The sequence below is a fragment of the Nocardia sp. NPDC050697 genome (assembly GCF_040654395.1).
Taxonomy (GTDB): domain Bacteria; phylum Actinomycetota; class Actinomycetes; order Mycobacteriales; family Mycobacteriaceae; genus Nocardia.
This window is the reverse complement of sequence record NZ_JBFAHY010000009.1, coordinates 68,508-124,460: the sequence shown is the minus strand read 5'-3', so window position 1 is coordinate 124,460 and position 55,953 is coordinate 68,508. Positions and strand designations below refer to the sequence as shown.

The 55,953-nt window shown below is 73.8% G+C and carries 52 protein-coding genes and 1 pseudogene (1 of these 53 cut by a window edge); 24 read left to right on the top strand and 29 right to left on the bottom strand.

Features of this window, described 5'->3' with window-relative positions; translation table 11 throughout:
- The 4 genes in view from AB0H71_RS27625 to lexA are tightly spaced (at most 9 nt apart) and all read right to left on the bottom strand, a layout consistent with a single transcriptional unit that may run on beyond the window.
- A protein-coding gene (locus AB0H71_RS27625; protein WP_357026577.1) for an APC family permease crosses the window boundary here: on the bottom strand, positions 1 to 557 show its start. Its footprint begins 751 nt before the window's first position; only the first 557 of its 1,308 coding nucleotides appear in the window; its start codon is at positions 555 to 557; the stop codon falls past the left edge of the window.
- Between the two features lie 4 nt (positions 558 to 561).
- Complete coding sequence (locus AB0H71_RS27620; protein ID WP_357026575.1) at positions 562 to 1,356, bottom strand: SDR family NAD(P)-dependent oxidoreductase; 795 nt, start codon at positions 1,354 to 1,356, stop codon at positions 562 to 564.
- A 9-nt stretch (positions 1,357 to 1,365) separates the two neighbouring features.
- A complete protein-coding gene (locus AB0H71_RS27615; protein ID WP_357026573.1) occupies positions 1,366 to 2,052 on the bottom strand; it encodes a histone deacetylase in 687 nt (228 codons plus the stop codon).
- 3 nt (positions 2,053 to 2,055) lie between these two features.
- The gene (lexA, locus tag AB0H71_RS27610; RefSeq protein WP_357026916.1) at positions 2,056 to 2,748 is read right to left on the bottom strand and encodes a transcriptional repressor LexA; all 693 of its coding nucleotides are present in this window, start codon (positions 2,746 to 2,748) and stop codon (positions 2,056 to 2,058) included.
- 412 nt (positions 2,749 to 3,160) lie between these two features.
- On the opposite strand from lexA, the gene AB0H71_RS27605 reads away from it, so the two are divergent.
- From AB0H71_RS27605 to nrdR, 3 genes are all read left to right on the top strand, one after another.
- On the top strand, positions 3,161 to 3,598 hold the full coding sequence (locus tag AB0H71_RS27605) for a hypothetical protein (RefSeq protein WP_357026571.1): 438 nt from the start codon (positions 3,161 to 3,163) through the stop codon (positions 3,596 to 3,598).
- Between the two features lie 101 nt (positions 3,599 to 3,699).
- Positions 3,700 to 4,941, top strand: a complete 1,242-nt coding sequence (locus tag AB0H71_RS27600; protein ID WP_357026569.1) for a hypothetical protein — start codon at positions 3,700 to 3,702, stop codon at positions 4,939 to 4,941.
- 211 nt (positions 4,942 to 5,152) lie between these two features.
- The gene (gene nrdR / locus AB0H71_RS27595) at positions 5,153 to 5,617 is read left to right on the top strand and encodes a transcriptional regulator NrdR (protein WP_357026567.1); all 465 of its coding nucleotides are present in this window, start codon (positions 5,153 to 5,155) and stop codon (positions 5,615 to 5,617) included.
- 104 nt (positions 5,618 to 5,721) lie between these two features.
- Here nrdR and hrpA read toward each other — a convergent pair whose 3' ends face one another.
- Entirely contained in the window at positions 5,722 to 9,918 is a 4,197-nt protein-coding gene (hrpA, locus tag AB0H71_RS27590; protein ID WP_357026565.1) for an ATP-dependent RNA helicase HrpA, read from the bottom strand.
- 152 nt (positions 9,919 to 10,070) lie between these two features.
- Between hrpA and AB0H71_RS27585 the strand changes: the two genes are divergently transcribed.
- A complete protein-coding gene (locus AB0H71_RS27585; protein ID WP_357026563.1) occupies positions 10,071 to 10,691 on the top strand; it encodes a Pr6Pr family membrane protein in 621 nt (206 codons plus the stop codon).
- Here the strand turns inward: AB0H71_RS27585 and AB0H71_RS27580 are convergent, their stop codons facing one another.
- The 3 genes from AB0H71_RS27580 to AB0H71_RS27570 all read right to left on the bottom strand — a co-directional run bounded on the left by AB0H71_RS27580 (position 10,692) and on the right by AB0H71_RS27570 (position 12,609).
- Positions 10,692 to 11,366, bottom strand: coding sequence for a PhzF family phenazine biosynthesis protein (locus tag AB0H71_RS27580; RefSeq protein WP_357026561.1), 675 nt, complete (start codon positions 11,364 to 11,366; stop codon positions 10,692 to 10,694). It lies immediately after the preceding gene.
- Between the two features lie 76 nt (positions 11,367 to 11,442).
- Positions 11,443 to 11,982 carry a carboxymuconolactone decarboxylase family protein gene (locus tag AB0H71_RS27575; protein ID WP_357026559.1) on the bottom strand — a complete coding sequence of 180 codons (540 nt, stop codon included), beginning with the start codon at positions 11,980 to 11,982 and terminating at the stop codon, positions 11,443 to 11,445.
- A gap of 39 nt (positions 11,983 to 12,021) precedes the next feature.
- Positions 12,022 to 12,609, bottom strand: a complete 588-nt coding sequence (locus tag AB0H71_RS27570; protein WP_357026557.1) for a peroxiredoxin — start codon at positions 12,607 to 12,609, stop codon at positions 12,022 to 12,024.
- A 103-nt stretch (positions 12,610 to 12,712) separates the two neighbouring features.
- Here AB0H71_RS27570 and AB0H71_RS27565 point away from each other — a divergent pair, with 103 nt between their 5' ends.
- Positions 12,713 to 13,621 (top strand): LysR substrate-binding domain-containing protein, encoded by a 909-nt coding sequence (locus AB0H71_RS27565; protein ID WP_357026555.1) that lies wholly within the window; start codon positions 12,713 to 12,715, stop codon positions 13,619 to 13,621.
- A gap of 5 nt (positions 13,622 to 13,626) precedes the next feature.
- Here the strand turns inward: AB0H71_RS27565 and speD are convergent, their stop codons facing one another.
- From speD to AB0H71_RS27545, 4 genes are read right to left on the bottom strand one after another with little or no spacing between them, the layout of a single operon-like run.
- Entirely contained in the window at positions 13,627 to 14,829 is a 1,203-nt protein-coding gene (gene speD / locus AB0H71_RS27560; protein ID WP_357026553.1) for an adenosylmethionine decarboxylase, read from the bottom strand.
- Entirely contained in the window at positions 14,826 to 15,947 is a 1,122-nt protein-coding gene (locus tag AB0H71_RS27555) for a type III PLP-dependent enzyme (protein ID WP_357026551.1), read from the bottom strand. Before AB0H71_RS27555 ends, speD begins: the two co-directional genes overlap by 4 nt.
- Positions 15,944 to 18,442 carry a DUF3516 domain-containing protein gene (locus tag AB0H71_RS27550; protein ID WP_357026549.1) on the bottom strand — a complete coding sequence of 833 codons (2,499 nt, stop codon included), beginning with the start codon at positions 18,440 to 18,442 and terminating at the stop codon, positions 15,944 to 15,946. Before AB0H71_RS27550 ends, AB0H71_RS27555 begins: the two co-directional genes overlap by 4 nt.
- Before the next feature lie 52 nt (positions 18,443 to 18,494).
- On the bottom strand, positions 18,495 to 19,439 hold the full coding sequence (locus AB0H71_RS27545; RefSeq protein ID WP_357026548.1) for a PAC2 family protein: 945 nt from the start codon (positions 19,437 to 19,439) through the stop codon (positions 18,495 to 18,497).
- 282 nt (positions 19,440 to 19,721) lie between these two features.
- Between AB0H71_RS27545 and AB0H71_RS27540 the strand changes: the two genes are divergently transcribed.
- Positions 19,722 to 20,438, top strand: coding sequence for a sensor domain-containing protein (locus tag AB0H71_RS27540; protein WP_357026546.1), 717 nt, complete (start codon positions 19,722 to 19,724; stop codon positions 20,436 to 20,438).
- A 220-nt stretch (positions 20,439 to 20,658) separates the two neighbouring features.
- A complete protein-coding gene (locus tag AB0H71_RS27535; protein WP_357026544.1) occupies positions 20,659 to 21,939 on the top strand; it encodes a DUF4192 domain-containing protein in 1,281 nt (426 codons plus the stop codon).
- 16 nt (positions 21,940 to 21,955) lie between these two features.
- Here the strand turns inward: AB0H71_RS27535 and galE are convergent, their stop codons facing one another.
- Both galE and AB0H71_RS27525 read right to left on the bottom strand, forming a co-directional pair.
- Entirely contained in the window at positions 21,956 to 22,951 is a 996-nt protein-coding gene (gene galE, locus AB0H71_RS27530) for a UDP-glucose 4-epimerase GalE (RefSeq protein WP_357026542.1), read from the bottom strand.
- 3 nt (positions 22,952 to 22,954) lie between these two features.
- Positions 22,955 to 23,641, bottom strand: a complete 687-nt coding sequence (locus AB0H71_RS27525; RefSeq protein WP_357026540.1) for a metal-dependent transcriptional regulator — start codon at positions 23,639 to 23,641, stop codon at positions 22,955 to 22,957.
- Between the two features lie 141 nt (positions 23,642 to 23,782).
- Here AB0H71_RS27525 and AB0H71_RS27520 point away from each other — a divergent pair, with 141 nt between their 5' ends.
- The 3 genes from AB0H71_RS27520 to AB0H71_RS27510 all read left to right on the top strand — a co-directional run bounded on the left by AB0H71_RS27520 (position 23,783) and on the right by AB0H71_RS27510 (position 28,318).
- The gene (locus AB0H71_RS27520; RefSeq protein ID WP_357026915.1) at positions 23,783 to 25,018 is read left to right on the top strand and encodes an acetoin utilization protein AcuC; all 1,236 of its coding nucleotides are present in this window, start codon (positions 23,783 to 23,785) and stop codon (positions 25,016 to 25,018) included.
- Complete coding sequence (locus AB0H71_RS27515) at positions 25,011 to 27,773, top strand: GNAT family N-acetyltransferase (RefSeq protein ID WP_357026538.1); 2,763 nt, start codon at positions 25,011 to 25,013, stop codon at positions 27,771 to 27,773. Before AB0H71_RS27520 ends, AB0H71_RS27515 begins: the two co-directional genes overlap by 8 nt.
- A 182-nt stretch (positions 27,774 to 27,955) precedes the next feature.
- The gene (locus tag AB0H71_RS27510; protein ID WP_357026536.1) at positions 27,956 to 28,318 is read left to right on the top strand and encodes a DUF4333 domain-containing protein; all 363 of its coding nucleotides are present in this window, start codon (positions 27,956 to 27,958) and stop codon (positions 28,316 to 28,318) included.
- Positions 28,319 to 28,388: 70 nt separating this feature from the next.
- Here AB0H71_RS27510 and AB0H71_RS27505 read toward each other — a convergent pair whose 3' ends face one another.
- From AB0H71_RS27505 to AB0H71_RS27495, 3 genes are all read right to left on the bottom strand, one after another.
- Positions 28,389 to 29,357 (bottom strand): sigma-70 family RNA polymerase sigma factor, encoded by a 969-nt coding sequence (locus AB0H71_RS27505; RefSeq protein WP_357026535.1) that lies wholly within the window; start codon positions 29,355 to 29,357, stop codon positions 28,389 to 28,391.
- A gap of 161 nt (positions 29,358 to 29,518) precedes the next feature.
- The gene (locus AB0H71_RS27500) at positions 29,519 to 31,048 is read right to left on the bottom strand and encodes a methyltransferase (RefSeq protein WP_357026533.1); all 1,530 of its coding nucleotides are present in this window, start codon (positions 31,046 to 31,048) and stop codon (positions 29,519 to 29,521) included.
- 25 nt (positions 31,049 to 31,073) lie between these two features.
- Complete coding sequence (locus AB0H71_RS27495) at positions 31,074 to 31,805, bottom strand: VOC family protein (protein WP_357026531.1); 732 nt, start codon at positions 31,803 to 31,805, stop codon at positions 31,074 to 31,076.
- 132 nt (positions 31,806 to 31,937) lie between these two features.
- Here AB0H71_RS27495 and AB0H71_RS27490 point away from each other — a divergent pair, with 132 nt between their 5' ends.
- Positions 31,938 to 33,242 carry an MFS transporter gene (locus AB0H71_RS27490; RefSeq protein WP_357026529.1) on the top strand — a complete coding sequence of 435 codons (1,305 nt, stop codon included), beginning with the start codon at positions 31,938 to 31,940 and terminating at the stop codon, positions 33,240 to 33,242.
- Here the strand turns inward: AB0H71_RS27490 and AB0H71_RS27485 are convergent.
- Positions 33,216 to 33,632 carry a DUF3099 domain-containing protein gene (locus AB0H71_RS27485; protein WP_357026527.1) on the bottom strand — a complete coding sequence of 139 codons (417 nt, stop codon included), beginning with the start codon at positions 33,630 to 33,632 and terminating at the stop codon, positions 33,216 to 33,218. The two genes, AB0H71_RS27490 and AB0H71_RS27485, sit on opposite strands and share 27 nt — an antisense overlap.
- Before the next feature lie 73 nt (positions 33,633 to 33,705).
- Here AB0H71_RS27485 and AB0H71_RS27480 point away from each other — a divergent pair, with 73 nt between their 5' ends.
- The gene (locus AB0H71_RS27480) at positions 33,706 to 33,942 is read left to right on the top strand and encodes a DUF3039 domain-containing protein (RefSeq protein ID WP_067656785.1); all 237 of its coding nucleotides are present in this window, start codon (positions 33,706 to 33,708) and stop codon (positions 33,940 to 33,942) included.
- A 26-nt stretch (positions 33,943 to 33,968) separates the two neighbouring features.
- Here the strand turns inward: AB0H71_RS27480 and AB0H71_RS27475 are convergent, their stop codons facing one another.
- On the bottom strand, positions 33,969 to 35,363 hold the full coding sequence (locus AB0H71_RS27475; protein WP_357026525.1) for a YhjD/YihY/BrkB family envelope integrity protein: 1,395 nt from the start codon (positions 35,361 to 35,363) through the stop codon (positions 33,969 to 33,971).
- 159 nt (positions 35,364 to 35,522) lie between these two features.
- Here AB0H71_RS27475 and AB0H71_RS27470 point away from each other — a divergent pair, with 159 nt between their 5' ends.
- Positions 35,523 to 37,280 (top strand): DEAD/DEAH box helicase, encoded by a 1,758-nt coding sequence (locus AB0H71_RS27470; RefSeq protein ID WP_357026913.1) that lies wholly within the window; start codon positions 35,523 to 35,525, stop codon positions 37,278 to 37,280.
- Between the two features lie 199 nt (positions 37,281 to 37,479).
- Here AB0H71_RS27470 and AB0H71_RS27465 read toward each other — a convergent pair whose 3' ends face one another.
- Both AB0H71_RS27465 and AB0H71_RS27460 read right to left on the bottom strand, forming a co-directional pair.
- Complete coding sequence (locus tag AB0H71_RS27465) at positions 37,480 to 38,034, bottom strand: hypothetical protein (RefSeq protein WP_357026523.1); 555 nt, start codon at positions 38,032 to 38,034, stop codon at positions 37,480 to 37,482.
- Positions 38,034 to 39,788, bottom strand: coding sequence for a DEAD/DEAH box helicase (locus AB0H71_RS27460; RefSeq protein ID WP_357026911.1), 1,755 nt, complete (start codon positions 39,786 to 39,788; stop codon positions 38,034 to 38,036). Before AB0H71_RS27460 ends, AB0H71_RS27465 begins: the two co-directional genes overlap by 1 nt.
- 96 nt (positions 39,789 to 39,884) lie before the next feature.
- On the opposite strand from AB0H71_RS27460, the gene AB0H71_RS27455 reads away from it, so the two are divergent.
- A complete protein-coding gene (locus AB0H71_RS27455; RefSeq protein ID WP_357026521.1) occupies positions 39,885 to 40,631 on the top strand; it encodes a TetR/AcrR family transcriptional regulator in 747 nt (248 codons plus the stop codon).
- A gap of 94 nt (positions 40,632 to 40,725) precedes the next feature.
- On the opposite strand, the gene AB0H71_RS27450 is transcribed toward AB0H71_RS27455, so the two are convergent.
- A complete protein-coding gene (locus tag AB0H71_RS27450) occupies positions 40,726 to 40,920 on the bottom strand; it encodes a hypothetical protein (protein ID WP_084505708.1) in 195 nt (64 codons plus the stop codon).
- Positions 40,921 to 41,192: 272 nt separating this feature from the next.
- On the opposite strand from AB0H71_RS27450, the gene AB0H71_RS27445 reads away from it, so the two are divergent.
- Positions 41,193 to 41,552: a DUF952 domain-containing protein gene (locus AB0H71_RS27445; protein WP_357026519.1), complete on the top strand. Its 360-nt coding sequence runs from the start codon at positions 41,193 to 41,195 to the stop codon at positions 41,550 to 41,552.
- Here the strand turns inward: AB0H71_RS27445 and AB0H71_RS27440 are convergent.
- The gene (locus AB0H71_RS27440; protein ID WP_357026517.1) at positions 41,549 to 42,184 is read right to left on the bottom strand and encodes a response regulator transcription factor; all 636 of its coding nucleotides are present in this window, start codon (positions 42,182 to 42,184) and stop codon (positions 41,549 to 41,551) included. The two genes, AB0H71_RS27445 and AB0H71_RS27440, sit on opposite strands and share 4 nt — an antisense overlap.
- Before the next feature lie 4 nt (positions 42,185 to 42,188).
- Positions 42,189 to 43,451, bottom strand: a complete 1,263-nt coding sequence (locus tag AB0H71_RS27435) for a histidine kinase (RefSeq protein ID WP_357026515.1) — start codon at positions 43,449 to 43,451, stop codon at positions 42,189 to 42,191.
- 134 nt (positions 43,452 to 43,585) lie between these two features.
- Between AB0H71_RS27435 and AB0H71_RS27430 the strand changes: the two genes are divergently transcribed.
- The gene (locus AB0H71_RS27430; RefSeq protein WP_357026513.1) at positions 43,586 to 44,068 is read left to right on the top strand and encodes a cation:proton antiporter regulatory subunit; all 483 of its coding nucleotides are present in this window, start codon (positions 43,586 to 43,588) and stop codon (positions 44,066 to 44,068) included.
- Between the two features lie 3 nt (positions 44,069 to 44,071).
- Positions 44,072 to 45,253, top strand: a complete 1,182-nt coding sequence (locus AB0H71_RS27425) for a cation:proton antiporter (protein WP_357026511.1) — start codon at positions 44,072 to 44,074, stop codon at positions 45,251 to 45,253.
- 86 nt (positions 45,254 to 45,339) lie between these two features.
- On the opposite strand, the gene AB0H71_RS27420 is transcribed toward AB0H71_RS27425, so the two are convergent.
- Positions 45,340 to 46,074, bottom strand: coding sequence for a rhomboid-like protein (locus AB0H71_RS27420; protein ID WP_357026509.1), 735 nt, complete (start codon positions 46,072 to 46,074; stop codon positions 45,340 to 45,342).
- Positions 46,075 to 46,143: 69 nt separating this feature from the next.
- Here AB0H71_RS27420 and AB0H71_RS27415 point away from each other — a divergent pair, with 69 nt between their 5' ends.
- The 3 genes from AB0H71_RS27415 (at position 46,144) to eutC (ending at position 48,599) form a co-directional block, all read left to right on the top strand.
- A complete protein-coding gene (locus tag AB0H71_RS27415; RefSeq protein WP_357026508.1) occupies positions 46,144 to 46,362 on the top strand; it encodes a hypothetical protein in 219 nt (72 codons plus the stop codon).
- A gap of 75 nt (positions 46,363 to 46,437) precedes the next feature.
- Positions 46,438 to 47,850, top strand: coding sequence for an ethanolamine ammonia-lyase subunit EutB (locus AB0H71_RS27410; RefSeq protein ID WP_357026506.1), 1,413 nt, complete (start codon positions 46,438 to 46,440; stop codon positions 47,848 to 47,850).
- Positions 47,847 to 48,599, top strand: coding sequence for an ethanolamine ammonia-lyase subunit EutC (gene eutC / locus AB0H71_RS27405; RefSeq protein ID WP_357026504.1), 753 nt, complete (start codon positions 47,847 to 47,849; stop codon positions 48,597 to 48,599). Before AB0H71_RS27410 ends, eutC begins: the two co-directional genes overlap by 4 nt.
- 53 nt (positions 48,600 to 48,652) lie before the next feature.
- Here the strand turns inward: eutC and AB0H71_RS27400 are convergent.
- Together AB0H71_RS27400 and ppgK are read right to left on the bottom strand one after the other, a co-directional pair.
- Positions 48,653 to 50,092: pseudogene (locus tag AB0H71_RS27400) on the bottom strand (RNA polymerase sigma factor); the annotation flags it as partial.
- A gap of 192 nt (positions 50,093 to 50,284) precedes the next feature.
- A complete protein-coding gene (gene ppgK / locus AB0H71_RS27395) occupies positions 50,285 to 51,043 on the bottom strand; it encodes a polyphosphate--glucose phosphotransferase (RefSeq protein WP_357026502.1) in 759 nt (252 codons plus the stop codon).
- A 187-nt stretch (positions 51,044 to 51,230) separates the two neighbouring features.
- On the opposite strand from ppgK, the gene AB0H71_RS27390 reads away from it, so the two are divergent.
- Complete coding sequence (locus AB0H71_RS27390; RefSeq protein WP_357026500.1) at positions 51,231 to 52,163, top strand: inositol monophosphatase family protein; 933 nt, start codon at positions 51,231 to 51,233, stop codon at positions 52,161 to 52,163.
- Between the two features lie 27 nt (positions 52,164 to 52,190).
- Here the strand turns inward: AB0H71_RS27390 and cei are convergent, their stop codons facing one another.
- On the bottom strand, positions 52,191 to 52,868 hold the full coding sequence (gene cei / locus AB0H71_RS27385) for an envelope integrity protein Cei (RefSeq protein ID WP_357026498.1): 678 nt from the start codon (positions 52,866 to 52,868) through the stop codon (positions 52,191 to 52,193).
- Positions 52,869 to 53,264: 396 nt separating this feature from the next.
- Here cei and AB0H71_RS27380 point away from each other — a divergent pair, with 396 nt between their 5' ends.
- Positions 53,265 to 53,567: a DUF4193 domain-containing protein gene (locus tag AB0H71_RS27380; protein ID WP_067656397.1), complete on the top strand. Its 303-nt coding sequence runs from the start codon at positions 53,265 to 53,267 to the stop codon at positions 53,565 to 53,567.
- Positions 53,568 to 53,606: 39 nt separating this feature from the next.
- On the opposite strand, the gene AB0H71_RS27375 is transcribed toward AB0H71_RS27380, so the two are convergent.
- Positions 53,607 to 54,053 (bottom strand): DUF3093 domain-containing protein, encoded by a 447-nt coding sequence (locus tag AB0H71_RS27375; protein WP_357026909.1) that lies wholly within the window; start codon positions 54,051 to 54,053, stop codon positions 53,607 to 53,609.
- A gap of 169 nt (positions 54,054 to 54,222) precedes the next feature.
- Between AB0H71_RS27375 and dut the strand changes: the two genes are divergently transcribed.
- Complete coding sequence (gene dut / locus AB0H71_RS27370; RefSeq protein ID WP_357026496.1) at positions 54,223 to 54,690, top strand: dUTP diphosphatase; 468 nt, start codon at positions 54,223 to 54,225, stop codon at positions 54,688 to 54,690.
- Positions 54,690 to 55,751 carry a DUF3710 domain-containing protein gene (locus AB0H71_RS27365; protein ID WP_357026494.1) on the top strand — a complete coding sequence of 354 codons (1,062 nt, stop codon included), beginning with the start codon at positions 54,690 to 54,692 and terminating at the stop codon, positions 55,749 to 55,751. The genes dut and AB0H71_RS27365 overlap by 1 nt, the downstream gene beginning before the upstream one ends.
- Positions 55,752 to 55,953 lie beyond the last annotated feature (202 nt).

The window sequence follows — 55,953 nt, the reverse complement described above, 5'->3', positions numbered from 1 at the left end:
TGTTCGGCGGTGCCGAGCGCGGTGAGCCGCCCCGGGTCGGCGTCGCCGCGCAGCAGGATCCAGGCGCCGAGCCCGATGACGAGCAGCAACCCGCTCAGCTCGATCAGGGTGGCGACCGCATTGGCGCCGAGCGATTCCCGCACGCCGCGGATGTTCAGCGCCGCCAGCAGCAGCAGGAAGACCACGACCACCGCCGCGGTGGGCAGCGTGACGAGTTCGGCGAGGTAGTCGGAGGCGAAGCCGCGGGCCAGCGCCGCGACCGAGACCACCCCGGCGGCGAGCATGCAGAACCCGACCAGCGAACCGGCGGCCGGGCCGAAGGCGAGCGTGGTGTAGTGCGCGGAGCCGCCCGCACGCGGGTACTTGGTGGCGAGCTCGGCGTAGGAGCCCGCGGTCAGGCAGGCCAGCCCGAGCGCGACCAGCAGCGGCAGCCAGACCGCGCCGCCCGTCCGGCCCGCGATGGTGCCGATCAGCACGTACACCCCGGCGCCGAGCACGTCGCCGAGAATGAAGAAGTAGAGCAGCCGCGTCCCGACGACGCGATTCAGCGCGGGCACGGCGTCAGTGCCTGCTCGGCAGCGCGGCCGACAGCACCCGGTTCGCGGTGGCCTTGACGGCGTCCGGGAGCACGTGGTCGACGACCGCCATGGCCTTGGTGCCGAAGGAGCCGCCGACCACCTTCTGCTCGCCCCGCAGCAGCGCGTCCACGCCCTGCTCGGCCACGAGCGCCGGATCCTCCTTGGGGCCGCGGCCGATGACGGTGTCGAGCATGCCCGCGCGCCGGAAGAAGTCGGTGTCGGTGGGGCCGGGCAGCAGCGCGGTGACGGTCACCCCGGTGTCGTGCACCTCGTTGCGCAGCGCCTGCGCGAAGGACTGGATGAACGACTTCGAGGCGGCGTAGACCGCCTGCTTGGCGCCGGGCATCATCGACAGCACCGACGAGGTGAAGAGCAGCTTGCCGCTGTCCCGGCGGACCATGTCGCCGAGGACGAGCTTCGAGAGGTGCACGGTGGAGCGGATGTTCAGCGCGATGATGTCGAGCTCGACGTCCAGGTCGGTGTCGACGAAGTCGCCGCCGATCCCGATGCCCGCGTTGAGCGCGACGGCGTCGAGCGGGCGCTCGTCCTCGGTGGCGGCGGAGTAGAGCCGCTGGACGCCGTCGGCGGTGCGCAGGTCGACCTGGACGGCGCGGACGGCGTAGCCGTCCCGGCCGAGCTCGGCGGCGGCGTCCTCGATGGCGGCGTCCTCGGCGGCGAGCACCAGGTCGTAGCCGTGGCCGGCGAACTGCCGTGCGATCTCCAGTCCGATGCCGCGGGAGGCTCCGGTGACCAGGGCGAGGGGACGTGTCCGGTTCATGCGGCCGCACTACCCGGGCGGCGCGGGATCATGCCCGCGCAGCACCGCTTCCACCGCGGCGGCGGTCCAGTGGCCGTGCGCGCCGGGCGCGGCCGCGAGGTAGCGGGCGGCTCGCTCCGGCGGCCAGCCGTGCGCCTCGGCCAGCCCGGCGCCGAGGTGCCGGAGGTAGGCCGCCGAGGGCGGATTCCCCGGCAGCTCCCGGTACCCGGCGGGGGCGGTGCAGGTGAGCACCGGCAGCCCGGTCAGCGTGCCCGCGCAGACCAGCGTCTCGTACCTTCCCGGCCCGATGGCGTACCGGCCCGCGCCGAGTACCGCGGCCAGGTCGAGGTCGGTGCCGGGCGGGCGGTACATCTCCTGCGCCACCAGGTCGGCGAATTGCCCGGCGGTCACCAGGTGCGCCCTGGCGGCAACGGTGCCGTCGCCGTCCGGGTCGTAGAAGGCCCGGCCCCCGGTCCAGACCAGCGATTCGGTGGCAAAGTACAGCGTGCCCGGCAGCCACACCGGAACCGAGCGCTCCGGATCCCGCGGCTCCCGGCAGCCGGGGTACCGGTGCGCGGAGCCCGCGGGGATCCCGCCCGCGAGGTAGCAGCGGATCCGGTCGGCGTGCATGTTCGAGCCGTAGGCCGCGTACCAGACCCGGTCCGGCGCCGCTGTACCGCGCGGCGCCGGACCGAGGGGCTCGGCGGGCCCCGGCACGGCTCAGATCTTGCGGATGACGGTGACGACCTTGCCCAGGATCTGCGCGTCGTTGCCCGCGATCGGCTCGAAGTGCGGGTTGTGCGGCAGCAGCCAGACATCGGTGCCGGTGCGCTTGAACGTCTTCACCGTGGCCTCGCCGTCCAGCATGGCGGCGACGATATCGCCGTTGTCGGCGACGTTCTGCTGCCGCACCACCACCCAGTCGCCGTCGCAGATCGCCGCGTCGACCATGGACTGGCCGACCACCTTGAGCAGGAACAGCGAGCCCTCGCCGACCAGCTCCTTGGGCAGCGGGAAGACATCCTCCACCGCCTGCTCGGCCAGGATCGGGCCACCGGCGGCGATCCGGCCCAGCACCGGGACGAAGGCCGGGGTCGGGGTGGCGCTCTCCGGCACCTCGTCGGTGTCGACCGCGCCGCTCGCGGGCAGGCTCGTCACCGCGCGCACGGCCTCGTCCAGCCCGCGCACGTCGACCGCGCGCGGGCGGTTCGGATCGCGCCGGAGGTAGCCCTTGCGCTCCAGGGCGCGCAGCTGGTGCGCCACCGACGAGGTGGAGGTGAGCCCCACCGCGTCGCCGATCTCCCGGATGCTGGGCGGATACCCGCGCTCGCTCACCGACGACCGGATGACGTCGAGCACCCGGCGCTGACGCACGGTGAGATCCGCTCCCGCCCCGTTACTCTCGGCACCGATCGTGTCGGTGCCGCGGGTATCGGTACCGGGACCGCCCTCGTCACCCGTGTCGTCCCTGTGGCCCACCGCAACCCGCCTTCCTGTCCGCGCCCCGCCCGGATGCCGCCCGGGGCGTCCGTTCCGGGCCTCGCGCCCGGGTGTTGCTCCAAACCTAGACTGCCGCGGGCCGAGTATCAAACATCTGTTCGACGCGAGTCCGTGTCGCGGCTGGCGCGCACCCGCTCCGCGTGGTAGAAATCGAACATACGTTCTCTCGAACATGTGAGCGAACCGGTTCGAGCGGCGGCGGCGAAACCGCACGCCGGAGCCGGTTCCGGCAGTTGCAGCAGCGCAACATCGCCGTCGCCCCGACGGCCCTGACGAGCCACAGTCAGCAACTCGACCGGCGGTGCCGGTACACGGAGGAATTCCGATGAGCACAGCGCTCGAATTCGACAGGAGCACGGAAGATTCCGGGCAGGCCGGGCCGGGCCGGGCCGGGGGCTGCCAGGCGCCCGCCGGCCGCCGCGCCGGGCCGGTCGCGCGCCGCGGCGCCCCCGCCCCCGCCCCCGCCGGGCGGCGCCCGCGCCGGATCGACGAGCGCCGCCCCGCCGACGGGCGGCCGCGCCGCGGTGCGGTCGCCGACCACCGGCCGCTGCCGCCGCGGCCGCGCGGCGCGCACCCGCTGCGCCGGGTCGAGCAGGCGCGGGCCGGGCTGGCCACGCTGGCCGTCACCGCGCTCGTCACCGCGCTGATCGTGGTCGGGATACTGCTGCTCGCGCAGTGGCGCTCCGCGCCCTCCCCCGAGCCCGGGATGCCGGGCGCCGCAGCGGCGGTCGCGGTCTCCGGGGGGAGTGTGCCGGGCGCGTAACGCGATTCGCCGGAACCTTGCTCGCGAACTGGAACCGGTTGCTATCGTCGCGGCACACACCTCCCGAGCACCCGGTGCCGCGACCGAGAGGCGGATCCGCAATGACGCGCTCCCGCACCGAGTTTCCCGCGTTCGGACTGCTCTGCCGTGCCGTTCTGCTCGCCTGCCTGCTGGTACTGCCCGGCGCATTCGCCCCGGTCCGGGCGGCGCCGCTGTACGCCGGCTACCTCGACCTGCCGGTGGTGGACGCGGACGGCGAGCGCGCGGGCGGCGTGCACCCCGGGCTGCCGTCCGACCCGGCGGTGCTCGGCGCCGCGCTGGACCAGGCCCGCGCCGCCGGGGTGCCTGCCCGTCGCTACACCGCGCTGCTCCGGCAGTACTGGCTCGTGGTCGCCGCGGGCAATGCGCGCATCGACCTCGCGGGCTGGGATCCGCAGCGCGGCCCCGCGGTGAACGCGCACACCTTCAACCTGGTCTACGTGAACTACCTGCGGCTGGCCGGCGCGCACCCGGAGTTCTGGTGGGCCGGGCTGGCCGGGCTGGCCGGCGGCTCCTTCGCCTCCGGGTTCTTCGACATGGACGACGCGGGCCGGATCATCGACCTGCCCGGGCTGCACGCGCTCGGCACCGCCGTCGCCGACCTGCTGGAGCGCACCCCGCCGGAGCTGGTCGAGGACACCCCGGCGGACATCAGGGCGCTCGCCGCGCTCGGCCCGCGGCTCACCGCCGGCGACATCGGCTGGTACCAGAGCCGGCTGATGGCCATGCAGAAGCACATCTTCATCGACCTGGTGCCGCAGCACGAGGTGTACCTGGCCCGCGGCATGGCCGGGATCGACGAACTGGCCGCGGCCGGGGCGATCGATGCGACCATGCGCGCCGCCTGGGCCGGGATCGCCACCGGCGGCACCGCCGGCCAGATCGACGCGCTCTACCGGATGACCGATCGTGAACAGAACGTCATCGTCGCGGACCAGTGGGACGCCACCGCCGCCGCCAGGGACGGCATCGGCCGGGTGCTCACCTACGTCAGCACCGTCGCGGCCAAGCCCGCGGTCCCCGGCGTGCGCGCGCCCGGCACCTTCGCCCCCGCCACCGTGCGCGCCGGCGACCTGGTGCTGCGCACCCCGCTGCCCGGCTTCAACTGGGCCGACCGGGCCGATCGCTGGCGCTACATCACCGAGGACCTGGTGCTCAGGCACATCGATCTGAAGCGGGACACCGGGCTCGCCGCCGGGGTGCTGGCCGAGCCGTTCCCGGCCAAGCTGTCCCGCGGCAGGCTGGTCGCCCGGCTGCCCGAACTGCTCGCCGACCTCTCCGGCCAGTGGCGGATCGGGGGGTGAGCGGTGCGGTATCCGGTGCCGAGCAGGGGTGGAGCCCACCCACGGCGCGCCCGGCCGGGTATCCTGCCAGTGATAGCGGTGAACGCGCCGGGTGGCGCCGGTTCACCCCGTGTCGCGGCGGACGCGCCCGGCACATGTGCTCGCCGGGTCGCGACAGCGCGCTCCCAACCCGGCCCGGCCGCGAGCACCCGCCTGGACGAAGGACTCCCGGATGCATTGCCCGTACTGCAGGCACCCCGACTCCCGGGTCGTCGACTCCCGTGAGGCGGAGGAAGGCACGGCCATCCGCCGCCGCCGCTCCTGCCCGCAGTGCGGCAGGCGCTTCACGACCGTCGAGACCGCCATCCTCTCGGTCGTCAAACGCAGCGGCGTCACCGAGCCGTTCAGCCGCGAGAAGGTCATCCGCGGCGTCCGCCGCGCCTGCCAGGGCCGCGAAGTCGACGACGACGCCCTGAACCTGCTCGCCCAGAAGGTCGAGGACGCGGTGCGCGCCAAGGGATCTCCCGAGGTGCCGAGCCACGAGGTCGGCCTTGCCATCCTCGGCCCGCTGCGCGACCTCGACGAGGTCGCCTACCTCCGCTTCGCCTCCGTCTACCGCTCCTTCACCTCCGCCGCCGACTTCGAACGCGAGATCACCCAGATGCGCGCGGCCCGCGCCGTCGCCGCCGCCGACTGACCCGGCTCGGAAGCGGTCGCCGCTCTGCGCCGCCGCGAACTCCCGCGTCCCGTTCGCGGCGGAGCCGCCGCGGGCAGGGGCTGTCCGCCGAACGGTGGCCGCGGCTAACCGCGGATACTCGCGATCGCCTTCTCGATCCGCTTGGCGGAGACGGGGTAGGGCGTGCCGAGCTTCTGGGCGAAGAGGCTGACGCGGAGCTCCTCGATCATCCACCAGATATCGGTGACGGCACGGGAGGTGCGGCGGGGGGCGGGGAGCGTGGTGAGGAGGCGGTCGTAGGCGGTGAGGACGCGGTCGAGCTGGTCCATGGCCTGACGGTCGCGGACGGCGGAGCCGGGCAGGGCGTGCAGGCGGGCGGTGGCGGCGCGCAGGTAGCGGGGGAGTTCGCGGAGGCGGGCGGGGCCGTGGTCGGAGACGAAGCCGGGGAAGACCAGCTCGGCCAGCTGGCGCCGGACGTCGTCGGCGATATCGCGCTCGGTGGTGTCGGCGAGCGCGCCCTCCAGCTCGGTGGCGGCGGCGAGCACCGGGGCGACCAGGCGGACGATCGCGGCGACGGTGCCGGTGAAGCGCGGGCGTACCCGGGCCACCAGGGCCTCGAACTCCTTCGGGTCCCGGACCGGGCCGCCCTCGGCGGCGAGCAACTCGTCGGCGGCCGCGGCGCGGCAGTCCTCGACGAGGGCGTCCAGCGAACCGTAGGGGTTGCGGCCCAGCGCCAGGCGGTCCGCGGGGGCGAGCCCGGACGTGACCGCCTTGGTGCTGCCGGGCAGCGCGGCCAGCAGCAGCGCGCGGGTGCCCGCGCGCATGGCGGCGGCCTGCTCGGCGGGTGAGCTCAGCACCCGCACCGCGACACCGTCCGGCTCCGGCACCAGCGCCGGATACCCGGTGACGGTCTGGCCCGCGACCTCGCGGCGCACCGTCGGCGGCAGGGTGCCGAGCGACTCCGAGGTCCACACCGCGGCCGGGGCGCGCTCCGCGCCCGCGGTCGCCTTCGCCACCGAGCGCGAGACATCCTCGGCGAGCCGGGATTTCAAGGCGCTCAGGCTCTTGTCCCGATCCAGCACGCGGCCCGAACGGTCGAGCGCGGCGAAGGTGGCGCGCAGGTGCGGGGGGAGCGCGGCGGTGTCCAGGTCGCGGGGGGTGACGGTGACCGAGCCGAGCCGGGAGAGCTCGCGGGCGAGCCCGGTGGTCAGGGGTTCGGCGCGCGGGGTGAGCGCGGCCAGGGCTGCGGCGGCGAAGTCGGGGGCGGGGACGACGCTGCGCCGCAGCGACTTCGGCAGGGTCTTGATCAGGGCGGTGGCGAGTTCGGCGCGCATGCCGGGCACCAGCCAGTCGAAGCCGACCGGGCGCACGTGCGCCAGCTGCTCCACCGGGATCCGGACGGTCAGCCCGTCCTCCTCGGTGCCCGGTTCGAACTGGTAGGTCAGCGGGAAGGTGAGCTCGCCCTGCCGCCAGGTGTCCGGGAAATCGGTGGGGTCCAGCGCGGCGACGCCCTGGTTCACCACGGTCGCGGTGTCGAAATCGAGCAGCGCGGGGTCGGCCTTGCGGGCGGTGCGCCACCAGGTGTCGAAGTGCCGCACCGAGACGATGTCGGCGGGCAGCCGCTCGTCGTAGAACTGGAACAGCACCTCGTCGTCGACCAGGATGTCGCGGCGGCGGGCCCGGTGCTCCAGGTCGGCGACGTCCTCCAGCAGGGCGCGGTTGCGGTGGAAGAACTCGTGCCCGGTCTGCCACTCACCCTGCACCAGGGCGTGCCGGATGAGGAGTTCGCGGGAGACCTCGGGGTCGATGCGGCCGAAATCGACGGCGCGGCGCGGGACCAGCGGCAGGCCGTACAGGGTGACCCGTTCGTACGCCTGCGCGGCGCCGCGCTTGGCGGACCAGTGCGGCTCGGAGTAGGTGCGTTTGACCAGGTCGCCCGCGAGGCGCTCGGCCCACTCCGGCTCCACCTTGGCGGCCATCCGGCCCCACAGGCGGGAGGTCTCCACCAGTTCGGCGGCCATCACCCAGCGCGGGGGTTTCTTGGCGAGGGCGGAGCCGGGGAAGATCATGAACTTGGCGTTGCGGGCGCCGAGGAACTCGCGGGATTCGGCTTCGCGGACGCCGAGGTGGCTGAGCATGCCCGCCAGCAGGGCCTGGTGGATCGAGGTCGCGTCGTAGGTGGTCTCGCCGTCCTGCGCGGCGGTGCCCGCAGCCGGTTCCGGCGTGCGTGCCGGTCGGCCGCCACGGCGGCGGGAGCTGCGGGAGCCGCCGGCTCCCGACGCGCCGTCCGCCGCAGCCGCAGAGGCGTGCGAGTCATCGGCGGGAGCGCCTGCGCGGGAGCGGGCGGCTTGTGCCGTACCTCCGCGCGCGTCGTCGGCGCGACCGCGACCGCGCCGCCCGGACCCGGCGCCCTCGGCCGGACCCTCGCCCGAGACACCCCACCCCAACCCCCGTGTAATGGTCCGCAACTGCCCGTGCAGATCCTGCCACTCCCGAATCCGCAGGTAGTGCAGGAAATCCTCGCGGCACATGCGGCGGAACTGATTGCCGCTGAGCGACCTCCGCTGCTCCCCGAGGTGGTCCCAGAGCTTCAGGAAGGCGAGGAAGTCGGAGCCCTCCACCACGAACCTCGCGTGTTTGGCATCCGCCGCCTGCTGCTGCTCCACCGGCCGCTCCCGCACGTCCTGGATGGAGAGCGCCGCCACGATCACCAGCACCTCGGCCAGGCACCCGGTGCGCTGCGCCTCGACCAGCATGCGCGCCATCCGCGGATCCACCGGCAACTGCGCCATCTCCCGCCCGACGGCGGTGAGCGCGAGCCGCTGCGCCTCGGTGCGCACCGCCGCCTCGGCGTCGGTGCCCGCGGCGCCGAGCGCGCCGAGCTCCTGCAGCAGCGCGATGCCGTCGCGGATGGCACGCCGATCCGGCGCCTGCAGGAACGGGAAGCTCTCGATGTCGCCGAGCCCGAGCGCGGTCATCTGCAGGATGACCGCGGCGAGGTTGGTGCGCAGGATCTCCGGCTCGGTGAAGGCGGGCCTGGACTCGAAGTCGTCCTCGCTGTAGAGCCGGATGGCGATGCCGTCGGCGACGCGCCCGCAGCGCCCGGAGCGCTGCCGCGCCGACGCCTGCGAGACCGGCTCGATCGGCAGCCGCTGCACCTTGGTGCGCATGGAATAGCGGGAGATCCGCGCGGTGCCGGGGTCGATGACGTACCGGATGCCGGGCACGGTCAGCGAGGTCTCGGCGACATTGGTGGCGAGCACGACGCGCCGCCCGGCGTGCGGGGCGAAGACCCGGTGCTGCTCGGCGGCGGAGAGCCGGGCGTAGAGCGGCAGGATCTCGGTGCGCGGCAGCTTCAGCTCGCGCAGCGCGTCGGCGGTGTCGCGGATCTCGCGCTCGCCGGAGAGGAAGACCAGCACGTCGCCGTCGCCCTCGGCGAAGAGCTCGCGCACCGCGTCGCCGATGGCGTCCACCGGGTCGCGGTCGACCACGGTGGATTCCTCGTCGTCGTCCTCGTCGCGCGCGGACGGCAGCTCCAGCGCGAGCGGCCGGTACCGGATCTCCACCGGGTACGACCGCCCCGACACCTCCACGATCGGCGCCGGGGTGCCGCCGGGCGCGGCGAAGTGCCGGGCGAACAGCTCCGGGTCGATGGTCGCCGAGGTGATCACGATCTTGAGATCGGGGCGCCGCGGCAGCAGCTGGGCCAGGTAGCCGAGCAGGAAGTCGATATTGAGGCTGCGCTCGTGCGCCTCGTCGATGATGATCGTGTCGTAGCGCCGCAGCATCCGGTCGCGCTGGATCTCGGCCAGCAGGATGCCGTCGGTCATGAGCTTCACCAGCGTGCGGTCCGAGGCCTGGTCGGTGAAGCGCACGGTGTAGCCGACGACGTCGCCGAGTTCGGTGCCGAGCTCCTCGGCGATCCGCTCGGCCACGGTGCGGGCGGCGAGCCGGCGCGGCTGGGTGTGCCCGATGGTGCCGCGGATGCCGCGCCCCAGCTCCAGGCAGATCTTCGGGATCTGGGTGGTCTTGCCGGAGCCGGTCTCGCCCGCCACGATCACCACCTGGTTGGCGGCGATGGCGGCGGCGATGTCGTCTCGCCGGGCGGTGACCGGCAGCTGCTCGGGGTACCGGATCGCGGGCACGGCGGCGCGGCGCGCCTCGATCCGCTGTTCGGCGGCGGTGATCTCGGCCTCCAGCGCGGCCGTCTCGGGGCCCTTGGCCCGATCCAGCCTGCGGCGCAGCCGGTATTCGTCGCGAAGCGAGAGGTTCGCCAGGCGGGTGCGGAGCTCGCGGCGTCCGGTGGCGGTTGAACTGCTCATTGCGGTCACCAGCCTAGCGAAGGCGGTGCTGTTCCCGCGCCTGCGTTTCGCTCCGGTGACCAGCGGCACAGCACCGGGGCGGCCGCCGGCCCGGCGCGCTGAGGGTTAGCCGGTGGTTCGCCGCGGGCCAGGGCGCGTGCGATCATCGGCGCATGACAGCTGCGGGCACGGCCGGGTGGATCCGCGCGGCCCGGGTCGCCTTCGGCGCGCTCGGGGTGCTGGCGCTGCTCTGGATCCCGCTGCGCAACCTGGATGTGCCGGAGTTCTCGATCGGGAACTTCTTCAGCTACTTCACCATCCAGTCCAATGTCATCGGCGTGCTGGTGCTGCTGGTCGGCGGCGTGCTCGACCCGGACGGCAGGCGCTGGCAGCTGCTGCGCGGCGCCGCCACGCTCTACCTGGTGATCACCGGCGTGGTGTACGCGGTGCTGCTGGCCAATATCGACGTCTCGCTCACCGACCGCTGGATCAACGACGTGCTGCACCGCATCCTGCCGCTGGTGCTGCTGGCCGACTGGATCCTGGTGCCGCGCCGGCTCGGGATCACTCCCGGGCTGATCGGCGCCTGGCTGGCGTACCCCGCGGCGTACGCGGTCTACACGCTGGTGCGCGGGCCCGCGGTGGATTGGTACCCGTACCCGTTCCTGGACCCGCGCCAGCAGGGGTACATCTCGCTGACGCTCGGGCTGGTGCTGCTGGCGGTGGTGTTCGTGCTGCTCGCGGCCGCGGTGGCCGGGATCGGCGAGCTCAGGCACCCGAGGGCGCGGAGCTGATCAGAGCTCGGCGACGGTGTCCTCGGCGACCCGGCCGCCGAGCCGGACCCAGCCGTCCGAATCCCACTGGGTGAACAGGTGCGACCCCGCGCCCTGGGTGATGTGCAGCCCGCGGCGCAGCTGCGCGGTGATCGCCACCGCGGCGGCGCCGGTCGCCTCGTCCTCGGTGATGCCCATGGTCGGGCCGAACATCCGGCTGCGGATGCTGCCGCGATGCTCGTCGCTCCAGGCCCACGCGTAGTGCGGCCCGCCGGGGAAGCCGGCCGGGTCCAGCGCGGTGACCTCGTCGGCGGTCGAGTAGCGGTGGAAGACGAAGTCCGGCGTCCAGTCGGCTCGCGCGGTGATCCAGGTGAGGCCGTCGGCGCTCTCCACCGCGACCGTGCCCGCCGGCACCCGCAGGGCGGTGACCGGGGTGCCGCGGTGCAGGAACCACCAGGCGGTGCCGACCGAGGGGTGCCCGGCGAAGGGCAGCTCGACGGCGGGGGTGTAGATCCGCAGCGGGGCGATGCCGTCGACCGGCTCGGCCACCACCACCGTCTCGCTGTATCCGGCGCGCCGGGCCAGCTCCTGCCGCTCGGGCTCGGGGACCTCGGCCGCGCGGGCGATGCCGAGCCGGTTGCCGAACCGGCCGTTCGCGTCGGTGAACACGCGGACCACTTCCACTCGGATGCCCATGGCGGGCCAGCCTACCCGCGCCGCGCACGCGAACGGGCCCCGTCCACGCGGTGGACGGGGCCCGGAGAGCGGGAGGTCAGACCGCCGCGGTGGCGAGCGCCTCGGTCGACTGCACGGCTTGGCCGACACCGGCGACGATGGCCGCCGCGCGCAGCGATTCGAAGATCACCTCGCGGGAGACGCCCTCCTCGCGCAGGGTGTGCTCGTGCGCCTCCAGGCAGTGCTGGCAGCCGTTGATCGAGGAGACCGCGAACGACCACAGCTCGAAATCGGCCTTGGCGACGCCGGGGTTGCCGATGATCTGCATGCGCAGCCCGGCCCGCAGGTCGTCGTACTTGCCGCCGAGGAACGCCCTGCCGCGGTAGAAGACGTTGTTCATCCCCATGATCGAGGCGGCGCCGAGCGCGGCGTTGTACGCCTCGGCCGACAGCGTGTCGGCGGCCTCCTCGGCGATCTCGCGCAGGGTGGTGGCGGACCGGGTCGCGGCCGCCGCCGCCAGCAGGGTGCCCCAGAGCTGCTGCTCGGAGAGCACGGTGCTGCGGGTGATGGACGACAGGTTGAGCTTGAGGTCCTTGGCGTACTCGGGCAGGGCGCTCTTCAGGTTCTCAATGCTCATGCGAGAGCTCCTCTTTCGTAGTTCGGGGGCGGGTGACGGTCAGACGCTGGCGGAGAGCAGCTCGCCGGCGTCGATGGTCGGGTCGCCCTTCTTCCAGTTGCAGGCGCACAGCTCGTCGGATTGCAGCGCGTCCAGCACGCGCAGCACCTCGTCCACGTTCCGGCCGACGGAACCCGCGGTGACCGAGACGAACTGGATCTCGTTGTTCGGGTCGACGATGAAGGTGGCGCGGTCGGCGACGCCGTCGGCGTTCAGCACGCCGGTCGCGGTGGCCAGCTCGCGCTTGAGGTCGGAGAGGATCGGGAAGGGCAGGGTCTTGAGGTCCTCGTGCTGGGCCCGCCACTGGAAGTGCACGAACTCGTTGTCCACCGAGGCGCCGAGCACCTGCGCGTCGCGGTCGGCGAACTCCTCGTTCAGCCTGCCGAAGGCGGCGATCTCGGTGGGGCACACGAAGGTGAAGTCCTTGGGCCAGAAGAAGACGATGCGCCACTTGCCGGCGTGGTCGTCGCTGGTCACCTGAGTGAAGTAGTCGTCGGGCTGCTGAGCGTCGACCTTCGACAGGTCACCGCCGATGACGGCGGTGAGGTTGTACGCCGGGAACTGGTCGCCGATGGTCAGCAGGGCCATTCTTGGTCTCCTCGGTGGTTGTTCGACGGGGAAAAGCTCACCGATGATCTTGCCGCGCTGCCAGTTAAAGGTAAAGGTGATGGGTCGCACTACACTGATAGGCGTGTCTGATCAGACTTATCAGCCCACCCTGTCACAGCTGCGTGCGTTCGTGGCGGTCGCGGAGTACCGCCACTTCGGCACGGCCGCTGCCCGGCTCGGTGTGAGTCAACCCACGTTGTCGCAGGCACTGGCCGCGCTGGAGCACGGCCTGGGGTTGCAGCTGATCGAGCGCAGCACACGCCGGGTGCTGGTCACCGGGGCCGGGCTGCGGCTGCTGCCGCAGGCCCGCGCGACGCTGGAGGCGGCGGATCGCTTCCTCGCCTCGGCCACCGGCGACGGCCTCGGCGGCACGCTGCGGCTCGGCATCATCCCCACCGTCGCGCCGTACCTGCTGCCCGCGCTGCTGCCCCGGCTGCGCGAGCACATGCCGGGGCTGCGGCCGCAGGTGGTCGAGGATCAGACCGCCCGGCTGCTGGACGGGCTGCGCACCGGCGTGCTCGACGTCGCGCTGCTCGCGCTGCCCACCGAGGCGCCCGGCGTCCGCGAGATCGAGCTCTACTCCGAGGAATTCGTGCTGGTCACCCCGCCGGGGCACGAGCTGGGCGGCCGCGCCGACCTGCCGCCCGCCGCGCTCGACGCACTGCCGCTGCTGCTGCTCGACGAGGGCCACTGCCTGCGCGACCAGACCCTCGAGCTGTGCCGCACCGCGGACGCGCACCCCGGCTCGGTCGGCGACACCAGGGCGGCGTCGCTGGCCACCGTGGTGCAGTGCGTGGCGGGCGGCCTCGGCGTGACGCTCATCCCGGAGTCCGCGGTGGCCGCGGAGACCGCGCGCGGCACCCTGGACACCGCGCGCTTCGCCACGCCGGCGCCCGGCCGGACCATCGGGCTGGTGTTCCGCTCCTCCACCGGCCGCCGCGACGACTACGAGCGGCTCGCCGCGCTCATCCGCGAGTACCGCCCGCGCTGAGCGGCTCAGCCCCGCAGCGAGCGCGGCTCGATGGTGCCCCGCCAGAGCGCCCGCGCGTCGACGGTGCTCGCCCGGTAGGGCAGCGTGGTGAGCCGGTCGATCATGCCGGGCACCGGGTCGCCGATCCGGTCGACCAGGCCGAACAGGAACGACCACTCGTGCTCGTCGCTGCCGTAGTGCACCACGGTGCCGAAGTGGTCGTGGAAGCGCTGCCAGGACCGCTTCAGGGTCTCGTTGCGCCACAGCGTCGCACAGCCGGCCTGCGCGGAGAGGACGCCGCCGGGGGCGAGCCGCTCCCGGCAGCGGGTCAGGAACTCGGCCTCGTAGAGCCGGTTGTGCTGCGCCTCCTCCGGCCGCTCGTCGGGGAGGTCGATGACGATGATGTCGTAGCGGGTGCCCGCCGCGGCGGCCCGGGCCAGGAAGTCCCAGCCGTCGGCGTAGTGCACGGTGATCGGGCCGTCGCCGCGCTCCGCCGCCGCCAGCTCCTCCGGGGTGTAGCCGTAGGGCAGGTGCCGCGCGCACAGCTCGACCTCGAGCCGGTCGATGTCGACGTGGTCCACCCTGGTCACCCCCGCCGCCACCGCCATCTGGCTGGCCACGCCCTCGCCGGAGCCGATGATCAGCACCGTGTCCAGCTTCTCGGCCAGCACGAAGGCCGGCACCATCATGGCCTCGTGGTAGGTGAGCTGGGCCGCCTCGGTGGACTGCCGGTCGTCGTCGGAGAAGAGCGAGATGCCCTGCTCGGTCCGGGCGATCACCATGTGCTGGTAGGGGGTGTGCGTATCGACGACGATCTCGGAGAGCTCCCACACCCGGGTCAGCCCCGGCGCGAGCGGCTCCTCGATCCGCTGCCCGGCGCGCCCGCGCGGCACGGTCGACATCCGCACCTCGGCCGGGTCGAGCGCCTTGCGCAGCAGCTCCACCGCGTACTCCGCCCCCGCGCCGAGGCTGCCGCAGGTGAAGACGTCGACGAAGATGTCGCCGGACTCCGGGTAGGTGTGCAGCGAGGCGTGCGACTCCGCGAGCAGCGCGAGCACCGTCGCGCCCTGCGGCTCGAACTTGCGCCGCACCACGTCGCAGACGGTCGCGCCCGCCTCGGCCAGCGCCGCGCGCAGCGCGGCCTCCAGGCGTTCGGGATCGTCGCAGAGCACGGGATCGACGCCACCGAACTCGGCCAGCACGTGCCTGCCGGTGAACTCCGCCGTCATGATTGCACCCACTCTCGCTCAGCGCCCGCGACATGCACCGTCAGGGGCGGAAAACCGTTGAAGGACACCGATGCGTAGCTCGCCGTGTAGGCGCCGGTGTCGAGGATTCGGACGCGATCGCCCGCTCGCAGTGTGACCGGGAGCAGGACGCGCGTGCATTGATACAGTACATCGTCGCCGTCACAGGTCGGCCCGGCCAGCACCGCCTCGGCGACCGGATCGCCGTCCCGATCGGTGGCGATCCGGTACACGATGTACTCGTTCTCCGTCTCGGCCAGCCCGCTGTACCGGCCGACGTCGAGGTACACCCAGCGCCGCCCGTCCGGGGCGATCCGCACCGCCACCACCTCGCAGTGCAGCTCGCCCGCGGCCCCGGTCAGCGCCCGGCCGGGCTCGACCACCAGCGCGGTGCCCGGCGGCAGGTGGTCGCGGGCCGCCGCGGTGATCACCGCCCCGAGCTCGGCGAGCGCGGGCGCGGGGTCGGCGTACGAGATCGGCAGCCCGCCGCCGATATTGACGCTGCGCACCGGGATGCCGCCGGCCGCGAGCTTGTCCGCGATCCGGCCCGCCTGTTCCAGCCCGATGCGCCAGGCGGCGGGGTCGGTCTGCTGCGAGCCCACGTGGAAGTACGGCCCCGCGGGGTCGAGCCCCAGCTCGCGGGCCTCGGTCAGCAGCGGCGCCACCTCGTCGGGGGCGCAGCCGAACTTGCTGCCGAAGGGGGTGCGCGAGGGCGGCGTCGCGGGCAGGAACCGGCACTCCACTTCGGAACCCGGTGCGTGCGCGGCGATCCGGTGCAGATCCTCGGCGGTGTCGAAGGCGTAGCGGCGCACCCCGCGCGCGTATGCCTGCGCGATCTGCGCCGCCTTCTTCACCGTATTGCCGTAGCAGAGCAGCTCCGGCGCGATCCCGAGCCCGAGGCAGAGCTCGATCTCGCCCGGGCTGGCCACGTCGAACTCCGCGCCGGCGGCGGCCAGCGTCAGCAGCACCTCGGGGACCGGGGTCGCCTTGACCGCGTAGCGGATTCGCGCTCCCGGCAGCGCCGCACCCAGCGCGCGGTAGGCCGCCGTGACGCGCACCGGGTACAGGACGAGGCACGGCGAGGTCACGCCGCCGATCACCCCGCGGCCACCGTGACCTCGTCGAAGACCACCTCGCCGGCGGCGTCGGACTCGGCCAGGTCCACGACGGCCTCGATCGCCCAGCCGTGGTCGCCCGCCGGGTCGGCCAGGACCTGCCTGACGTGCCAGAACTCGGGGCGCTGCTCGACCAGGAAGAGCTGCGGGCCACGGGCATCCGGCCCGGTGCCGATCTCGCCGTACTCCGCGAAGTACGGCGCCAGCTCGGTCGCCCAGTCCGGCTCCGCGCCCAGCTCGGCGAGCGCTTCCCAGCGCTGCAGCGCGGCCAGCTCCACCCGGCGGAACAGCGCGTTGCGGACCAGCACCCGGAAGGCGCGCTCGTTGGCCGTGATCGGCCGCACCGACTCCGCGCCGTAGGCCAGCTGCTGCTGATCGGCCTCGGCGCCCGGCGCGGTGAGCTGCTCCCACTCGTCCAGCAGGCTCGAATCCACCTGTCGCACCAGCTCGCCGAGCCACTCGGTGAGGTCGTCGAGCTCCTCGGTGCGGGCCGCCTCCGGCACGGTGCGGCGCAGCGCGCGGTAGGCGTCGGCCAGGTAGCGCAGCACCACGCCCTCGGAGCGGGCCAGCTCGTAGTGCGAGATCAGCTCGGCGAAGGTCATGGCGCGCTCGATCATGTCCCGCACCACGGACTTCGGCGCGGGCGCGAACTCGGAGACCCACGGGTGCCCGGCGCGGTAGGTCTCGAAGGCGGGCTCGATCAGCTCGGCCAGCGGCTTGGGCCAGGTGACCTCCTCGAGCAGCTCCATGCGCTCCTCGTACTCGATGCCGTCGGCCTTCATCTCGGCCACCGCCGCGCCCCTGGCCTTGTGCTGCTGCGCCATGAGCAGCTGCCTGGGGTCCTCCAGCGTGGATTCGATCAGCGAGACCACGTCCAGCGTGTAGCTCGGCGCGTTCCGGTCGAGCAGCTCGAGCGCGGCGAGCGCGAAGGGTGAGAGCGGCTGGTCGAGGGCGAAATCGCGCTGCAGGTCCACCGTGAGCCGGGCCATCCGGCCGTACCGATCCGGCTCGTCCAGCTGCTGCACCACCCCGGCGTCGCGCAGCGCGCGGTACAGCCGGATGGCCCGCAGCATGTGCCTGCGCTGCGCCGGGCGCGGCTCGTGGTTGTCCTCCAGCAGGTGCCGCATGGCGGCGAAGCAGTTCCCCGGCCGCGCGATCACATTGAGCAGCAGCGAGTTCGTCACCCGGAAGCGCGAGACCATGGGCTCGGGCTGCGCGTCCACCAGGCGCAGGAAGGTCTCCTCGCTCCAGGAGACGAACCCCTCGGGCGGCTTGCGCCGCTGTACCTTGCGCTGCTTCTTGGGGTCGTCGCCCGCCTTGGCGAGCAGCCGGGTGTTCTCCACCTCGTGCTCGGGGGCCTGCACCACCACGGTGCCCATGGTGTCGAAGCCGGCGCGCCCGGCGCGGCCCGCGATCTGGTGGAACTCCCTGGCCTTGAGCCGCCGGGTGCGGGTGCCGTCGTACTTGGTCAGCCCGGTGAGCAGCACGGTGCGGATCGGGACGTTGATCCCGACGCCGAGCGTGTCGGTGCCGCAGACCACCTTGAGCAGCCCGTCCTGGGCCAGCCGCTCCACCAGCCTGCGGTACTTGGGCAGCATTCCGGCGTGGTGCACGCCGATGCCGTGCCGGATGAGCCGGGAGAGGGTGCGGCCGAAGCCGGCGGCGAAGCGGAAGTTCCCGATGGCGGCGGCGATCGCGTCCTTCTCCGCCCTGGTGGCGAAATTCACGCTGGTCAGCGCCTGCGCCCGCTCCAGCGCGGCGGCCTGGGTGAAGTGCACGACGTAGACCGGGGCCTGGTGCGTGGTGACCAGCTCCTCCAGCGTCTCGGTGATCGGCGTGCGGGCGTAGGAGAAGGTGAGCGGCACCGGGCGTTCGGTGCCGCTCACCACGGCGGTGGCGTTGCCGGTGCGGCGGCGCAGGTCGTCGGCGAAGAAGCCGACCTCGCCGAGCGTCGCCGACATCAGCAGGAACTGCGCGCCGGGCAGCTCCAGCAGCGGTACCTGCCAGGCCCAGCCGCGATCGGGGTCGGCGTAGAAGTGGAACTCGTCCATCACCACCTGGCCCACCTCGGCCGCCGCGCCCTCGCGCAGCGCCAGGTTGGCCAGGATCTCGGCGGTGGCGCAGATGATCGGGGCGTCGGCGTTCACCGCGGCGTCGCCGGTGACCATCCCGACCCGCTCCGCGCCGAACAGCTCGCAGAGCGCGAAGAACTTCTCGCTCACCAGCGCCTTGATCGGTGCGGTGTAGTAGCTGCGCACCCCGCGGGTGAGCGCGAAGAGGTGCGCGCCGACGGCGACCAGCGACTTGCCCGACCCGGTGGGGGTGGCCAGGATGACGTTCGAGCCGGAGGCCAGCTCCAGCAGCGCCTCGTCCTGCGCCGGATACAGCGCCGTGCCGCGCTCGGCGGCCCAGGCGCCGAACGACTCGTAGAGCGCGTCGGCGTCGGTGCCCGGAATGTCGAGCAGCTCGGTCAGATCCACTCCGACCACCCTACGCACCGGGGGCTCCGGCGCGGGCCCGCGGTCCTCGCGCTCAGCGGGTGCCGGGATCGTCCTCGTCGTCGGTGCCGGTCTGCTCGGCCAGGAACCGCTCGAACTCGGCGCCGAGCTCGTCGCCGCTGGGCAGCTCGCCCTCGCCGACCAGCAGGCTGGACTGCCGCTCCTGGGCGGTGACGAAGCTGTCGTACTGTCGCTCCAGCGCCTGCACCACCGTCTCCACCTCGGGGTTGCCGGCGATGTGCTCGTTCACCTGCTCGCGGACCCGGGCCCCGGCCTCGCCGAGCGCGGCCAGCGGGAAGGTCAGCCCGGCATTGTCGGCGACGTTCTCCAGCAGCGTCTGCGCGGCCTCCGGGTAGGCGGTCTGCGACAGGTAGTGCGGCACGTGCACGCTGAACCCGACCGACTCGTAGCCGTGCTGCCCCATCCGGTACTCCAGCAGCGAGGAGGCGCTGCCCGGCACCTGCAGCTCGCCGGGCCAGCGCTGGTGGTCACCGATCAGCGAGCGGTCCGAGGAGTGCGCGGTGACGCCGAGCGGGCGGGTGTGCGGGATCGCCATCGGAATGGCGCTCAGCCCGACCGTGCGGCGCACCCCGAGCTGCTCGGCCAGCAGCCGCACCGCGGTGGTGAACTTCTCCCACCGCAGATCCGGCTCCATCCCGGCGAGCAGCAGGAACGGGGTGCCGGCGGTGTCGCGCAGCGCCCACAGGTTCAGCTCCGGCTCGGCGTAGTCGGCGAAGTGGTCGGTCTTGAAGGTCATGAGCGGGCGGCGGGAGCGGTAGTCGAGCAGCTCGTCCACGTCGAAGGAGGCCACCAGCTCGCTCTCCAGGCTCTCCCGCAGGTGCGTGGTGGCCAGCCGGACGGCGTGGCCGGCGTCGGTGAAACCCTCCAGCCCGTGCACCAGGACCGGCCCCGAGCCGTCGGGCGCCGACAACTGCGGAGCGGGAAACTCCAGTTCGTACATCCGCGACTCGTTGTCCATCGCGTACTCCTTCCTGCGCGATCCGCCACACCCGGGGCGGGGGAACTCTCCGGCTCACACGCCCGCCTGTCGTGCTGCGAACCCTGTTCCATTGTCGCTCATGGAACTCGTGCCGCGTACCGGGCCGTTCCCGGTCGTCGCGCACCCGCTCCGGTCAACGCCCGGATGGTGCCGGGGATTCCCTGAACTGCTGCCGGAGTACCCGGGGACACCCGTTCCTCACCTTCGTTTCGCGGCGTGGCAGGCCGCGGCACGCCGGTCGGGTGTTGCAGAGTGGGGGGTGTGACCCCCGTCCCGCTGCCTCGGCACCGCCTCCCGCCCGCCTGCTGGCTGTCGGCCGTGGCGGTGCTGCTGGCCGGCTGCGGGGCCGTGCTGCCCGGTTCGCCGGGCTCGGCCGAGCAGACCACGATCGGCGCGCCGGTCGGCGCGGAGCTGACCGAGCTGGTGCCCGCGCCGGAGTCCTTCCCCGCCGGGTACCCGGCGGTGCGGCTGCCCGCGGAGGCCGCGGTGCAGGCGGCGGGCGATCTGGACGGGGTCGGGCCGGGCGCGACCGTCGAGCCGGCCCGCTGCACCCCGCCCGCCGCGCGCGCCGCACCGGGGACGACGGCCGTCGCGGTCGGCACCGACGAGGAGTCGAGGGCCAGCCTGACCGTGGAGCTGAGCCGCACCGATCAGCCGCTGGCCCGGCTGCGCACCCGGCTCGACGACTGCGGCAGCATCCGGGTGCTGCGCGCGGGCGCGGGCGCCACCGTGGTCACCGACCTGCTCGACGACCCGCCCGCCGCCGGCCCCGCCCCCGACGACGCGCTCGCGCTGCTCCGCACGGTGCTGCCGGATCGCGGCGGCGCCGCGCTCACCCAGACCATGCGCACCGTGATCGGGCAGGTGGGGGATGTGCGCATCACCGTGACCGGCATGGTGTTCGGCGGCTCCGAGCCGGAGCCGGGGCCGGTGCAGGAGCTCTTCGAGACCGCGGTCGAGCGGGTGCGCGAGCACTGAGTTGTCCCCAGGGGGGCGGTTGTCCCCAGGGTTTCTCTTGCCGCAGGTCAGGGCCGGGCTTCCGGGGTGAGTGGGCGGGCACAGTGGCCGCATGTCCATTCCAGCGCACTCCCTGCCCGGCCCGCCCGAACCCGTCGGCGAGGCTCCGCCGCCCGCCCGGCCACGGCGGCCGGGTGGTGCTCACCCCGCGGCGCGGGGGCCACTCGGCGAAGATTCGCACGTGCGGAATCTGCGCGGCCCAGCTGGGGCCGCCGCCGATCCGGCGCGGACGCGCCCGGCGGGAGCCGCCCCCGCGGTAGTCGGCGCCGATTCGGCTCGGCCGCGCCCGGCGGGCGCCGGCTCGGCCGCCCGGCCGCACCGCACCGGGCCGCCGCGCGGGCCGCGGACCGCGTCGCACTGCGGCGACGGCGACGAACCGCCGTTCGACGCGCCCACCGTCTACCTGGGCGAGCCCGGCGCGCTGCTGGCCTCGATGCCCGCCATGGTCGGCTTCCCGCCGGAGCGCTCGCTGGTGATCGTGGTGCTGCGCGCGCCGGGCGGCGGGCCGCCGGTGCCGCGGGGCACGGCCAGGGTGGACGCGGTGGTGCGGTTCGACCTGGAGACCGAGCGCGGGGCCGCGCTGCCCGCCGATGCCGTCGCCGAGTGCGTCGCCGATCTCCAGGGGCCGGGGCCGGTCGAGCAGATCGTCGCTGTCGTCGTCGACGAGCGCGGGCAGCCGGAGCGGGGGAGCGCGCTGGTCGCCGAACTGGCCGAGCACCTCGGCGCGGCCGGGCTCGTGCTCGGCGCCGCCTACTCGCTGCCCGGCTTCACCGCCGGCGCCCCGTGGCGGAACCTGCTCGATCCGGCCGCCGCCGGCACGCTCCCCGACCCGGCGGATTCCCCGGTCGCCTTCGGCCATGTGCTGTCCGGGCTGCCGCTGCGCGGCTCCCGCACCGAACTCACCGACATGGTGGCCGCCGCACCGGAGCTGGCGGCCGCCGTCGAGCGCGAACTCGAGGTCGTCGCGGCGGCGACCCGCGCCGACTACGCCGACGCCGTGCGCCGCGGCGCTCCGGTCGAATACAGCAGGCGCACCGCCGAATTCGTGCTGTGGCAGGTCTCGGTGCTGGAGTCCGGCGCGGAGCCGCAGCCGCGCGAGCTGGCCCGGATCGCGGTCGCGCTGCGCGACCGCCCGGTGCGCGACATCATGTTCGCCCTCGCGGCGGGCCCGCACGCGGGCGCCGCCGAGCGGCTCTGGCTGCTGCTCACCCGCGCGCTCACCGGCGCCGACCGGGCCGAGGCCGCCGCGCTGCTCGGCTACAGCGCCTACCTGCGCGGCGACGGCCCGTTCGCCGGCATCGCGCTCGATGTCGCGCTGGACGCGCTGCCCGGCCACCCGATGGCGGTGCTGCTGGAGACCTCGCTGCGCTCGGGGATGCGCCCGGCGCGGCTGCGCAGGCTGGTGCTGTGCGGATACGAGTCCGCCACCGATCTCGGCCTCGACCTGGGGCCGCGGCGATGACCGGTGGCGGAGTGCGTCAGGAGGTGGCGGAGGCCGGGGCCGAGTGCGCGCGCGAGCCGAGACCGCGCAGGAATTCCCAGGCGTCGGCGACGATCTCGTCGAGGTCGTTGTGCTCGGGCCGCCAGCCCAGCTCGCGGATGGCGCGCTCGCTCGCCGCCACGAGGGTGGCCGGGTCGCCCGCGCGCCGGGGCGCGTCGACCGCGGCGATCTCCAGCCCGGTCACCCGGCGCACGGCCGCGATCACCTCGCGCACCGAGAAGCCGGTGCCGCTGCCCAGGTTGTAGATCCGGTGCGTGCCCGGCTCCGAGCTGGTGAGCGCGAGCAGGTGCGCGTCGGCGAGATCACGGATGTGGATGTAGTCGCGGACAGCGGTGCCGTCCGGGGTCGGCCAGTCGGTGCCGTACACCGCGATCGACTCCCGGTGCCCGGCCGCGACCTGGAGCACGAGGGGGATGAGATGGGTTTCCACCACGCGGTTCTCGCCGAGGCCGCCGTAGGCGCCCGCCACGTTGAAGTACCGCAGGCTGGTGGCGGCCAGGCCGTGCGCCACCGCGTAGGAGGTGATGGCGTGGTCGATGGCGAGCTTCGAGGCGCCGTACGGGTTCGTCGGCCGGGCCGGGGCCTCCTCGGTGATCGGCACCTGCTCCGGCTCGCCGTACACCGCCGCCGTCGAGGAGAAGACGAGCCGCCCGGTTCCGCTGCGCCGCAGCGCCTCCAGCAGCGTCAGCGTCTTCACCACATTGCCGTGCCAGTACTTCTCCGGCTGCTGCACCGACTCGCCCACCAGCGACTGCGCCGCGAAGTGCAGCACGCCGTCGAAGTTCTCCGAGCCGATCAGCTCCACGCCCGCGGTGGCGATGTCGCCCTCCACGAAGCGGGCGCCGGCGGGCACGCCCTCGGCATTGCCGGTGGACAGATCGTCCACCACGACTACCTGGTGGCCGCGCTCCAGCAGGACCTGCGCGCAGACACCGCCGACGTAGCCCGCGCCACCCGTGACCAGAAGTTTCACGTATCAGACCAGTCTCACCTGGATGGCGTGCGCCATCTCGTCGGACAGTTCGAAGCCCTGATGGCCGGGCACCGTGATCAGCACCGAGCCGGGGCGGTTCTCCACGGAGACCCTCGCATCCGGCACCACACCGGCCTCGCGCAGGTTGCCGATGACGTCCGGGTCGGTCTGGATGTGCTCGGCCAGGCGGCGCACCACGACCGCGTGCACCTGGCCGGGCACCAGCTCGGAGAGCCGGATCAGATGCTCGTCGCCGGAGTGCACCGGAATCACGCCGAGCTCGTCCAGCCCGGGGATCGGGTTGCCGTACGGCGAGGTGGTCGGGTTGTTGAGCACCTCGACCAGCCTGCGCTCCACGTCCTCGCTCATGACGTGCTCCCAGCGACAGGCCTCGGCGTGCACGTTCTGCCAGTCCAGCCCGATGATGTCGACCAGCAGGCGCTCGGCGAGGCGGTGCTTGCGCATGACCGCGACCGCCATGCCGCGGCCCTTCTCGGTGAGTTCCAGATGCCGGTCGCCGGCCACCAGCAGCAGCCCGTCACGCTCCATCCGGGCCACCGTCTGGCTGACGGTGGGGCCGCTCTGTTCCAGCCGCTCCGCGATGCGGGCGCGCAGGGGTACGACGCCCTCTTCCTCCAGGTCGTAAATCGTACGGAGATACATCTCCGTCGTATCGACCAGATCCTTCACCAGTCACCCCTTCGTCAACACGAATTCTACCCGGGAACGGCCACGCCACTGGAAACGCACTCCTGTGTATTTCTACTGCATGTCAACGCTTCGCGGTGTTCCGTGCTTCCCGCTAGCGTTGCGAGCGTGGCCACTGAATCGATGGAGCCCTCCGCGACGGTCGTCTGGAGTGATCGATTCCTGGAGTACACCTGGACGCCGGAGCACCCGATGAAGCCGGCGCGGCTCGACCTCACCATGGCGCTGGCCCGGGAACTCGGGCTGCTCGCCGGGGTCGAGACGGTGCGCCCGGAGCCCGCCGGAATGCCGGAGCTGCTGCGGGTGCACACCCCGGAGTACATCGACGCGGTGCGACACGCCGTGCCGGAATCCGGGCCGCCGGGGAATCGTCCCGCGGCGCCGCTGTTCGGGCTCGGCTCGGACGACAATCCGATATTTCCCGGAATGCACGACGCCGCGTCGGTGATCGTCGGCGGCACGCTCGCGGCGGCCAGGGAGATCGCCGAGGGGCGCACCCGCAGGGCGGTGAGCATCGGCGGCGGAATGCACCACGCGATGGCGAACTCGGCGGCCGGTTTCTGTATCTACAACGACGCCGCGGTCGCCATTTCCTGGCTGCTCGACCACGGCTTCGACCGGATCGCCTACGTCGACGTGGACGTACACCACGGCGACGGGGTGCAGCGCGCCTTCTACGGTGACCCGCGGGTGCTGACCGTCTCCATCCACCAGCACCCGGCCACGCTGTGGCCGAGCACCGGCTGGCCGGACGAGGTCGGCGCCGGGCCCGCCGAGGGCACCGCGCTGAACCTGGCGCTGCTGCCGGGGACGAGGGACGCGGCCTGGCTGCGCGGCTTCCACGCCGTGGTGCCGGGCGCGCTGGCCGCCTTCCGGCCGCAGATCCTGATCAGCCAGTGCGGGGTGGACACGCACCGCGAGGATCCGCTGGCCGATCTGGAGCTCACCGTCGACGGGCAGACGGCGGCCTTCCTGGCCATGCGGGAACTCGCCGACCGGTACGCCGACGGCCGCTGGCTCGCGGTCGGCGGCGGCGGGTACGGGCTGGTCCGGGTGGTGCCCCGAGCCTGGACCCAGCTGCTCGCCACCGCGCTGGACCGGCCGCTGCCGCCGGAGACGCCGCTGCCGGAGGCGTGGCGGGAGCGGGCACGGGTAGTCGCGCCGCGGGTGGAGCCGCCCACGGTCATGGGGGAGGGCGGCGACACCGCGTACCAGCCGTGGGACGGGCCGGGAGGCGCCGTCGACACCGGCGACGCCGGAGCCGACCGGGCCCGCCGCGCCGTCGACACCGCGGTGCTCGCCACCCGCCGCGCCGCCTTCGGGCTGCTCGGCCTGGACCCGGAGGATCCCCGTGACTGAGCCGTACCCCGACGAGCCCGGCACGCCCGCGGTGCCGCCCCCGCCGCCGCAGCACTGGTTCGCCGACGTGCTCGCCTCGGACGGCGGCGTGGTGCGGGTGCGGCCGATCACCCCGGACGACGCGGAGCGGCTGCAGGAGTTCCACGGCAGGCTCTCCGAGCGCAGCCGGTACCTGCGCTACTTCGGCCCCTACCCGCGGATCTCGCCCAAGGATCTGTACCGCTCGACGCACGTGGACCACCGCGACCGGGTGGGGCTGGTCTGCGAGCTGGGTGAGGCGATCATCGCGGTCGGCCGGTACGAGCTGCTGGAGCGGGCGGGCGCGCGCGCCGCCGAGGTGGCCTTCGTGGTGGCCGACGAGCACCAGGGCCGCGGTCTCGGCTCGGTGCTGCTGGAGCATCTCGCCGGGGCGGCCGCGGAGAACGACATCGCCACCTTCGTCGCCGAGGTGCTGGCCGAGAACACCGTCATGGTCACGGTCTTCCGGGATGCGGGATATCAGGTGGAGCGGTCGCGGGACGGTTCGGTGCTGCACCTGGAGTTCGCCATCGACCCGACCGAGGCGCTGCTCTCGGTGCGCGACGCGCGGGAGCGCGCCTCCGAGGCGCGCAGCGTCGGCAACCTGCTCGCCCCGCGCTCGATCGCGGTGATCGGCGCGACGCCGGGCACCGGGCGGGTCGGCGGCGTGGTGCTCGCCAACCTGCTGGCCGGGGTGTTCCAGGGGCCGGTGTACCCGGTGAATCCGAATCGGCGCTCGGTGCGCGGCGTGCACGCCTACCCGACCGTGCGCGACATCCCGGACGAGGTCGACCTCGCGGTGGTCGCGGTGCCGGCCGCCGCCATCGACTCGGTGCTCGACGACTGCCTCGCCAAGCGGGTGAAGGGGCTGGTGGTGCTGACCGCCGGGTTCGGCGAGACCGGGGAGGACGGCGTCGCCGCCGAGCGGCACCTGGTGGCCGAGGCCCGCGGCCACGGCATGCGGGTGGTGGGGCCGAGCGCGCTCGGTATCGCCAATACCGACCCGGCGGTAGCGATGAACGCGACGCTGGCCCCGCTGCTGCCGCACCCCGGCCGGATCGGGTTCTTCTGCCAGTCCGGCCCGCTCGGCGTCGCCATCCTGGGCCAGGCCGCCGCGCGCAACCTCGGGCTCTCCACCTTCGTCTCCGCGGGCAACCGCGCCGACCTCTCCGGCAACGACCTGCTGCAGTACTGGGACACCGACCCCGGCACCGATGTGGTGCTGCTCTACCTGGAGAGCTTCGGCAACCCGCGCAAGTTCAACCGGATCGCGCGCCGGGTGGCCAGGCACAAGCCGATCGTCGCGGTGAGCAGCGGCAGGCTCGCGGCCCGCGCCACCCCCGAGGGCGACATGGACCGCTCCATCGTGCGGGACCTGTTCGGGCAGGCCGGGATCGTGCAGGTGGACACCATCTCCGAGCTCTTCGACTGCGCCGCGCTGCTCGCCTACCAGCCGCTGCCCGCCGGGCCACGGGTCGCCGTGGTCGGCAACAGCGCCGCGCTGAACTGGCTGGCGGTGGATGCCGCCAGGGGCGAGGGGCTGCGCGTGCAGCGCCCCGCCGAGCACCGCCGCACCCGGCCCCGGCGGCCCCGGCCCACCGAGCGCTGGGTGGACCACGAGGACCAGCAGGAGCCGGTGGACCTCGGCCCGCAGGCCACGCCGGGTGACTACTTCGACGCGGTGGTGGCGGCGCTGCGCAGCGCCGAGGTGGATGCGGTGATCGCGGTCTTCGCCCCGCCGGTGCCGCTGCCCATGGCCGGTTTCGCCGATGCCATCCGCTCGGCCGCCGCCGCGGTCCCGGAGGCGAAGAAACCGCTGCTCACCACCTTCATGGCCGAGGAGGGGCTGCCGAACCTGCTCGCGAACCGCGGCGACGGCGGCATCCCGGCGCTCGGCTCCATCCCCTCCTACCCGGATCCGGAGCGCGCGGCCAGGGCGCTGGCCCGGGTGCGGCGCTACGCGGACTGGCGCACCCGCCCGGTCTCGGCGGTGGTGCGCCCGCCCGGCATCGACGCCGAGCGGGCCGCGGAACTGCTGCGCGGCTGGCAGGCCGGGGCGCCGGAGGGGCGCTGGCTCACCGACCTGGAGGCGGTGCGGCTGCTCGGCTGCTACGGCATCGAGGTGGTGGAGTTCCGCGAGGTGCGCAGCGCGGACGAGGCGGTGGCGGCGGCCGAGGAGCTCGGCTACCCGGTGGCGGCCAAGGCGACCGGCGAGCTGTGGCGGCGGCGCGCCGACCTGAGCGGGGTGCGGCTGGATCTGTGGCGGCCGGAGGCGGTGCGCCAGGCCTACGCGGACCTGGTGCGGCTCTGCGGCGACCCGGTGCTGCACGTGCAGAAGATGGCGACCAAGGGGGTGGGGTGCGTGCTGCGGGTCACCGATGACCCGTCGTTCGGCTCGGTGCTGGAGTTCGGGCTCTCCGGGCTCATCATCGAGCTGCTCGGCGACCGCGCGTACCGGGCGTTGCCGCTCACCGAGGACGAGGCGGCCGCGCTCATCGACGCGCCGCGGGCCGCGCCGCTGCTCTCCGGCACGCCGGCCAGCCCGCGGGTGGACAAGGCGGCGCTGGTCGAGCTGGCGCAGCGCATCTCGGCGCTCTTCGACGACCTGCCGGAGCTGCGCGAGATCTCCTTCGATCCGGTGCTGGCCGCGCCGCGGGCGGCGTCGATCCTGTACGCCAGGGCGCGCTTCGGCCCGGAGCCGAGCCGGTTCGATATCGGCCCGCGCCGGTTGGCCTGACCGGACGGGGTACGGAGCGAACATCCGGCATCGCGGTGTCCATCGGATGATCGACATCGGAAAACGCTCCGCGCCGGGCGATCTTGCCGGACAATCTTCGTCGCACGGGTCAGGGGTTAACAACCAGCCCGGGTGCGGCGATCTTGTCGCGATCACTGCGTCTGACCGGAGAGGGAACCCCGATGACCACTATGAAGACCGACCCGTCTGTTCGTACCGCCCCGCGTACGCGCGGGCGGACGGCCCGGCTCGCCGGCGCCGCCACCCTGTTCGTGCTGGGGTGTGCGCTCTCGGCCTGTTCGGTGTCGATCGGCGGCGATCCGAAGATCGACGAGGCCGACCTGGAGAAGTCGGTGTCGCAGACGCTGGCCGAGGAGGTCGGGCAGACCCCGGATTCCATCGACTGCCCGGGCGATCTGAAAGGCAGCGTCGGCACCACCATGCGCTGCACGCTGACCGCGGGCGGCGACACCCTCGGCCTGACCGTCACGGTCACCAGCGTCGAGGGCGACACGGTGAACTACGACGTGCAGGTCGACCAGTAGTAACCGGCCCCGGAGGGCACGCTGGGCCGATCGGAGGGATCGGCCCAGAACGTCGGTGTGCGGTGCGGGATCAGCTGGCGTAGGCGCGGAGCCGGTCGGCCCGCTCGCCCTTGCGCAGCTTGGTCATGACCTCGCGCTCGATCTGGCGCACCCGCTCGCGGGAGAGCCCGAAGAGCTTGCCGATCTGGTCGAGGGTGCGCGGCTGGCCGTCGTCCAGGCCGAAGCGCAGCCGGATGACCTGCTGCTCGCGCTCGTCCAGGGTGGCGAGCACGCTGCGCACGTCGTGGTGCAGCAGCCCGGCGATCACCGCCGACTCGGCCGAGGTGGCCTCGGAATCCTCGATGAAGTCACCGAGCGGGGCCTCCTCGTCGTTGCCGACGGGCATGTCCAGGCTCACCGGGTCGCGGCTGTGGTCGAGCAGGTCGGCGATCTTCTCCACCGGGATGCCGGACTCGGTGGCGAGCTCGGCGTCGGTGGCCTCGCGGCCCAGCTGCTGGTGCAGCTCGCGCTTGATCCTGGCCAGCTTGTTGACCTGCTCCACGAGGTGCACGGGGAGCCGGATGGTGCGGCTCTGGTCGGCCATGCCGCGGGTGATGGCCTGCCGGATCCACCAGGTGGCGTAGGTCGAGAACTTGAAGCCCTTGGCGTAGTCGAACTTCTCCATCGCGCGGATCAGCCCGAGGTTGCCCTCCTGGATGAGGTCGAGCAGCGGCATGCCGCGGCCGGTGTAGCGCTTGGCGAGGGAGACCACCAGGCGCAGGTTGGCTTCGAGCAGGTGCGAGCGGGCCGCCTGGCCCTCGCGGACGACGACCGCCAGGTCACGCTTGCGCGTGGCGGAGAGCCGCTTGCCGGTCTCCAGCAGGTTCTGCGCGTACAGACCCGCCTCGATGCGCTTCGCCAGCTCCACCTCGTCGGCCGCCGTGAGCAGCGCCGTCCGGCCGATTCCGTTCAGGTACACACGGACCAGGTCGGCGGCCGGGCTCTGGGCGTCGATATCGGCATCGCTGGGGCGCACACGAGTCGTGGCGGGGCTTGTCATGACTTGCCTCCTGTCGGTGGTGTCTCACTCGGATCAACGGAACCGACAGTGAGAAAGTTCCCGGGGACCGCCCGGGTAAACAGGCCCTGGCCTGCGCTTTCCATCACCTTCGGCTGAGAAGTTCCTGAGAAGGGCCCGCCGCCGCGAACGCCTGTGCGTGGCTACGCGGGCACCACCAAGCCGTGCCGGACCAGCCCGGTCACCAGGGTCAGCACCGCGTTCGCGAACTCGGGCGTGGTCTCGCCGGGGCCGTGCGCGAGGGCGAGCAATTCCGTCAGCTCGGACAACGCCAGGCCGTCCGGGCGCATTCCCGCGAGCAGGGCGATCCCCGCCTCGTCCAGCTCGTGCTGCCAGCGCGGCCCTTCACCCCGGTGCACGCGCGCGACCAGCGGTTCCCAGCCCTCGGGGCCGGGGAGGGCGACGCGTTCCAGCGCGGTGGCGTCAGGGACACGGAAGCGCGCGTTCCAGGCCACCGCGGGGTCCGCGGCGACGGCGCGCAGCCAGGCCGAGCGCTCGAAGTAGGCGGTGGCCTCCGGGCCGAGCGGGTCGTCGAAGCCGTGCGTGAGGTCCTCGGCCAGCAACTCGGTCGGGCCGTCGATGGCGCGCAGGTAGACGAAGCCGAAGCCGATCCCGGTGACGCCCTCGGCCTCGAAGACGTCCAGCCAGCTCTCCGCGCGGCGCTGCGCCGCAGGCTCGCGCGGGTCGAGCCCGGCATCGCGCAGCCAGGTGCCGACGTAGAGCGCGGGGTCGGCGACGTCGCGCTGCACCACCCAGGCGTCGATACCGTGCGTGGGCAGCCAGGAGGCCACCCTGGCCCGCCAGTCCTCGTCCGCGCGGTGCACCCAGGCGGCGAGCAGCGCCGCGGTGCCGCCGGGCGCGAGCAGCTCCGGCGCGGTGGAGATCACCAGCTCGCTGGCGCCGTCCAGGGCCAGCCCGGAGTCGCGGTAGGTGTGCTCGACCCGGGCGGGCCCGACCACGAAGGGCGGGTTGGCCACGATCCGGTCGAAGCGCCGCCCGGCCACCGGCTCGAACCAGGAGCCGGCGAGCAGCTCGACCTCGAGGCCGTTCAGCGCGCAGGTGGCGGCGGCCAGCGCGAGCGCGCGCGGGTTGACGTCGGTGGCGGTGACGGCGGCGGCGTAGGAGGCGGCGTGCACGGCCTGCACGCCGCAGCCGGTGCCGAGGTCGAGCACGGTGCCGGTCGGGTCGACGGGGGTGGCGCGGAGCAGCGAGAGCGAGGCGTGGCCGACGCCGAGCACGTGCTCCGCGGTGAGGGCGCGGCGGCGCATGGAGTCGTCCAGGTCGGAGATGATCCAGCGGGTGCCCGCCCCGGCGTCCAGCGGGCGCAGGTCGAGCGCGGCGCGCACGGCGTCGCCGTCCCGCTCGAGCAGCCCGGCGGCGACGGCGTCGGCGAGCTCGACCGGGGCCAGCGCGGTGGCCGCCGCGGGAGCGGGCACGTCGTCGTGCAGCAGGAAGAGCGCGATCAGCGTGCCGAGGTCGCCCGCGGCGCGGGCGGCGCGGCGCACCGGGACCGGCTCGGAGCGGCTCAGCGCGGCGTGCGCGTCGGCCCCGAGCACCGCGAGCAGGGTGTCGGCGTCGTAGCCGGCCCGCTCGAGCGCGGTGCGCAGGCCGGGGCAGAGCGCGACCAGCGGGGTGTCGGTGCGAACGGCGAGGGAGTCAGGGGCGTCGGGCACGCCGCTACTCTGCCATCGCCGGTGCTCAGACTCCGTTCGGGTCGCGGGCGGTGAGGCAGTAGGGGTGGCCGTCGGGGTCGGCCATCACGATCCAGTGCTCGAAGCGCTCGACCACCCGGGCGCCGAGCCCGGTGTGGTACTCGGCGGCGGCCGCCGGGTCGGAGGTGGCGAAGTCGAGGTGCGCGCTCGCGGGCCGGTCCTCGTCCAGCCGCTGCAGCAGCAGGTCGTAGCCGAGCCCGGGCCTGCCGCGCAGCAGCGCGAACTCGGGGCGGCGGCCGACCCGGTAGGGCAGCCCGGTGAGCCTGCGCCAGAACTCGGTCTCGCGCTCGATATCGCTCGCCCCGATATCCAGGCAGACCTGGTCCAGCCGGGTGCTGACACCGTCCGGGCCCGGCACCGCGGGGCGCTCGCCCGGCTCGGCGCGGCCGTCGGGGGTGAGGCAGAAGGTGAGCCCGGCGGGGGAGCGGAAGACGGCGTAGTCCGGGTGGTCGAGCACCAGCTCGGCGCCGAGCCGGGTGGCGGTCTCGCGCCCGCCCGGCACATCGGCGACGTCCAGGTCGAGGTGCACGCGGCCGCCCTCCGGTACCGCCTGCATCTTCACGGTGCCGGGGCCGGAGGCGGGCTCCAGCGTCACGAACTCGGAGACCGCGCCCCGCTTCGCCGACACTGTGGTGCCGGTGACCGTCGCCCAGAACCGGGCCGATTCGTCGAACCCGTCGACCGGACGGTCGAGAAAAGCCCAGACCCACTGGATCATTCGCCGCTCCTCGCCTCGATTCGCTCCGACGATAGAGCGGCGGCGCAGCCGCTGTCGAGCCTGGCAGGATCTCAGCGGAACCTGGCAGAACTGCCACTCGCGGGGGCGCCCCGGCTCCGGCAGGATCTGCCGGTGACCTCACTGCGTACCGCCCGCCGCCCGGATGCCGCGGGCCGGTGGCCGCACCCCGCGTGGACGGTGGCCGCCGTCGGTTTCGTCGCGCTGATCGGCGCGGCCGCCTTCCGCTCGGTGCCCGGCGTGCTGCTGGATCCGCTGCACGACGAGTTCGGCTGGTCGCACGGAACCATCGGGACCGCGGTCTCGCTGAACCTGCTGCTCTACGGGCTGATCTCGCCGTTCGCGGCGGCGCTCATGGACCGCTTCGGCATTCGGCTGGTGGTCGCCTGCGCGCTGGCGCTGGTGGCGCTCGGCAGCGGGTTCACGGTGTTCCTGACCCAGCCGTGGCAGCTGGTGGCGACCTGGGGGTTGCTGGTCGGGGTCGGGGTGGGCTCGATGTCCATGCCGTTCGTCGCGACCATCACCTCGCGCTGGTTCGTCCGGCATCGAGGGCTGGTCACCGGGGTGCTCACCGCCGCCGGCGCGACCGGGCAGCTGGTCTTCCTGCCGCTCATCGCCGGGCTGGCCGACCGGCACGGCTGGCGGCTGCCCGCGCTGGTGGTGGCCGCCGTCGCGCTGGCCGTCGTCCCGCTGGTGCTGCTCTTCGTGCGGGACTACCCGAGCGATGTCGGGCGGCTCGCCTACGGCGCCCCCGAGGGCAGCACGGCGGGCACCAGGGTGGCGGTCGCGGGCGGCGCGCTGCGGGCGCTCACGGTGCTGCGGCGGGCGGTGCGGACGCCCGGCTTCTGGCTGCTCGCCGGTGGCTTCGCCATCTGCGGCGCCTCGACCAATGGGCTGGTCGGCACGCACTTCGTCACCGCGGCGCACGACCACGGCATGCCGGTGACCACCGCGGCCGGGCTGCTCGCGCTGGTCGGGGTATTCGACGTGGTCGGCACGATCTGCTCCGGCTGGCTCACCGACCTGGTGGATCCGCGGCTGCTGCTGGTGGGGTACTACAGCCTGCGCGGGCTCTCGCTGCTGATCCTGCCGCACCTCTTCGCGCCGCGGACCGAGCCGAGCATGTGGGTCTTCGTGATCTTCTACGGGCTGGACTGGATCGCCACCGTGCCGCCGACGGTCGCGCTCTGCCGGGAGATCTTCGGCGCCGACGGGCCGGTGGCCTTCGGCTGGGTCTTCGCCTCGCACCAGGTCGGCGCGGCGGTCGCGGCCACCGGTGCGGGGGTGGTCCGTGACCTGCAGGGCGGCTACACGCTGGCCTGGTACCTGGCGGGCGGGCTGTGCGGGCTGGCCGCGGTGCTGTCGATCTTCATCGCGCGTCCGGCCGCGCCGTCACTCGACGGCGCGGTGCGGCCGTGATTCCAGCGCGGGGCGCGGGCGATCCCAGCGGCTCGGCTCGTCCTTGGTGCGCGGCGGGCGGTCGTTGGCGATGAGCACCGCGATCCAGGGCAGCGGGATGGAGACCGCGATGATCAGCAGCGAGATCAGCGCATTGCTCCACAGCGAGTAGGCCAGCGCGGCGCCGAGCAGGCACGGGATCCGGAACGCCATGATCACGGTGTACCGCCGCACCCGCGCCCGGTGCTGGTCCTCCAGCGAGGGCGCGGCCTCGGTGATCAGCACCGGGTGGTCCGCGCCCGCGGTGAAGAAGCCGCGCGATCGTTTCTTCTCGGATCCCGCGTCGGCGTCGGTGGCGGGCTGCCGGGGGTGGCGCTCGTCGGCGTCTCGGGGGTCGCCGTGCTGGTGCATGTGTTCGAGTGTTCCACCGTTCGGCGCCGAGCGCATCGGCCGGGGGTGGCGGATGTGCGGCATCATGGAGGGCGTGAGTACTGACACCCTGGTGCGGCCGGACACCACCACCGACGAGACGACCGCCGACGACACCCCCAAGTTCTTCCACTACGTGAAGAAGAACAAGATCGCCGAGAGCGCGGTGATGGGCACGCACGTGGTCGCGCTGTGCGGTGAGGTGTTCCCGGTGACGCGCTCCGCCAAGCCCGGCTCGCCGGTCTGCCCGGACTGCAAGAAGGTCTACGAGCAGCTGCGCAAGGGCGACTGAGCCCTTCGGTCCCGCGGCCGGTGCGATCAGGCGCCGGTCGGTTCGGCGTGCCCGGGTGCGATCTCCGCAGGCCGCTCGCCCCCGTTCGGGCCTGCGGGCGGGAGCGCCGCCGCATCGTCCTGCCGCGTCGGGGCTGTCGCCTCGCCCTGCCGCGCGGATGACACCTCGTCCGGTGGCGCGGGCGATGCCGCCTCCGGCTGCGCGGACGATGCCGCCTCCGGCTGCGCGGACGATGCCGCCTCCGGCTGCGCCGAAAGTGCCTCGCCCCGCCGCGTCGGCTGCGCCGCGTCCGCCCGCGCGGATGATGCCTCGTTCGGCGGCGGGTCCGACTTCGCGGGCCGGCCCTGCGTCGTGCCATCGCCGCGCCGTCCGGGCTTCGGGGCGCCGGTGCGCTCGACGGGACGCGGGCGCTGCACGATGGAATCCCCGAGCACCCGGTGCGCCAGCCACTCCTTGGTCCGGTCCAGCCGCGACCCGCGCGCGGGCCACAGCTCCTGCACGGCCGCGTTGAACTCGGCGCCGAGGATCACCGCGAAGCCGAGGAAGAACGTGAAGAGCAGGAACGCGATCGGCGTCGCGAGTGCGCCGTAGCTCACCCCCGAGGCGGTGATCCAGGCCAGGTACCGGCGCAGGATCTCGCTCGCCGCCATGAAGAAGACACCGGCCACCAGGGCGCCGCCGAGGAGCCGCAGCCAGGGCAGCGAGCGGTGCAGCGCCAGCTTGTAGAGCGTGGTCAGCCCGATGATCAGCAGCAGCCCGACGCCCGGGTAGTAGAAGCCGTCGAGCAGCCGCAGCCCCGGCTCGCGCCAGCCGTCCGGCAGCGCCCGCCCGATGATCACCGGGCCCAGCGCCACCAGCGGCAGGATGAAGACCGCCGCCACCAGGAACAGCAGGTAGAGCAGCAGCGCGAAGATCCGCTGCCAGACCGGGTGCCTTGCCTCGTGCTGGTCGTGCGCCTCCACGATGGCGTCGACGAAGGTCGCCATCGCCGACGACCCGGCCCAGAGCGAGAGCACGAAGCCGAAGGACACCACCGCGCCGCGGCCGCGGCCGAGCACGTCCTGCACCGTCGGCTCGATCAGCTCCTCCACCACCGCCGGGCTGAACAGGTCCCGGCTGAAGGCGATGATCTTGCCCTCCACGATCTCCACCGTGTCCGGGCCGAACCAGCCGCCGACGTAGCCGAGGCTGCCGAGCACCCCGAGCAGCAGCGGGGCCAGCGAGAGCGTCTGCCAGAAGGCCGCCGCCGCCGACTTGGCGAAGATCGACCCGTCCCAGCTCTTGACCGCGGTGCGCACGATCAGCCGCAGCGCCTGCTTCCCGGCGTGCCGCAGCCGCGCGCGCAGCGGCCCGGCGCCCGCGCGGGGCTGCTGCCCGGTTGCCGAGGGTGCGCCGGAGCCGGCGGGCGGGGTGTCGGTCATGGTCCTTACAGCATTACTCACCGGTCGCTCGCGCACCGGACCGGCGCGGCATCCGGGCGAGGAATCCGGGGTGCGGCCGGCGGCTGTGACGGATATCGCCCGCCGTCGCGTCGGTTTGGCGACACGCCGCGAGCGGCCGTTAGGGTCTACGACGTGACCTTGTCAGGTGGTGCCGCGACAACGGCCGGAGCGACGGCGTCCGGGGCACCGGGCGGGGCGGGCGCGCTCCGGGCCTGGCAGCGGCGCGCGCTGACCAAGTACTTGGCGGGCAAGCCGCGCGATTTCCTCGCGGTGGCGACGCCGGGTGCGGGCAAGACCACCTTCGCGCTGCGGGTGGCGGCCGAGCTGCTCGCCGACCGTACCGTCGACCAGATCACCGTGGTCGCGCCGACCGAGCACCTCAAGCACCAATGGGCGCAGGCCGCGGCCCGCTCCGGGATCGCGCTGGACTCGCGCTTCTCCAACACCACCGGCGGCACCTCCGGCGACTACCACGGCGTCGTGGTGACCTACGCCCAGGTGGCCGCGCACCCGTTCAAGCACCGGGTGCGCACCGAGAACAAGCGCACGCTGGTGATCCTGGACGAGGTGCACCACGCCGGCGACGCCAAGAGCTGGGGCGAGGCGGTCGCCGAGGCGTTCGGCGACGCCACCCGCAGGCTGGCGCTCACCGGCACCCCGTTCCGCAGCGACGACAGCAAGATCCCGTTCATCGTCTACGAGCCGGACGAGTCGGGCTTCGACCGCTCCCGCGCCGACCACTCCTACGGCTACGCCGACGCGCTGGCCGACGGCGTCGTGCGCCCGGTGGTCTTCCTGGCCTACAGCGGCGAGGCGCACTGGCGGGACAGCGCGGGCGAGGAGTACAGCGCCCGGCTCGGCGAGCCGCTGAACGCCGAGCACACCGCGCGCGCCTGGCGCACCGCGCTGGACCCGGCGGGCGACTGGATGTCCAAGGTGCTGCAGGCCGCCGACACCAGGCTGCGCCAGCTGCGCGCCTCCGGCATGCCGGACGCGGGCGGGCTGGTGATCGCCACCGACCAGGAGCGCGCCCGCGACTACGCCGAGCTGCTGGAGCACATCTCCGGCCGCAGGCCCGCGCTGGTGCTCTCCGACGACCCGACCTCCTCGGCCCGGATCGGCAGCTTCGCCGCCAGCGACGAGCCGTGGATGGTGGCGGTGCGCATGGTCTCCGAGGGCGTCGACGTGCCCCGGCTCGCGGTCGGCGTCTACGCCACCAGCGCCTCCACCCCGCTGTACTTCGCGCAGGCCATCGGGCGCTTCGTGCGCGCCAGGCAGCCGGGCGAGACGGCCAGCGTCTTCCTGCCATCGGTGCCGGTGCTGCTCGATCTCGCCGCCCAGCTCGAGCTGCAGCGCGACCACGTCATCGGCAAGCCGCACCGGCAGGCCGAAGGGCTCGAGGACGCGCTGCTGGAGCAGGCCAACAAGCAGCAGGACGAGCCCGGCGAGGAGGAGAAGCCGTTCGTCGCGCTGGCCGCCGACGCGGAGCTGGACCAGGTGATCTACGACGGCTCCTCGTTCGGCACCGCCACCTTCACCGGCAGCGCGGAGGAGGCCGACTACCTCGGCATCCCCGGGCTGCTCGACGCCGAGCAGATGCGCGCGCTGCTGCGCGAGCGGCAGTCCAAGCAGGTGGCCGAGCGCTCCGCCGCCGCCCCCGCGATCCCCGAGCCCGCGCCGCAGGCCGCCGCGGCCGCCGACCGGGTCGCCACCGCGGGCGCGCTCGGCGAGCTGCGCCGCGAGCTCAACAGCCTGGTCGCCATGCACCACCACCGCACCGGCAAGCCGCACGGGGTGATCCACGGCGAGCTGCGCCGCGAATGCGGAGGCCCGCCCACCGCGCTGGCCAGCGCCGATCAGCTGCACGAGCGGATCGCGGCGCTGCGCCGCCGGTGACGTCGCGCGCCGGGCCCGCGGGAGACTGCCGGTACCCGGCGGGTGGCACGGCGGAGCGGTGGCGCGGCTGCGCGGTGGTCCGGTCGCCCGGTCGCGGTGACTCGGGGCTCGGGGCGCGGTGGCGCGGGGCCCGCCACGCCCCGAGGGTTTGGACCGCCGAGCCGGTGCGTCACCGGCCGGGGCGAATTCCTGCGGCGGCTCACCGCGGGGTGTCGAACCAGCCCGCGGCATCCATGGCGTCCAAGGGAATCCAGCGGCGCGGGGCCGCGTCGGGGGCGTCGGGCGCGGCGCCCGCGGGGTCGAGCAGCCCGCCGAGGCGCAGGGCGAGCGCCGGCTCGGCATCGACCTGCCGCGCCACCTCGTAACAGAGCGCGAGCAGGTGCACGCAGCGCTCGCGCCGCGCGGAGCAGGAGCAGTCGGTGGCGGCGAGCACCGGCGCCGGGTCGATCCCGGCCGCGCGCAGCGCCGCGTGAGCGTCGTCGCCGAGCAGCGCCGGGTCGGGGACCAGCCCGGCCACCGCCGCCACCGCGGCCGGGCCGGGCGCCGCGACCTCGAGGTGCGTCACCGACGCCTGTCCGCCGCGCTGGATGGTCGCCCGCACCGACCTGCCCTCGATCACCGTGCGCACCCCGCTGTTGCGGGCGATGCTGCGGGCGCGCGGCAGCAGCGGCTCCGGGCGGGTGCTGCGCAGCGGCTCGGCGAGCCGCACCCAGTCCATGCCCCATCGGGTGTAGCCGAACTCGTTCTCCGGCATCAGATCTCACCCCGCGAGCGGCGCAGGATCTCCATCAGCCCGGCGTCGTCCAGCCGGGCCAGCGCCGCGATCCCGGCGCTGTCGCCGAGGTCGGTGAGCGCGGCCTTGCGGTCGTGCAGCCGGGCGATGTGCTCCTCCACCGTGGTCGCGGTGGTGAGCGTGGTGACGGTGACGGTGCGGGTCTGCCCGATCCGGTGCACCCGGTCGGTGGCCTGCGCCTCGACCGCCGGGTTCCACCAGCGGTCCACGTGGATGACGTCGGCGGCGCGGGTCAGGGTGAGCCCGGTGCCCGCCGCGCGCAGGCTCAGCACCAGCACCGGCGGGCCGTCGGGCTGCTGGAAACCGCGGACGATCTCGGCCCGCGCGGCGCGGTCGAGGCCGCCGTGCAGGAAGGGGACGGTGAGCCCGAAGGTCTCCGCGAAGTGCCGGACCAGCAGCTCGCCCGCGCCTCGGTACTGGGTGAAGAGCAGGGTCGGGGCGGCGTTGGCGAGGTTGGCGGCGACGATGTCGGTGCAGAGGTCGATCTTGCCGGAGCGGCCGGCGATCTCGGTCAGGTCGCCGGTCAGCAGCCCCGGATGGTCGCAGACCTGCTTCAGCGCGGTGAGCGCCGCCAGCACCCGGCCGTGCCGCTGCAGCCCGGTGCCGAAGCCGGTGTCCTCGGCCTCGTCCAGCACCCGGTCGTAGAGCGCGGCCTGCTCGGCGGTGAGGTCGCAGAGCAGGTCGGTGTGGATCTTGGCGGGCAGCCCGGCGGCCACCTGGGATTTGCGCCTGGCCAGCAGCACCGGCTCCAGCGCGTCCCGCAGCCGGGCCGCCGCGCCGGTGTCGCCCTCGGCGATGGGCCGGGCGAAGCGGCGCCGGAACTGGCTGCGGTGCGTGAAGAGCCGCGGCGCCACCAGGTGCAGCAGCGCCCAGAGCTCGTCCAGGTCGTTCTCCACCGGGGTGCCGGTGAGCGCGACCCGGGCGGCGGCGTCCAGCCCGCGGGCCGCCACCGCGACCTGGGTGCGCGGGTTCTTGAGCGCCTGCGCCTCGTCGAAGACGACTGTCTCCCAGTGGAATCCGGCCAGCGCGCGGTGGTGCAGCCGCAGCGTCGGGTAGCCGGTGACCAGTACCGTGCCCGGCTCGGCCGCCGGTGCGCCGCCGCGCCACGCCCGCGCCGTCAGCTCCGGGGCGAAGCGGGTGATCTCGTGAATCCAGTTGCCCACCAGCGAGGTCGGCGCCACCACCAGGTTCGGCCCGGACGCCCGGTCGGCCAGGAAGCCGATGGCCTGCACGGTCTTGCCGAGCCCCATCTCGTCCGCGAGTACCGCGCCGCCGTGCGCGGCGACCGTCTCGTGCAGCCAGCCGATGCCGCGCGCCTGGTAGGGCCGCAGCTCGGCGCGCACCCTGCCCGCCAGCCGCTCGGCGAGCGCCCCGGTCGCCCTGGCGACGCCCAGCGCGCGCTCCGGGGCGAGCACCGCGGTGCCGGTGGCGTTCGGCACGGCGTGCGCCGCGGGCGGCAGCGCGGGCGCGGCGGCCGGATCGGCGAGCGCGGCGGCCCAGGCCGCGTGCGACGGCGCGCCGGTGCGCGGGTCGGAGGTGAACTCGGCCGGGGTGAGCAGCGCGCACGCCACCTCGGTGACCGCGAGCCCGTCCGGGCCGGGCAGCACCAGCGGCAGCGTCTCCCGTTCCCCCGGCCCCGGCGGCGCCGCGCCGGGGCCGCCGGACCAGGTCCAGAGCGCGACGAGGTGACGGTCCGGGAGGTAGGTGGCCTGCAGTGTGGACAGGGCGGGGCCCCTTTCGAAGAACAGCGTAAGGTGTACGGGAAACCGACAACGTACACCGTACGGGATTTGTTCCCGGGAGGGGGAGCCGTGCCCGAGCCGACCGCCGACGAGCGCGCCGAGCGGCTCATAGCCCTGCTCTGGCGGCGGCACCTGCCACCGCGGCCGCCCACCCGCGGCCCCGGCCGCACGGTGAACGTGGACGCCGTGCTCGCCGCCGCCGTGGCGCTGGCCGACCGGGACGGCCTGGCCGGGGTCTCCATCCGCGCGGTCGCCACCGAGCTCGGCCTGCGGCCCATGAGCCTCTACACCTACGTGCCGGGCAAGGACGAGCTCATCGCTGCCATGGTGGACGAGCTGGCGGCCGCGGACGGCCCCCTGCCGGGCGGCGCCCCGCGGGAACGGCTGGCGGCGGTGGCCCGGCAGGTGCGGGCCGAGCTGCTCGCGCACCCGTGGCTGCTGGAGGTCTCGCCGTGGCGGCTGGTGCTCGGACCCGGCCGGTTGCGCCGCTACGACCGGCAGCTGGCCGCGCTGACCGGGCTGGGCCTGGACGATGTCGTGATGGATCGCGCGGTCAGGGTCCTGACCGAGTTCGCCACCGGCAATGCCGGGACCGCGGTGGCCGCCCGCCGGGCGGGGGACGACGCGGCCTGGTGGGCGGCGCACGGCCCGCTGCTGGCCGCGGTGCTGCCGGAGCGCGAGTTCCCGACGGCGGCGCGGGTCGGGGCGGCGGTGGGCGAGCGGTACCAGGCGCCGGGCGACCCGGAGGGCGACTTCGAGTACGGCCTCGGCGTGCTGATCGATGGAATCCTGCTGAGCGGAAAGCCGGGAAACTGACCCGGGAACCGAAACAGCGGGCGATCCGATCGGATCGCCCGCTGTCGCGGATTCTGTTGTTCGATGCTGTTGTGTCGGACGCGAGGACGGGGGTCTACAGAGCGGGAGCGGAATCCGTGTCGATCACGGCTTCGAGCTCACGCAGGCGCTCCATGTGTTCGTTCGCGTGGTGCTGGCAGAAGAGCAACTCTCCACCCGCGGGCAGAACGGCACGCACTCGGGCAGCCGCCCCGCACCGGTCGCAGCGGTCGACCGCGGTCAGTGGGGTGCTGGTCAGGGTTCCTGGCATGACTCCTCCGTCCTGGCTTCCGGCACACAGTCCGTTCACCTGGTGTCGGGCCCGTGGTCACTCCGCGGGCTCACATCCGCTACTTCCCAGCAGGGGTATGACTACTCTGACAGACGTTCGGGGCCCGGGATTTGTTCCCGGTGAGTATCCGATGTGTTTTCGATAACACGACCTGGGCTTTCCGCCGTGGGCGAACATCCCTGCTCCGCGTCGAAAGCACGTGAATCCCGTACTCGAACAGTCCGATCCAGTTGTCTATCGGGAGACTACCCGTGACCTATGACACTCACACCCTGGTTCACATCTGCACGCTGGCGGAATGGCTGGAAGCGCGGCGCTCGGGGGAGCTCCGTCCGGCCTCGCTGGAGGTGGCCGGGTTCGTGCACCTGTCGACCCCGCAGCAGGCGCACCTGCCCGCCAACCGATTGTTCACCGGCCGACGGGATCTCGTCCTGCTCCGGATCGACCCGGCCCGGCTCGGCGCCCCGGTGAAGTGGGAGCCCGGGGTACCCACGGATCCGGAGTCCATGCTCTTCCCGCACCTCTACGGCCCGCTGCCCGCGGGCGCGGTCACCGCCATCGACGAGTACCGGCCGGACGCGGCGGGGGTCTTCGCCCCGCTGGCCCGCTAGGGGGCGCCGCGCGCGACGATCGCGGCCTGCACCCGGGAGCGCACCCCGAGCTTGGTCAGCACCCGGGAGACGTGCGTCTTCACCGTGGTCTCGCCGATGAACAGCCGGCCCGCGATCTGCGCGTTCGACAGCCCCTCGCCGAGGCAGGCGAGGACATCGCGCTCCCGCTCGGTGAGGTCGGCCAGCCCGGGTGGCCCGGCCGGGGCCGCGCCGCCGCGCGCGGCCGCCGCCATGACGCTGCGGGTGACCTCGGGGGCGAGTACCCCGTCCCCGGCCGCCACCGCGCGCACCGCCTGCACCAGCGCCGCGCCGGAGACCGACTTCAGCACGAACCCGGCCGCCCCCGCGCGCAGTGCGCCGAAGACGTAGTCGTCCAGGTCGAAGGTGGTCAGCACGAGCACCCGGGCGCTGCCGTCGGCGGTGATCCGCTCGGTGGCGCCGATCCCGTCGGTGCCCGGCATCCGGATGTCCATGAGCACCACGTCCGGGCGCAGCGCGCGAGCCTGGGCCACCGCGACCTCGCCGTCCGCGGCCTCGCCGACCACCTCCAGGTCCGGCTCGGCATCCAGGATCATCCGCAGCCCGGCTCGGATCGCGCCGTGGTCGTCGGCGATCAGCAGCCGTGTCGCCATATGCTCACCTTCCGCTTCCCGGCACCGCGGGTGCCGTCTCGACGGTGCGCAGCGGCAGCTCGGCGCGCACCTCCCAGCCGCGGGCGCCGGGCCCGGCGCCGAAGCTGCCGCCGAGCGCGGTGGCGCGCTCGCGCATATTGAGCAGGCCGCGCGGGGTGGTCCCGGCGGGTTCCGGGACGGCGCGCGGCAGCGGGTTGCGGACCAGCAGCCGCAGCGCCGCCGGATCGGCGTCCAGCTCGATCCGCACCGGCTCCGCGGCGGCGTGCTTCATGGCGTTGGTCAGCGCCTCCTGCGCGATGCGGAAGGCGGCCTGGTCCACCGCGGCGGGCAGCGCGGCCGCCCCGCGGCGGTCGTCGAGGGTGACCGCGAGCCCGGCGGCGCGGGCGGTGTCCACCAGCCGGGGCAGCTGGCCGAGGCCGCCGGGGGCGGCCCGGTCGTCGGCGCCGCCGTCCTCCCGGCCGAGCAGCCCGATCATGGTGCGCATCTCCGCCAGCGCGCCGACGCTGTGCTCCCGGATCGAGCCGACGATGCCCGCCAGCGCCGGGTCGGCCGGGCCCCTGGCCAGCATGCCGAGCGCCGCCTCGGACTGGATGGCGATGGCGGAGAGCTGCCCGGCGATCACGTCGTGCAGGTCGCGGGCCATGGTGCGGCGCTCGTCGGCCACGGCGGCGGCGCGGTCCAGCTCCGCCACCCGGTGCTGCGCCGCCGCCCTGGCCCGCGCGGCGTCCGCGATCTCCTGGTGCTGGCGCACCGAGGAACCCCACCAGACCGGTGTCGCGACGAAGGCGAAGGCGATGGTGGCCGCGACCGCCGTGGGGCGCAGCTCCCCGCTCACCGCAGCGGTCACCGTGATGAGCAGCAGCGCCAGCCCGCCGAAGACCACGATGACGCCCCAGGCCCGCTCCCGCCGCGCGTACAGCACCGCCGCGTAGATCAGATCCGAGTAGATGAGCCAGACCGGGATGGTCGGGCCGAGCGCGAGGTCGATGCCGAGCGGGAGCAGCCCGACGAGCAGCGCGGCGATCGGCGCCCGCCGGCGCAGCAGCGAGGCCGCGCAGAGCAGCAGCACCAGCCCGAAGCGCCAGGCCAGCGGCGCCTCGGTGGCCGCGGGGGTGAAGGGGTAGAGCCCGGAGACGAGCAGCGCGGTGCCGATCAGGCAGGTGGTCACCGCGACGGCGGTGTCCCGCGTCCCCGGCGTCATCGCCTCCCAGCGCTGCCGGACGGTCGTGCGCGTCCGCGCGCCGTCGCCCGCTCTGTGCAGCCGCACCAGCCACTCCGTCCGGATCGGGTCGTGCTCCCGGCTTCCATCTCAGCACAGCGGTGTTCGCGCGGAATCCGCCGAACGGACGAGCCGGACGGTACGGACGGCGGAGCGCGAGGGGCAGGTCTACGCTGGAGCCCGTGAACGTCGATGTCACTGCACTGCCCGGGATCGGGGTGCGCAAGGATTTCCAGGCCCGCTCCGGCCGCCGGATCGGGGTGGTCGACCACCGCGACGGCGGCATCGACCTGATCGTCTCCAAGCTGGACGACCCGGACGCCTGCGCGGCCGAGATCCCGCTCTCGGCGGACGAGGCGGCGGTGCTGGCCAACCTGCTCGGTGCCCCGCAGCTGGTCGCCCAGCTGCGCGAGGACCACCGCGATATGCCCGGCATCCTGACCAGGCAGCTGCCGATCAAGGCGGACTCGCCCTACGAGGGCCGCACCCTGGGGGAGACCGGCATGCGCACCCGCACCAAGGCGTCGATCGTCGCCGTGATGCGGGCCGGGCAGGTCTACCCCTCACCCGGCCCGGATTTCACCTTCGGTGCCGACGATCTGCTCGTGGTCGTCGGAACGCCCGAGGGTCTCGACGCGGCCGCGAAGATTCTCACCCACGGCTGACCCGTGGACGGCACCGCGCTCGCGTTGCTCGAGCTCGGTGCGGTGCTGTTCGTCCTCGGCCTGCTCGGCAGGCTCGCGGGGCGGGCCGGGATGTCGCCGATCCCGCTCTACCTGCTCGGCGGGCTCGCCTTCGGGCAGGGCGGGTTCGCGGAGCTGGGCGCGGCCAACGAGTTCGGCCACCTGGCCGCCGAGATCGGCGTGGTGCTGCTGCTGCTCCTGCTCGGGCTGGAGTACACCGCGCCCGAGCTCGTCACCGGGCTGCGCCGCTCCTGGCCCGCCGGGCTGGTGGATCTGGTGGCCAATGCCACGCCGGGGGCGGTGGTGGCGCTGCTGCTCGGCTGGGGCGCCACCGGGGCCATCACCATGGCCGGGGTCACCTACATCTCGTCCTCCGGGATCGCCGCCAAGGTCCTCGCCGACCTGGGCCGGCTCGGCAACCGGGAGACCCCGGTGGTGCTCTCCATCCTGGTCTTCGAGGACCTGGCGATGGCGGTGTACCTGCCGATCCTCACCACCGTGCTGGCCGGGCTGAGCGTGCTCAGCGGCTTGCGCGCGCTCGGCACCGCGCTGGCCTGCGTCACCGTGGTGCTGCTGCTCGCGCTGCGCTACGGGCGCCAGGTCTCGGCGCTGCTGGCCAGCGACGACCGCGAGGTCTTCCTGCTCGAGCTGCTCGGCGCGGCGCTGCTGGTGGCCGGGGTGGCCTCCGCGCTGCACGTCTCGGCGGCGGTCGGGGCGTTCCTGCTCGGCATCGCCATCTCCGGGGCGACCGCGCGGCAGGCGGCGAAGCTGCTCGAACCGCTGCGCGACCTCTTCGCCGCGATCTTCTTCGTGGCCTTCGGGCTGAACACCGACCCGGCGGCGATCCCGCCGGTGCTCGGCTGGGCGGTCGCGCTGGCCGCGGTCAGCACCGCGACCAAGGTGGCCACCGGGTGGTGGGCGGCGGGCAGGCAGGGCATCCGGCCGCCGGGGCGGGCCAGGGCGGGGGCGGCGCTGGTGGCGCGCGGCGAGTTCTCCGTGGTGATCGCCGGGCTCGCCATCGGCATCGGCACCGCCGCGACCGAGCTGGCCGCGCTGGCCTCGGCCTACGTGCTGCTCATGGCGGTCATCGGGCCGGTCGCGGCCCGGTTCGCCGAGCCCGCGTACGCGCTGCTGCACCGCGGCCCGCCCACCGCCGTCGGTGCCTGAGTTGAGAGTCCGCCCGCTGCCGTCCCGCCCGTCGGCGAGCAGGGCGCGAGCGCCGAGCCGGTGTCCGGACGGCAGCGCCGTGTGGCTCACTCCACGGGTTGCCCCGCGCGCCGGGCGCGCCTGCGCTGGAACGTGCTCCCCGCCGCGCCCGCGATCAGGCCGATCCCGGCCGCGCACAGGTGCCCGTAGTCGGTGAAGGTGGGCCCGATCCAGTAGGCCGCCGCGAGCACCGCCACCAACGTCCCGGCCCAGACCAGCCGCAGCCCGCCGCGGAAGAGGAACGACATCGCGGCCATGATCGCCGTCGCCCCGTAGCTGCTGCCGACATCGGCCGCGACCGCCACCCGGTACGGGATGATGCCGTGGTCGATGCCGTAGGAGATGGCGGTGACGGTGAGCAGCGTCGCCCCGACGTGGCCGATGGCGAAGAGCGCGATCCAGCGCGCCGACCCGAGCCTGCGCTCGGCGAACGCCGTCACCACCAGGAACTGCGGGATGACCCAGTACGGGAAGCCGCCCTCGGTCCAGAACGCCGACGCCACCAGCACCTGGATCGGGTTCTCCCGCATGTTGTGCAGGTTGGTCGAGGCGGAGAGGATCAGCGCCCGCTCGGCCTGCGGGCTCAGCCCGCGCAGCGTCCACCAGGTCACCAGCAGCGTGAAGACGTAGGCGGTGCTGGCCGGGGTCGCCGCGAAGTGCGCGCGCACCGCGGGCCCGATCCGGCGGAGCAGCCCGGGCGCCCGCAGCCAGCCGGTGACCGCCCGGACGCAGTCGGCGGCGTCCAGGGTGCGCAACCACGGTGCGGGGGGCGAGTCGGGCACCGGCTCAGTCTGCCGGAAGCGCGCTCCGAATCGGCTCGCGCACGCCGATGCCCGGTCTACCCTGACGGAATGCGGCGGACGAGCGCAGTCGAGATCCAGCGGGCCGATCTCTCCGGGTACGAGGCCATCGGCACCGTCGAGCTGACCCTGAACCGGTACGGCCACACCGATATCCACCGCGCGGTCGAGGAGATCGCCAGGGCGGCGACCGCGGCCGGCGGCGACCACTTCTACGTCGCGGAATCGCTCGGCGACCGGATCGTCGCGGTGGTCTGCCGCCGACGCTGAGCCGTAACGCCGCGGCAACACCGGCGGCCGAGAATCGGGGCCACCCCGGCGCGGGCCGGGAGGAGGGAGCGACCCGTGACGACCTTCAGCCAGCCGCTGCGCGGCACCGGCTACCGCTTCGAGGGGCTGGTCGAGCTGCTGGCCAAGGCGTCGCCGCGGCGCAGCGGGGACGAGCTCGCCGGCTGCGCCGCCGAATCCGACGCCGAGCGCGCCGCCGCGCAGTGGGCGCTCGCCGACGTCCCGCTCACCACCTTCCTGGACGACCAGGTCGTGCCCGGCGAGACCGACGAGGTGACCCGGCTCATCCTGGAGCGGCACGACCGCGCCGCCTTCGCCCCGATCGCCGCGCAGACCGTCGGCGAGCTCCGCGACCACCTGCTCACCGTGGCCGCCACCGGCGACGCCGCCGCCACCCTGACCGCCCTCGCCCCCGGCCTCACCCCGGAGATGGTCGCCGCGGTCTCGAAGCTCATGCGCAACCAGGACCTCATCGCGGTGGCCGCCGCCGCCCGGGTGACCAGCGCCTTCCGCACCACCATCGGCACGCCCGGCACGCTCGCCACCCGGCTGCAACCCAACCACCCCACCGACGACCCGCGCGGCATCGCCGCCGCCGTGCTGGACGGGCTGCTGCTCGGCTGCGGCGACGCGGTGATCGGCATCAACCCGGCCACCGACTCCCCGCACGCCGCCGGCGAGCTGCTCCGGCTGCTCGACGACGTGCGCACCCGCTTCGACATCCCCGTGCAGTCCTGCGTGCTCGCGCACGTCACCACCACGCTCCGGCTCATCGAGAGCGGCGCGCCGGTGGACCTGGTGTTCCAGTCGGTCGCCGGAACCGAGGGCGCCAACAGGAGCTTCGGGGTGAACCTGGCGCTGCTGCGCGAGGGCGCGGAGGCGGCGCGCGCGCTGCACCGGGGCACCGCGGGCGCGAACGTCATGTACCTGGAGACCGGGCAGGGCTCGGCGCTCTCCGCGGGCGCGCACCTCGGCACCGGCGACCGCCCGGTCGACCAGCAGACCCTGGAGGCGCGCGCCTACGCCGTCGCGCGGGAGCTGGAGCCGCTGCTGGTGAACACCGTGGTCGGGTTCATCGGGCCGGAGTACCTGTACGACGGCAAGCAGATCGTCCGGGCCGGGCTGGAGGACCACTTCTGCGGCAAGCTGCTCGGGCTGCCCATGGGCGTCGACGTCTGCTACACCAACCACGCCGAGGCCGACCAGGACGACATGGACACGCTGCTCACCCTGCTCGGCGCGGCGGGCACCGCCTTCGTGATCGCGGTGCCCGGCGCCGACGACGTCATGCTCGGCTACCAGAGCCTGAGCTTCCACGACGTGCTGTACGCCAGGCGGGTGCTCGGGCTGCGCCCCGCGCCGGAGTTCGAGCGGTGGCTGCGCGGGCTCGGCATGATCGACGCGGGCGGCCGCATCCTCCCGGTGGACGCGGCCGCCTCGCCGCTGCGCGCGCTGGCGGCCGGGCGATGAGCGACCCCGCCGACTTCTGGGCGTCGCTGCGCCGGAGCACCCGGGCGCGGATCGGGCTCGGCCGGGCCGGGGACGCGCTGCCGACCGAGCGGGTGCTGGAGTTCCGCGCCGCGCACGCCGCCGCCCGCGACGCCGTGCACGCCGCGCTCGACACCGAGGCCGTCGCCGCCGATCTCGCCGACCGCGGGCTCGGCGCGGCCACCGTGGTCACCAGCCGCGCCCGCGACCGCGACGAGTACCTGCGCCGCCCCGACCTCGGCCGCCGCCCCGGCTTCGAGCTGCCGGAGAAAGCCGCCGCCGACGTCGGCTTCGTGCTCGCCGACGGCCTCTCCGCCCGCGCCGTCGCCGAGCACGGCCCCGCCACCCTCGCCGCCCTGACCGCGGCGCTGCCCGCCGCGCTCAGCACCGCCCCGCCGGTGCTCGCCACCCAGGCCAGGGTCGCGCTCGGCGACCACATCGGCGCCGCGCTCGGCGTCACCACCCTGGTGCTGCTGATCGGCGAGCGCCCCGGGCTCTCGGTCGCCGACAGCCTCGGCATCTACCTCACCCACCACCCGCGCCCCGGCCGCACCGACGCCGAACGCAACTGCCTCTCCAACATCCACCCGCCCGACGGCCTCGGCTACGAGCGCGCCGCCCGCGTCGTCGCCGCGCTGATCGAGGGCGCCCGCGCGCTCGGCCGCTCCGGCGTCGACCTCAAGGACGATTCGCTGCCGCTCGGCGCCGCGGACCGGGCCGAGCTGGGCTGAGAACGCGGGAGGGCCCCACGGCGTACACCGTGGGGCCCTCCCGGTAACCGTGCCTAGTCCAGGTAGTCCCTGAGCACCTGCGACCGGCTGGGGTGCCGCAGCTTGCTCATGGTCTTGGACTCGATCTGCCGGATCCGCTCGCGGGTGACGCCGTAGACCTGGCCGATCTCGTCCAGGGTGCGCGGCTGCCCGTCGGTGAGGCCGAAGCGCAGCCGGACCACGCCCGCCTCGCGCTCGGAGAGCGTCTCCAGCACCGACTGCAGCTGGTCCTGCAGCAGGGTGAAGCTCACCGCGTCGACGGCGACGACCGCCTCGGAATCCTCGATGAAGTCACCGAGCTGGCTGTCGCCCTCGTCGCCGATGGTCTGGTCGAGCGAGATGGGCTCCCTGGCGTACTGCTGGATCTCCAGCACCTTCTCCGGGGTGATGTCCATCTCCTTGGCCAGCTCCTCCGGGGTGGGCTCGCGGCCCAGGTCCTGGAGCAGCTCGCGCTGGATGCGGCCGAGCTTGTTGATGACCTCGACCATGTGCACCGGGATGCGGATGGTGCGGGCCTGGTCGGCCATGGCGCGGGTGATGGCCTGCCGGATCCACCAGGTGGCGTACGTGGAGAACTTGTAGCCCTTGGTGTAATCGAACTTCTCCACCGCGCGGATGAGGCCGAGGTTGCCCTCCTGGATCAGGTCCAGGAAGGCCATGCCGCGGCCGGTGTAGCGCTTGGCGAGCGAGACGACGAGCCGCAGGTTGGCCTCGAGCAGGTGGTTCTTGGCCCGGTTGCCGTCGCGGATGATCCAGTTGAAGTCGCGGCGGGTGGCCACCGGCAGCTTCTCGCCGGAGTCGGCGAACTCGCGCATCTTCTCCGCGGCGTAGAGCCCGGCCTCGATCCGCTTGGCGAGCTCGACCTCCTCCTCCGCGTTCAGCAGCGCGACCTTGCCGATCTGCTTGAGGTAGGCGCGCACCGAGTCGGCGGAGGCGGTGAGCTCGGCGTCCTTGCGCGCCTGGCGCAGCGCCTCGGACTCCTCCTCGTCCCAGACGAAATCGCCGGAGGCCTTCTCGGCGGGGGTCGGCTCGGCGGCCGCGCCCTCCTCGGCCTCGGCGGTCTCGCCGGCCTCCTCGACCAGCTCCTCGGACTCCTCGCCGTCCTCGGCGAGATCGTCCTCGGAGACCTCGAGATCCTCGAGCTGCTCGAGTTCGATGCCCTCCTCGTCGGCGCCCTCGTCGCCGCCCGGCTCGCCGTCCGGCCCCGCCCGCTTGGTGCTCGCCTTCTTCGCGGGCGCCTTCTTGGCGACGCCCTTGGCGGCGGCGGCCTTCTTGGCGGGCGCCTTCTTGGCGGCGACCTTCTTCGCGGGCGCCTTCTTCACCGGTGCCTTGCGGACCGGCCGCGCGGCGGTGGCTTCCGCGGAGTCGGCGTCGGCCGAGTCGGCGGTCTGACGGGTATTCGTGGCTACCACGTACGCCCTTTCGTGACGGTCTCGTGCGGCGTCACGCCAGAGTGATCCGGCGGAGCGGTCTGTCGGGTGGCGCCGGCGGAGCGCCGGCTGCCGGCTCGCACCGGCGGGGGCCGGTGTGCCGGGTGGGGGTTGGCGGCTTTCCGCCGGACACGTTCCATTGTAACGATCGAACCAGGGTACCCATGCCCACGACGGGCAGATTCGCGGCCCGCGCCCAGGTGGCGCCGTTCTTCCTCAGGGCGTGATGCCGTCGTGTACCGCCATGGCGGCGCCGACGATGCCCGCGGTGTTCCTGAGATGCGCCGGAATCACCGGAGTCCGGTTGGTCAGCAGCGGAATCCACCGGTCGCTGTCCCGGCTGATGCCGCCGCCCGCCACGATCACCTTCGGCCAGAACAGGTTCTCCAGCGCGATCAGCACCGTGCTCACCTCGGCCGCCCACTGCTCGAAGCTCAGCTCCCTGCGCTCCTTCACCGAGGCGGCGGCGCGGTGCTCGGTCTCCATCCCGCCGACCTCCATGTGGCCCAGCTCGGTATTCGGCACCAGCGCGCCGTGGTAGATCAGCGCGGAGCCGATCCCGGTGCCGAAGGTGAGCAGCAGGACCGAGCCGGAGTACTCCCTGGCCGCGCCGTAGCGGTCCTCGGCCAGCCCCGCCGCGTCGGCGTCGTTGAGCACGGTCACCGGCCTGCCGCCGAGCGCATCGGAGAAGAGCGCGCGGGCGTCGGTGCCGATCCAGCCGCGGTCGATATTGGCCGCGGTGCGCGCGACGCCGTCCAGCACCACGGCGGGCAGCGTGATGCCGACCGGGCCGTCCCAGTCTGCCTTCGCCACCAGCTCGGCCACGGTCTCCGCGACCGCCCGCGGGGTGGAGGGCTGCGGCGTCGCGATCTTGATGCGCTCCTGGGCGAGCTCACCGGTGTCCAGGTTCACCACCGCGCCCTTGACACCGCTGCCGCCGATGTCGATCCCGAATGCGTGCCCCCGAGCGGACATCTCTCAACCCCTCGTTCCTGTGCCGTGGTCGTGGTCCACATCGCGCCGCACAGGTCCCGGTGCCGTTGCCGGTCGGGTTGCCCGACGACGGCGCTGTGTCGTGCACGACAAGGGTAGTCGGGCAGCCCGGATCATGATCGCCGACCGCCCTCGCGCGCCCGGCTCGGATCTGTGATGGCATGGTGGCGTGTCGCATCCCACGTCAGCACCGCACCCCGCCCCGCTCGACACCGCCACCGACCCCGCCGCGCTCGACGCCACCACCACCGACCCCGCCGACCTGCGCCGGATCGCGGTCGACCTGGCCGAGAGCGCGGCCGCGCACGTGCGCGCCCGGCGCCCCGAGGTCTTCGGCCCGGCCGGGGTGGTCGCCGACGGCGCGGTGCAGGCCAAGAGCACCCCGACCGACCCGGTGACGGTGGTCGACACCGAGACCGAGGAGCTGGTGCGCGCCCTGCTGGCCGAGCAGCGCCCGCACGATCTGGTGGTCGGCGAGGAGGGCGGCGGCGATCTCGCCGCGGCGGGCGACCGGATCTGCTGGGTCGTCGACCCGATCGACGGCACCGTGAACTTCCTCTACGGCCTGCCCGGCTACGCCGTCTCGGTGGCCGCCGTACGGAACGGCCGCTCGGTGGCGGGCGCGGTGGTCGACGTGGCACGCTCCGCCACCTACAGCGCGGCGCGCGGGCTCGGGGCGCTGCGCGTGGACGCCGACGGCACCGTCGAGCACCTGCGCTGCACCCCGGTGCGGGAGGCGTCGATGGCGCTGGTCGCCACCGGCTTCGCCTACGGCACCGGGCGCCGGACCGAGCAGGCCGCGCTGGTGGCGCGGCTGCTGCCCGCGGTGCGCGACATCCGCAGGCTCGGCGCCGCCGCGCTGGATCTCTGCCTGGTCGGCGCGGGGCGGCTGGATGCCTTCTACGAGCACGGGCTGAACACCTGGGACTGGGCGGCAGGGGCCCTGGTGGCCGCGGAGGCGGGGGCGCGGCTGGTGCTGCCCCCCGCCACCGCGCGCGGCGAGGCGGGCGACCTGGTGCTGGCCGCCGCCCCCGGGATCGCGGACGAGCTGCTCGCGCTCTTCGAGCGCACCGGAGGGGCCGCGCCCATCCCGCAGCCCTGAGCCGCTACCGCGTGGCGAGCGGGGAGCTCAGCACTGTGCCTTGCGGGCGGCCTCCAGCAGCCCGACGTCCAGCGCGGCGCCGCCGGGGGCCGGGTTCTTGAGCGAGCGCAGCACCTCCTCGGCGTCGGTGCTCGGCCGGATGTCCCGGAAGAGCGAGCCGAGCACCAGGTCGACGCTGTCGTCGCCGCGCTGGTCCTCGATCAGCTCGGCGCACGGCACCACCAGCTGCACCGAGGCGGCGGCCGGGCGGCCGTTCACCCCGAACCGGATCTGCCCGGTGCACTCCAGATCGCCGTTGACGTAGACGGCGTCGTTGCCGACCGGCTGGCCCGGCGCGCCGGCGAAGCCGAGATCGCCGAGCTGGGCGGCGACGTGCGCGGCCTGGCCGCGCTGGTTGTTGGCGTTCAGCACGCGCACCTTGGTGCTCTGCAGGGGCGCCGGCTCCACCTCGTCGAGCCGGCCGGCGCCGACCCGCTGGCCGAGCGCGACGGGCTGCGCGGTGGCGCCCTGGTCGATGGCGGGGCTGGGGGAGTTGCAGCTCATCGCGGCCGTGTCGGTGTCCTCCATGGTGAGAGCCTTGATCCAGATCACCGTCGACACCAACGCCAGGACGCCGACGAGGATGAGCCACGGTTCGATGCGCCGGCGGATGAAGGGCCGACCGCTGCGGTCGGATGCGCGTCCTTCGGTGATCAGTGAAACCACGGGGACACTCTACGAAATGTCACGGCGGCGCACCGCCGCGCGTAACGGAGCGGCCGCGCGGCGCGCGACGAGCGGTCGCCTGATGTCGGTGAAAGGTCGTTTGCGCGGCGAGTGTGTTTCGGTTGCGCTTTTCCCCCCGTGGTCCGCTATTGTCTGGCGGCCCAGATCGAATCACCCAGGTGGAATGGCGTGATCGGTCGCGGGAACAAGCAGGGCATGTCCCGCGTTCACCAAGCGCCGTCGGGCGTGGATCTCCGGATCCACCCCTGGTGGAGAGCCGGTGGCCGTGTGATGTGTGCCACCGGCGGGGCGGTGCGGATCAGGTCGTTTCCCGGTAGGGAGCGGTGTGACCACGCCGATCCGGGATATACGGAGTAAGGACGAGGGGAAGACGACATGGCAACCGACTATGACGCACCGAGGCGCACCGAATCCGACGACGTGTCGGAGGATTCGCTGGAGGAGCTGAAGGCTCGTCGCAACGAGGCGCAGTCCGCCGTCGTGGATATCGACGAATCCGATACCGCGGAGTCGTTCGAACTTCCCGGCGCGGACCTGTCCGAGGAAGTGCTGAGCGTTCGGGTCATTCCCAAGCAGGCCGACGAGTTCACCTGCTCCAGCTGTTTCCTCGTGCACCATCGGAGCAGGCTCGCCAGCGAGAAGGGCAACCAGATGATCTGCATGGACTGCGCCGCCTGAGTTACCGCAGGCGACCGGCGCCCGGCTACCCGGGCGCTGTCAACCGTTCGCGCTCGGCACCCCGAGCGCGGCGAGCACCCGTTCGGGCCTGCGCGTACTGATCAGCCAGTACGGCGTGGGGTCGTCCGGGTCGTCGAGCACAAGCAGCAGCATCGGCCGGATCCACGGGCGGTGCTGCACGTACGCGGCCGGGTCCAGCTGACGGCCGAGCGCCGCGCTCTTCGCGGCGGGGGGGACGATCGCCGCACGGGCGACGAATTCGACCGGGAGGTGTGCCCGGTCGACCCGCAGCTCCGGGTTGCCCCGCTCGTCGGCGGCGACCTCGACGCGGTGCCTGCCGAACCACAGCAGCACCCACACCGGAATCGGGGCCAGCGCCGCGTAGGGCAGCCACGCCCGCACGCCCTGCGCCCCCATGTGGATCTCCGCGGCCAGCAGCGCCGCCACCCCGAAGGCGATCGGCCACCACCACAGCGGCACCCACAGCCGCTCCCGGTAGGCGGGCGCCGGGCGCGCCGTTGCCGGGGCGGGCGCCGCGGCGGAAGCGCGCCGGTCGGCACCCGGGTTCGCGGAGTTGCTCACGGGATCGGGCAGGTCGGACACGACTCAACACTAGGCGACGAAGCCGCCTCGCCTGCGCGTAGGCTCGTCCACCGTGAGTGCACTGTCACCGATACCCCTGCTGCGGACAGATCCCGGCATCCCGCTCCCCGCCCGCGCGCACGCCGGTGACGCGGGCGTCGATCTGTGCACCACCGAGGACGTGGTGCTGGAGCCGGGGGAGCGGGTGCTGGTCGGCACCGGCATCGCGGTCGCGCTGCCGCGAGGGACGGTCGGGCTGGTGCATCCGCGCTCCGGGCTGGCGGCGAAGACCGGGCTCTCGGTGGTGAACACACCGGGCACCATCGACGCCGGATACCGCGGCGAGATCAAGGTCTGCCTGATCAACCACGATCCGCGCACCGCCATCGAGCTGCGCCGCGGCGACCGGATCGCGCAGCTGCTGGTGCAGCGGGTGGAGCTGGTCGATTTCGTCGAGGTCGAGACGCTGGACGAGACCGCGCGGGGCGCGGGGGGCTACGGATCGAGCGGCGGGCACGCGAGCCTCGCCGAGGAGGCGTGATGGGAATCTTCGGACGGGGGAAGAAGGGCAGCGGCCGGGCCGGGGAGCACGGCGACTACGACGACGACTTCGGTGACGAGTACGACACCGACGAGCACCCCATCCCGGTGCTGTACCCGGGCGACCCGGGGTTCCAGCCGTTCGAGGACGACTACGACACCGACGACCTCCCGGTGCAGGCCGCCGCCGCGCCGGCGCCCGAGCCGGAGCCGCGGCGCGGCGGCAGGCGCAGGCGCGCCGGCGGGCCGGGGCGGGCCGGGGACGAGGCCGCGGACGCGGCGCCGCGGCGGTCCGAGCACAGCGCGGCCGACGACGCGCCCGAGGACGAGGTGCCCGTACCCCGCGCCGCCGGGGAGCAGCCGCGCGGGCCATACGACTACGCCGACGTCACCGCGGAGCTCGAGGCCATCGCCGGCCAGCGGCTCGACCTCGGCTCGGTGATCATCCCGGTGCCGCCGGGCGGGCAGCTGCAGGTGGAGATGGCCGGGGACGGCACGCCGCAGGCGGTGCACCTGGCCACCGAGCACGGGCGGCTCACCGTCGCCGCCTACGCGGCGCCCAAGACGTCCGGGCAGTGGCGCACCGTCGCCGCCGACCTGGCCGAGTCGCTGCGCAAGGACGGGGCGCAGGTCTCGACCGAGACCGGGCCGTGGGGGCGGGAGCTGGTCGCCGTCACCGAGGGGGCCGATCTGCGGTTCATCGGCGTCGACGGGTATCGCTGGATGGTGCGGCTCGTGGCCGCCGGGCCGACCGGGGCGGTCGCCGAGGACGGGCCTCTCGTTCGCGCGGCCCGCGCGATCATGAGCGAGACCGTTGTTCGCCGGGGTACCGAGCCCCTTCCGGTCCGGGATCCGCTGCCGGTCGTGCTGCCCAAGGATCTGGCCGAGCAGTTGGCGGCGGTGCACCAGCAGCAGATGGAGGCGGCGCAGGCGCAGGCTGCCGCGGCTCAGGCCGCGGCTGCGGCTGCCGCTGCGCCGCGGCCTGTTGTTCCGCAGCCGGTGCCGGATCAGCCGCGGCGGGGGGCCGAGGGGTCGGCCATGCAACAGCTCAACCGCAACTGATCCCCGGACCCGGGGTCTGCCGCGCGGTAGCGGACGTCGTCCTCCACGCCGGACTATCTCGCCCGCTTCGCGCTCGGCTGTGTCGCCCGCTTCGCGCTCGGCTGTGTCGCCCGCTTCGCGCTCGGCTGTGTCGCCCGCTTCGCGCTCGGCTGTGTCGCCCGCTTCGCGCTCGGCTGTGTCGCCCGCTTCGCGCTCGGCTGTG

Excerpts from the sequence above, each read along its gene's own strand:
- AB0H71_RS27620 (WP_357026575.1), bottom strand. The coding sequence starts at position 1,356 with ATGAACCGGACACGTCCCCTCGCCCTGGTCACCGGAGCCTCCCGCGGC.
- AB0H71_RS27605 (WP_357026571.1), top strand. The coding sequence starts at position 3,161 with ATGAGCACAGCGCTCGAATTCGACAGGAGCACGGAAGATTCCGGGCAG.
- AB0H71_RS27600 (WP_357026569.1), top strand. The coding sequence starts at position 3,700 with ATGACGCGCTCCCGCACCGAGTTTCCCGCGTTCGGACTGCTCTGCCGT.
- nrdR (WP_357026567.1), top strand. The coding sequence starts at position 5,153 with ATGCATTGCCCGTACTGCAGGCACCCCGACTCCCGGGTCGTCGACTCC.
- hrpA (WP_357026565.1), bottom strand. The coding sequence starts at position 9,918 with ATGAGCAGTTCAACCGCCACCGGACGCCGCGAGCTCCGCACCCGCCTG.
- AB0H71_RS27585 (WP_357026563.1), top strand. The coding sequence starts at position 10,071 with ATGACAGCTGCGGGCACGGCCGGGTGGATCCGCGCGGCCCGGGTCGCC.
- AB0H71_RS27580 (WP_357026561.1), bottom strand. The coding sequence starts at position 11,366 with ATGGGCATCCGAGTGGAAGTGGTCCGCGTGTTCACCGACGCGAACGGC.
- AB0H71_RS27575 (WP_357026559.1), bottom strand. The coding sequence starts at position 11,982 with ATGAGCATTGAGAACCTGAAGAGCGCCCTGCCCGAGTACGCCAAGGAC.
- AB0H71_RS27570 (WP_357026557.1), bottom strand. The coding sequence starts at position 12,609 with ATGGCCCTGCTGACCATCGGCGACCAGTTCCCGGCGTACAACCTCACC.
- speD (WP_357026553.1), bottom strand. The coding sequence starts at position 14,829 with ATGACGGCGGAGTTCACCGGCAGGCACGTGCTGGCCGAGTTCGGTGGC.
- AB0H71_RS27545 (WP_357026548.1), bottom strand. The coding sequence starts at position 19,439 with ATGGACAACGAGTCGCGGATGTACGAACTGGAGTTTCCCGCTCCGCAG.
- AB0H71_RS27520 (WP_357026915.1), top strand. The coding sequence starts at position 23,783 with ATGGAGCCCTCCGCGACGGTCGTCTGGAGTGATCGATTCCTGGAGTAC.
- AB0H71_RS27510 (WP_357026536.1), top strand. The coding sequence starts at position 27,956 with ATGACCACTATGAAGACCGACCCGTCTGTTCGTACCGCCCCGCGTACG.
- AB0H71_RS27505 (WP_357026535.1), bottom strand. The coding sequence starts at position 29,357 with ATGACAAGCCCCGCCACGACTCGTGTGCGCCCCAGCGATGCCGATATC.
- AB0H71_RS27495 (WP_357026531.1), bottom strand. The coding sequence starts at position 31,805 with ATGATCCAGTGGGTCTGGGCTTTTCTCGACCGTCCGGTCGACGGGTTC.
- AB0H71_RS27485 (WP_357026527.1), bottom strand. The coding sequence starts at position 33,632 with ATGCACCAGCACGGCGACCCCCGAGACGCCGACGAGCGCCACCCCCGG.
- AB0H71_RS27475 (WP_357026525.1), bottom strand. The coding sequence starts at position 35,363 with ATGACCGACACCCCGCCCGCCGGCTCCGGCGCACCCTCGGCAACCGGG.
- AB0H71_RS27465 (WP_357026523.1), bottom strand. The coding sequence starts at position 38,034 with ATGCCGGAGAACGAGTTCGGCTACACCCGATGGGGCATGGACTGGGTG.
- AB0H71_RS27450 (WP_084505708.1), bottom strand. The coding sequence starts at position 40,920 with ATGCCAGGAACCCTGACCAGCACCCCACTGACCGCGGTCGACCGCTGC.
- AB0H71_RS27440 (WP_357026517.1), bottom strand. The coding sequence starts at position 42,184 with ATGGCGACACGGCTGCTGATCGCCGACGACCACGGCGCGATCCGAGCC.
- AB0H71_RS27415 (WP_357026508.1), top strand. The coding sequence starts at position 46,144 with ATGCGGCGGACGAGCGCAGTCGAGATCCAGCGGGCCGATCTCTCCGGG.
- eutC (WP_357026504.1), top strand. The coding sequence starts at position 47,847 with ATGAGCGACCCCGCCGACTTCTGGGCGTCGCTGCGCCGGAGCACCCGG.
- ppgK (WP_357026502.1), bottom strand. The coding sequence starts at position 51,043 with ATGTCCGCTCGGGGGCACGCATTCGGGATCGACATCGGCGGCAGCGGT.
- AB0H71_RS27380 (WP_067656397.1), top strand. The coding sequence starts at position 53,265 with ATGGCAACCGACTATGACGCACCGAGGCGCACCGAATCCGACGACGTG.
- AB0H71_RS27365 (WP_357026494.1), top strand. The coding sequence starts at position 54,690 with ATGGGAATCTTCGGACGGGGGAAGAAGGGCAGCGGCCGGGCCGGGGAG.